This is a genomic window from Niallia sp. M35, from assembly GCF_050971705.1.
GTDB classification, from domain to species: Bacteria; Bacillota; Bacilli; order Bacillales; family Cytobacillaceae; genus Niallia; species Niallia circulans_A.
Genome location: NZ_JBPCEP010000010.1, coordinates 173,015 through 230,685 on the forward strand (window position 1 = coordinate 173,015; position 57,671 = coordinate 230,685).

Sequence of the window (57,671 nt, forward strand, 5' to 3'; positions counted from 1 at the left end):
TGTGAATTTAAGAATTGGTGATTTAGCAAAAGCTACTGGTGTGGCAAAAAGAACCATTGATTATTATACAAACCTTGGCCTTCTTCAAGCAGAGCGTTCCCAAACTAATTATCGTTACTATAGTGAAGAACAAAATTGAACAAATAAAGTAAGAATACAAAAAGAGTAAGCTTACGCTGGAGGAAATGAAGGAACAATTAAATAATCAGCAAGTGCATTCCATAGGTATTAGGAACTGAGAGCAAATAGGAAGAGTCTAAGTGATAAAATTCATTAGACATTAGATGCTTCCCTATAGAGACGTACAGGCTCAACATAAAAATAGATAAGTAAGAAATACTATTATCCATGAAAGCATTTCTTTAATACAAGCACTGCTTCTTTTGCTAAATTAACTGTTTTGCATTTATTTATATATTCGGAAGAAGGAATGAATTTTAACTAGTAGCAGTGTCTTTCCTTTTGTAATGGGAGAAAGGCATGCGGCTTTTATTAATCAGGAGGTGTAAGCCCCTTTACGGGCTACTTATTGGAAATTTTTAATTTGATTTTATTTGTGATATTAATTGCATTTACTGCTTTTTTCGTGGCAACAGAGTTTGCGATCGTAAAAGTCAGGAGTTCAAGAATTGATCAGTTAGTTGCTGAAGGGAAAAAAGGAGCATTAGCAGCAAAAAAAGTTACGACACATTTAGATGAATACTTATCAGCCTGCCAATTAGGGATAACTGTGACAGCATTAGGTCTTGGTTGGATTGGAGAATCTACTTTCGCAGAAATTCTCGAGCCTCTATTTGTTCATTTATCGATCGGAACGGCGCTATCGCACTTAATTGCCTTCGTTATTTCTTTTTTACTTGTAACTTTTTTGCATGTCGTTGTTGGGGAATTAGCTCCAAAAACGGTAGCTATTCAAAAAGCAGAATTAATAACATTAGCCTTTGCAACACCAATTATTTGGTTTTATCGCCTATTATATCCGTTTATTTGGTTGTTGAATGGCTCTGCAAGACTTTTGACAAGTATCTTTGGATTAAAGCCAGCGTCAGAACATGAACTTGCTCACTCGGAAGAAGAGTTAAGAATTTTAATGTCAGAAAGCTATAAAAGCGGTGAAATCAATAAAAACGAATTAGCATATGTAAATAATATTTTTGAGTTTGATGAACGAATTGCCAAAGAAATTATGGTCCCTAGAACAGAAATGGTGACTATCAGTGTGGACAATACGTTTGATGAAATAATGGCTATCTTAGAGGAAGAAAATTATACTCGCTACCCTTTAGTAAATGGGGATAAGGATAATGTAATCGGCTTAATTAATATTCGCGAATTTCTAACGGCAACCATTCAAAACAGAGAAGAAATTCAATTAGAGGAATATATGAAACCGATTATTCGTGTAATTGAAACTGTTCCTATCCGCGAATTGCTGATTAAAATGCAAAAGGAACGTACACATATGGCTATTTTGCTTGATGAGTACGGTGGTACTTCAGGAATTGTAACAGCAGAAGACATTCTTGAGGAAATTGTTGGAGACATTAGAGATGAATTTGATGAGGATGAAATCTCTGACATTCGCAAAATAAAGGATAATCATTATATTCTTAATGGAAAAGTATTGATTAGCGAAGTAAATGATCTTTTAGGCACTCACTTATCAGAAGATGAAGTAGATACAATAGGCGGATGGTTTTTGACCAATAATTTTGAAGCGGTTGAAGGAGATATATTGGAAGAGGAAGGATATATCTTCAAAATTAAAAATATTGAAGAACATCATATACATTTCATTGAAGTAACCAAAGATACAAGTGTAGTCGAAGCTTGATGAAAGACTTTTTAGAGAAGGGGAAACCCTTCTCTTTTTTTATGTGTAGATCCGTATAAATAGGATGGTTGGTGGCATTTTAAAAAAAGGAAATTAAAACGAATGCTGATTTTATTGAATTTTACCAATTAAATTAATTTAATTGTGTCAACATTGTGTCTGTCAAAAATGTATTTACTTTGAATTGAGAATAATCTGTAACCGCTTTATAATCAAACTGAAATATTAAGGGGGTTAAACAAAATGTCAGACGAAAATAAAAATGGTTTTCGTGTCAAAATACAGCGTTTTGGTAGTCATTTAAGTGGCATGATTATGCCTAATATAGGAGCATTTATCGCATGGGGGCTAATTACAGCTTTATTCATCCCAACAGGGTGGAGACCTAATGCTGAATTAGCTCAACTTGTAGATCCGATGATTAAATACTTATTGCCATTATTAATTGGTTATACAGGCGGTAAGATGGTTTATGCAGAGCGCGGTGGCGTGGTTGGTGCAATCGCATCGATGGGTGTAATCGTTGGTGCAGATATTCCGATGTTCCTTGGAGCAATGGTAATGGGTCCGCTTGGTGGTTTCTTAATCAAAAAAGTGGATGATTTATTTAGAGGGAAAATTAAAGCCGGATTTGAAATGTTAGTAAATAACTTCTCAGCTGGTATCTTAGGTGCAATTATTGCCATTATTGGTTTTAAATATGTTGGTCCAGTTGTAGAAGGGTTAAGCACTTTCTTATCAAGCGGAGTAGAGTTAATTGTTGATGCAAAGCTCTTACCATTAGCAAGTATCTTTATTGAGCCTGCTAAAGTATTGTTCTTAAATAATGCCATCAACCAAGGTATTTTAGGTCCGATTGGGGTAGAACAAGCGAAAGAGGTAGGGAAATCTATTCTATTCTTACTAGAATCAAACCCTGGTCCTGGGTTTGGGGTATTATTAGCTTATTGTATATTTGGAAGAGGTACATCAAGACAGACAGCACCTGGGGCAGCGATTATTCACTTCTTGGGTGGTATTCATGAAATTTACTTCCCGTACATCTTGATGAAACCTATGATGTTATTAGCAGTTATTGCTGGTGGAATGGGTGGAGTATTCACCTTTACATTATTTGATGCAGGATTAGTTGCCACTCCGTCTCCTGGTAGCATCATTGCATTAATGGCGATGGCACCAAAAGGACAGCATTTAGGCGTAATTGCTGGTGTTGTGGTTGCAACGATTATTTCTTTCGTGATTGCAGCTATTATTTTGAAAACAAGTAAAGATAAAGAAGAAGATATTAATGCAGCAACAGAAAAAATGGAAGCTTTAAAAGGGAAGAAAAGCTCAGTTGCAAGTGCAATTACTGAGACTGCAGAAACTCCTGATGAAACAAGTGCTACAGAATTTGATTACAAATCAGTGAAGAAAGTAATCTTCGCTTGTGATGCTGGTATGGGATCTAGTGCGATGGGTGCGTCTATTATGCGTAATAAAGTGAAAAAGGCAGGAATAGAAGGAGTAGATGTAACAAATACTTCTATTGCAAACCTTCCAAGTGATGCAGATCTTGTTATTACCCATAAAGATTTAACAGATAGAGCAGTAGACAAATTACCGAATGCACATCATGTTTCTGTTGAGAATTTCATGAACAGCCCTAAATATGATGAGATCATTGAAAAATTAAAATAAGTCTTAGCAGAAATACCGGCCAACTTTGTATAAATTGGCCGGTATTTTTGTGTTTAACGCGGTATATGTCCAGAATAAAACCATTTAAGCTTTTTGATGAAAAAGTAGTTAATTTTCAGTATTTATAGATAAAAATAGGGAACCATAAATTAGAATTGGCAACAATGAAATTGAAAAAAATATGTTTAATACTGTTTGAATAAGTGTATATAACAGTCTTATAATTAAATTATGTCAGGTGATTAAGGAGATAAGCTATGATTATTTCCGCTCGAGAAAGAATTATTTTACAGATACTATTAGAAAATATAGAGGAAGAAATGACGATTAAGGGAATTGCTGAACATGTAAATGTCAGTGAACGAACAATACATCGTGATTTAAAAAACGTCGAAGCTATACTAAAAGATTTTCATCTTAAAATGAATAAAAAAGCTGGAGTCGGTGTGAAAATTGAAGGACATCCTAATGATATTTATCAACTAAGAGTATCTATCTTAAAACAGGATTATATAGAATACACACCCGATGAACGGATAATTGTTGCTTTATGTACCTTACTGGATCATCAAGAACCGATTAAATTATTTTCTTTAGCAAAAGAATTAGGAGTAACAACTGCCACGGTGAGCAATGATTTGGATAAGCTGGAACCGATTATAGCAAAGTATGATTTGCAATTAATGAGAAAAAGAGGTTATGGTATTGAATTGGTTGGAACGGAGGAAGATAAGAGAAAAGCGATTCGCAGTCTTATATCCGACCGATTTGATGTTCCAGAGTTTCTTAAAATGGTGAAGGAAAATATTCAGAAAAAATCTAGCAATAAAATCGACTCGATTTCCGAACGGCTTTTAGGATTGGTTCAAAAAGAAAAATTGCTGCGTATTGAAAATATTATTGAAGATATCAACGAGCAATTACCTTATCCACTGGCGGATAGTTCTTATGTTGGATTGGTCGTTCACATTGCTCTTGCTATGGAGAGGATCCAGCGTGGAGAAAATATTTCTTTTAAAGAAGATTATCTAGGGGAGTTGTCGCAGACAAAAGAATTTGATTTTGCGCGCCAAATTGTATCAAGACTAGAACGTACTTTTGATATTTCGATCCCTATAGAGGAAGTCGGTTATATTACGATGCATTTAAGGGGAGCAAAGGTACGTTATGACAATAAAGTCGGAATTGAAGATGAAAATGTTGAGGTAGCTATGCTAGTTAGGACGTTAATTGCCAATGTCGAAAAACTACTGCATACAACATTGGCAGATGATTCTTTATTTCAAGGCTTATTAGCTCACCTTCAGCCTACATTATATCGTTTAGATCAGAAAATGAGTATTTCTAATCCCTTATTAGAAGATATTAAAGAGGATTATGCTGAGTTGTTTGAAGTGGTTCAACAAGCTGTGAAAAAAACACTCGTGGACAGAGATGTACCAGAAGAAGAAATCGGCTATTTAGTCCTTCATTTTGGTTCTGCGTTAAATGATAGAAAAATAACAAAAAATATAAAGTTATTGATCATTTGTTCAAGCGGAATTGGGACATCTAAAATGCTTGCAGCAAAAATTGTTAATCAAATTCCAAGCCTATCAGAAGTGAAAACAGCATCTGTATTCGAATTAAAGAATATTTCCATCGAGGATTATGATGCCATTCTTTCGACTATTCCATTAGAGGACATCTCGAGAGATTATTTATTAGTAAATCCGATTTTAAATGATAAGGATTTGGAAGAAGTAAAAACTTATCTTCAAAAGAATATTGGTCATGTAATAAGGGAAGAGAAGGGAATAGAAGTTCCTAAACAAAAATGTATCGATTTCCAGTCTTTTTTCCTTTTTTCAGAGCAAGCCCAGCTTTTATCCTCCATTTTAAATGAGCTGGATATTTGGGATGAGAGAGCAAGTTTAAGTGCAAGCTTAAACAAGGGATTAAGGATATTGAAACAACAAGGTTCTATTTCAAGCGTGGAAGAAGTATTTGCTGCTTTAGAAGCACGGGCTGAAATAGGGGGACTGGCTATTCCGGAAACCAATTTAGCTCTTTATCACACAAGTAATAATCAAATTGAAAAACCATCTTTCAATATCATAGACTTGCCCGAGATGGTGAGTTTGAGGGCAATGAATGGTGCTAATGAAATGGTGAAGCGGGTATTACTTTTGCTTGCGCCGTTAGATGCAAATCCAAATGTAATGGAAGTATTAAGTTTTTTAAGTGCCTCTATTATTGAATCGGAAAGAAGTATTCATGTATTCAGTAACGGCAAGAAAGAAGAACTATTAAATTTTATTAGCAGCAGGTTTTTAAAACATCATTTGAGAAATTAATAGGAGGAATAAACAATGAGTATTTTAAAAAAAGAGAACATTATTTTAAACAGCAGCCTAGCAAGTAAAGAGGAAGCAATCAAAAAAGCAGGTCAAATTCTAGTGGAACAAGGCTATGTTTCAGAGGATTATGTTCCAGCTATGCTGCAAAGAGAAGAAATTTCATCAACTTATATGGGTAACTTCTTAGCTATTCCCCATGGTACAGATGAAGCAAAAACAGCAGTATTAAACTCTGGGTTATCTGTTATTCAAGCACCGAACGGAGTAGATTTTGGAGATGGCAATATTGTTAAATTAATCATTGGAATTGCTGGGAAGGATGGCGAACATTTAGAGTTGTTATCACAAATTGCTATTGTATGTTCTGAAATGGAAAATGTCGAAAAATTAGTTGCTGCGAAATCAGAAGAGGAAATAATCCAAATTTTAAGCGAGGTAGAATAATACGATGAATGCTATTCATTTTGGAGCTGGAAATATAGGTAGAGGATTTATTGGTCTATTACTACATCAGTCAAATTATGCTATTACCTTTGTGGATGTAAACGAACAAATTATCGATGAAATTAATCGTGTTGGTCAATATCATGTTTTATTGGCAAATGAAGCGAAAGATCAATTCACAGTTAAAAATATTAAAGGAATTAATAGTAAAGTAAATCCAGAACAAGTGGTGGAACAATTTATCCATGCAGACATTGTGACTACAGCTATCGGACCTAATATTCTAAAGTTTATCGCGCCATTAATTGCTGACGGAATTAAAGCACGAATGAAAAGTAATCAAACACCAGTTAATGTGATTGCTTGTGAAAATATGATTGGTGGTAGTAGTGCCCTTAAACAGTTTGTGTTAGAGCATTTAAATGAAGAGGAAGCAGCATGGACAGAGGAATACGTTGGTTTCCCTGACTCAGCTGTGGATAGAATTGTGCCAAACCAGAAGAATGAAAACTTATTAGATGTTCTAGTAGAACCTTTCCATGAGTGGGTTGTAGATGAAACGGCAATTAAAGGACCAAAACCTGAAATTGCAGAGGCACATTTCGTAAGTAATTTACAGGCATATATCGAAAGAAAGTTATTTACTGTAAATACTGGCCATGCAGCAACAGCCTATTTAGGCAATAGAAAGAACTATGAAACCATTTCTGAAACAATTCAACATGAAGATGTGAAAGAAAAGGTGCTTCATGTTTTACAAGAAACAGGAAAAGTATTAGTAGCAAAATATGGTTTTAATGCAGCAGATCATCAAAAATATATCGACAAAATTTTAGGCCGCTTTGCGAATGTTTATATTGTAGACGATGTAAAACGAGTTGGTAGATCACCGCTTCGAAAATTGGGCGGGAATGATCGATTAGTTGCTCCAGCACTAGCATACTATAATGAGTTTAAAGAAATTCCGTCTTATTTAGTAGAAGTAATGGCATCGGCTCTTCACTTTTATACAGCAGAAGATCAAGAGTCTGTGGAATTAAAGAACTTAATAGATGCAAAAGGAGTTCAAGCTGCTTTTAGTGAAGTTTCTGGTTTAAGTGAAGATCATGCTTTAGTGAAAGAAGTAGTGCTTACTTATAACAAAATAAATGCATAAATAAAAAATCCAATGAGGTCTCAAAGCCCATTGGATTTTTTATTTCAAGAGTAATTAGAAACTCTTAGAGCGTGTTGCTAATGCTGAGGTTGCCTTTGACTGTTTGCGCTTGTCCCACATTTTTTTGGCGAAGGGATAAATGATAGGTCCCCACGTAATGATTCGTCTGAACATTTTTTTCATTATCTCTCACATCCTTTTAGCCTTTACTTATTCTTTTCCCAAGAAATCAAATGGATAAACAATAACCCCTCTTCTAGTTAAATTTGGTAATATTAGATAGAGATCCCTTCTTGTAATTTAGAAAGAAAGAGAATATAGTTTTCATAGATAGTTGCAACATATAAGAGAAAATAACCGTCTAATGATTAGATAGAAAAAAAGAAGAAGCATTTATTCTATGAGTAAAAGTAAAGGATAGGTAATAGATGGATCGATTAAAACCATATTGGGAAGGGTTTCGACGTTTCTGGAAAAAGAGACACCTTACCCAAATTATACTGTTGGCTTTGTTATTATTTGTTTTATTAGCGATATTATATTTTACGTACCTAGCAACACAAGCAAATGTTAGTTCATTAAAGGCTGGTTTAAGTCAGGCGACCATTATTTATGATAAAGATGGAGATGAAGCAACTCGAATAAGAACGGAAAGAACAGAAGGCATTGAATTAAAGGATGTCCCGAAATATGTTCCAGACGCAGTTGTTTCTATTGAAGATGAACGTTTCTATCAACATAATGGGTTTGATATTAAAGGGATCAGCCGTGCGTTTTTTAAGAACATTTTTGCAGGGAGAATTACTGGTGGAGGAAGTACGATTACCCAGCAATTAACAAAAAATGCTTTGTTAACTTCCGAACAGACCTATAAGCGAAAAGCAGAGGAACTATTTCTTGCTGTAGAAATAGAGAAGCATTATAAAAAAGATGAAATTCTACAAATGTATTTGAATCACGTTTATTTTGGTAGTGGTGCCTGGGGTATCAGCCAAGCATCCTTGAAATATTTTAATAAAGATATTAAGGATGTATCTATTAGTGAGGCTGCATTGCTAGCAGGAATAGTGCAAGCTCCATCTGCATTAGATCCTTATAACAATTATGATGGTGCTATAAATCGCCGCAACCTTGTTCTAAAGAAAATGGTAGAATTAAAAAAAATTACAGAAGAGCAGTACCAGCAAGCAGTAAACGAAAAAATTGTATTAGAAAATGGGGGAGGATCTTTTATTGAAAGAGATTATCCTTACTTTGTGGACGCGGTGATTGATGAAGCAATCAGCAAGTATGGACTTACACAAGAAGAAATTTTAAAAAGAGGATATAAGATTTATACAGAGATGGATCAAAATCTTCAATCTACCTTAGAAAAAACTTTTGCAAGAGATTCCCTGTTTCCTAGAAGTTCTGATGGTACATTAGTGCAAGGCGGAGCGGTTTTACTTGATCCGGAAACTGGGGGAGTGAGAGGATTAGTAGGAGGAAGAGGAGAGCAAGTTTTCAGAGGATTTAACCGAGCTACTCAAATTAAAGTACAGCCAGGATCCACGATGAAGCCACTTGCTGTTTATACACCTGCTTTAGAAAAAGGATATAAAATTGACTCTATGCTTGAAGATAAGCCTTTCAAAAAGGGTGATTATGAACCGAAAAACTTCACTAAGTCTTATAAAGGCGAAGTTCCGATGTATGAAGCATTAGAAGACTCTTTAAATGTGCCAGCAGTCTGGCTGCTAGATAAAATTGGTTTGGAAAATGGTCTTAAATCCCTTGATCGCTTCGGCATTCCATATGAAAAAGAGGATGAATATCTTGGGATAGCTTTAGGCGGGATGTACAGTGGTGTTTCACCATTGCAAATGGCGAGCGCTTATTCTACATTTCCTAATGAGGGAGTCCGAATGGAAAGTCATTTGATTACAAAAATTGTCGGACCGACAGGCAACGTTGTGGCTGAATATGAGCCAAAGTCGACAAGAGTTACTTCCAAATCGGTGACAAATGACATGACCTCCATGTTATTGGATGTTATTAAATCAGGAACAGGCCAAGGAGCAAAAATAACAGGATTTCAACTTGCCGGAAAAACAGGCTCCACTCAATTAGAGGATTCGAGTATTTCTGGCACAAAGGATCAATGGTTTGTAGGGTATACGCCTAATCTAGTTGGGTCGATGTGGCTAGGATATGATAAAACAGATAAGATGCATTATCTGCCAAGTAAAAGTTCAGGTGATGTCATACCAATTTTTAAAACAATTATGGATCAAGCCGTACAATATGTCGAGCCAGAGAATTTTCAGGTCCAATCCGTCAGTGATAGACTTGCAAATAAGGATAATAAAAATGTAAATAAAAAAGTAGAAAAAACAAAAAAGGTAATTAAAGAGAAAGCGGAGGAATTAGAAACGACTATAAAAGAAAATTCTTCCAAATGGAGCAAAGTAGTAGACGAGATTAAAGAAGATGCAAAAAAGGTAAATGAAAAGGTAAAAGGAAAATTACAAGAAATACTAGGAAATTAATCGTTTCAAAAGATAGAAGTAGGTACCGATACTAGTGGCAGCTGCTATTAGTATCAGTATAAATTTCTATCTTTTTTTTATAGCAGTAAGAAGAGAAGAGTTGTTTCTGATATTTTGTATAACTGGAGATAAATAATGGTTAGAATTAGGAAAGAGAATGAGGTTTAATTATATATAGTCTGTGATAAATATAACAGACTATATAAAAGGAGGAATGTCTATTTATAGAAGGAAAACACGAACAAAATGATGGAAAAAGCAACCAGTATAAATTATAATTGATGTAAGCGTTTTTAAAAGAGAGTATGCAGAAATAATCTAATTTGTAAAAAAGTTTGTGACATAATTATGGACGTGGATTTTAAAAATGGTATCTGCTATAATAAAAAGGTTGATAAAATCTTGAATATAGGAAAATCTAGGGATAGAAAATGTGATAATTGGTAAAATTATACTTACGTTTTTTGTCACATATAATAGGTTCAAGATATGATATCATCATACAGGTAGTAATAATTCCTATTTTACCTCTGTAATATGAATGTTCTGTGTCTAAAAATCGAACATTCTGTGAATAATTTAACATTTTAACTTATATGGAAGGAGCTGTACAAATGAAAAAGGGAGTTTTAGTTTCGCTTTTAGCAATTGTACCATTATTCATTTTAAGTGGCTGTGAATCCATGGTAGTATTTGACCCCCAAGGTCCTGTTGCTAGAAGTATTACGGACTTGATTAACTGGTCAATTGTATTAATGGCTTTTGTTTGTCTAGTAGTTTTTGCACTATTTGGCTACATAGTTTGGAAATATCGTGCAACAAAAGAAAATGCGGATTATGAGCCAGAAGAACATGGAAGCACAAAGCTTGAAATTGTTTGGACTGTAATACCGTTCTTAATAATCATTGCATTAACGGTTCCAACTGTAAAAACAATCTTTGCTTTAGAAGATGTGCCAAAAGATTATAAAGATCGTGATCCAGTAGTGATTAACGTTACTTCTGCAGATTGGAAATGGATTTTTAGTTATCCAGAAGAGGGGATTGAAACAGTTAATTATGTAAATATCCCTGCAGGTGTACCTGTTGAGTTTAAATTAACTTCTGCTGGTACGATGCAATCATTTTGGATCCCTGCTTTAGCTGGTCAAAAGTATACGATGTATGGTGCTGAAACAGATCTCTATGTGGTAGCAGATAACCCAGGTAACTATGAAGGACAAAATACAAGCTTTAACGGTAAAGGTTATGCGGAGATGAAGTTTGATGTCGAAGCAAAATCTGTAGAGGATTATGATAAATGGGTAGATGAAGTAAAAGAAACTGCCCCTAAGTTAACAGAGGAGAAATACAGAGAAATTATCAAGCCTACACATTTAGGCCGTATGACTTTCTCTAATACACATTTAGAGTGGATTGACCACGGTAAAGGTGGAGACTCAAACTATTATTTAAACCCTGAGTTATATCGAGTTCATGGATATCCAGGTAGAACTTTTGAAAAGAATCAAGAGTCTGACGGAGGTGAAAAGGATGCACATTAAGTGGGATGACATTGTTATTACTGGTGATCCCCTAATATTGTCTGCTCAAATAGGTATTATTCTAACAATGCTTGCTATAGTAGTAGGTGTTACTTATTTTAAGAAGTGGCAATATTTATGGGATGAATGGATAACAACGGTTGATCACAAAAAAATCGGTATCATGTATATTATTGTTGCCGTATTAATGTTCTTCCGTGGTGGAGTAGACGGTTTGATGATGAAATATCAAACAGCAGCTCCTGAAATGAAATTTTTAGATCCACAGCATTATAATGAAGTATTTACAACGCATGGTGTTATCATGATTCTTTTTATGGCGATGCCAGCATTGATTGGATTAATGAACGTAGTTATTCCATTGCAAATTGGTGCACGTGATGTTGCGTTCCCACAATTGAATGCATTAAGCTTCTGGTTAACATTCAGTGGAGCAATGCTATTCAATATCTCTTTCGTAATTGGTGGTTCTCCTGATGCAGGATGGACATCCTATTTCCCTCTAGCGGGGAAAGAATTCACACCAGGAGTTGGAAACAACTTCTATGCAATTGGACTGCAAATCGCAGGTATTGGTACGTTAATGACAGGTATTAACTTTATTGTGACAATCCTGAAAATGCGTGCTAAAGGGATGACTTTAATGAAAATGCCAATGTTTACTTGGACTTCATTAATTACAAACGTAATTATTGTGTTTGCATTCCCTATTTTAACTGTTGCATTAGCATTAATGACATTTGACCGTTTATTCGGAACTCATTTCTTCACGATTTCTGGTGGAGGAAATGCGATGTTATGGAATAACCTATTCTGGTTATGGGGACATCCAGAGGTATATATTGTTATCTTGCCTGCATTTGGAATGTTCTCTGAAGTTATTGCTACATTCTCGAAAAAACGCCTATATGGTTATAATTCAATGATTATTTCTATTGTCGGTATTGCGTTATTGAGTTTCCTTGTTTGGGTTCACCATTTCTATACAATGGGATCTGGACCAGTTGTAAACTCTGTATTCTCAATCACAACTATGTTAATCGCAGTTCCAACTGGGGTTAAGATTTTCAACTGGTTGTTTACTATGAGAAAAGGACGTATCCAATTTACAACGGCAATGCTATGGGCGCTTGCATTTATTCCGACTTTTACAATTGGTGGGGTAACGGGAGTTATGCTTGCAATGGCTGCAGCAGACTATCAATATCATAATACTTTATTCTTAGTAGCTCATTTCCACTATGTATTAATACCAGGTGTTGTATATGCAGTATTTGCTGGTTTCTATTACTGGTGGCCAAAAATGTTTGGTTATGCATTAAACGAACGTTTAGGAAAATGGCATTTCTGGTTGTTTAATATTGGTTTTAATGTAACCTTTATGCCTATGTTCTTCTTAGGCTTAAAAGGAGCAGTAAGACGTTCTTATACTTTCTCAGCGGAATCTGGATTTGCACCATTGTTCATGTTATCAGCAATCGGATCCCTTATTCTTGCTGCTGGATTTGCCGTACTAGTTTATAACATCTACTATAGTACTCGTTATGCAGATAGAAAGATTTCTACAGATCCATGGGATGCAAGAACGCTAGAATGGCATACAGCTTCACCAGTTCAGCCATATAACTTTGCAATTACTCCAGAAGTAAAAGCATTAGATGCGTTCTGGTATATGAAGAAAAATAATGAAGGCTTAGTATTAAAAGAAGAAGAACTAGAAGAAATACACATGCCAAGCAACTCTGGACTTCCATTCTATATGTGTGTTGTATTTGGTATCGTCGGTTTCTTCCTAATATTTGAATGGTTTATTCCAGCTGCAATTTGTAGCTTAGGTATTTTTGTTGGCTTAATCATTCGTTCCTTTGATTATAACGAAGGTTATCATATTAAACTGGATGTTATTAAGAAAACGGAACGTGCATGGAGAGGTGAGAAATAATGGCAAAAGTCGATAAGTCCTTACCACTAGAATATCAAACAGAGCAAAGTCGTTTAAATATTCTAGGCTTCTGGATTTTCCTTGGTGCGGAGGTTGTATTATTCGCTACCTTATTTGCAGCCTATGGATCTTTAAAGGATAACTTTGCAGGCGGACCTACTCCAGCTGAATTATTTAAATTAAAAGATGTAATGATTGAAACACTTTTACTATTAACAAGTAGTTTCACTTGTGGGATCGCTATCTGGTATATGCGTCGCCAAAATTTAAAAGGATTATTAACATGGTTAATTATTACTTTAGCATTGGGTGCAGGCTTCGTCTTTGTGGAAGTAAATGAATTTATTCATTATGTACATGAAGGAGCGACAATGCAGACAAGTGCCTTCCTTTCTTCCTTCTTTGTATTGCTAGGAACACATGGATTGCACGTATCCTTAGGTATAGGTTGGGCGATATTGATTATTATTCAATTGCTTAAACATGGCTTAACACCAACAACTGCTCGTAAGACATTTATTATAAGTTTATACTGGCATTTCTTAGACGTTGTGTGGATTTTCATCTTCACATTCGTTTATCTTGCTAGAATGGGAGGGTAATAAAAGATGGCAAAAAATCATGAAAATGAAAAATTTCCAATTAGTCATATTGCAGGTTTTATTGTTTCTTTATTACTTACCTTCGCAGCTGTAGGGGCTAAGTTATATACAGATCTTCCAATGGTTACTGTAATGTGGATTATCGGAGCATTAGCTGTTATTCAAGCAATTCTTCAACTGTTTATGTTTATGCATCTTACAGAAGGAGAAGGGCAAGTACAGACTATTAATATCATTTATGCTTTCTTCTGCGCAATTGTCGTTGCCGGAGGAACAATTTGGGTAATGACATCAGGACACGTACATTACTAATAAAGTGAGAAAAAAGCCTCCATTTGGAGGCTTTTTCTTTTGTATATAAAAGACTAAATAACTAGGTAATAGGGATTATTATTTTTGAAATGTTGTGATAATTACATTTGGTCTTTTAAAAAGCATTGACGGGCTAGAAAAAGATGATAAAATAAAGAAATAATCTAAATGATAATGAAAATCATTTGCGATGAAGTTGGGAGTGAGGGGAACGAGTAATATTACTCATTGGCACTATGAAAATTAGACACTTAACTATAATGTTAATAGTTTTATCTATCATCTCCCTATTTGTAGGAGTAATTGATATTCATCCACAAAATATTTTTCATTTAACAGCAGATCAGAGAGAAATTCTCTTGATTAGCAGATTTCCTCGCTTAGTCAGTATTATTATAGCTGGTGTTAGTCTAAGTATTTGTGGCCTTATCATGCAGCAGATATCGAGGAATAAATTTGTTTCTCCTACAACTGCTGGAACAATGGACTGGGCGAGACTTGGGATATTAGTAGCTTTAATGCTTTTTACAGGCGAGAGCCCGATTATTAAAATGTTAATCGCTTTTGTATTTGCACTCGGAGGAACCTTTTTGTTTATGCGAATACTTAATATGATTAAATTTAAAGATGCTATCTTTATTCCATTGATTGGTTTAATGCTAGGGAATATTGTTAGCTCGATTACCACTTTTTTTGCAATGAAATATGATTTGATTCAAAATATGTCTTCATGGTTACAAGGTGATTTTTCTTTAATCATGGAAGGGCGTTATGAACTTCTTTACATAAGTATTCCGATGGTTATTGTTGCATACTTATATGCAAATAAATTTACAATTGCTGGATTGGGTGAGGATTTTTCTACTAATCTTGGTCTCAATCACAAAAGAGTAGTGAATATAGGGTTAATTATCGTAGCGTTAGTTTCTTCTGTTGTATTGCTGACAGTAGGAATGATTCCTTTTCTAGGTCTAATCATTCCCAATATCGTTTCGTTATACAGAGGAGATAATTTGAAAAATAGCTTGACCCATACAGCATTATTAGGAGCAGTCTTTGTATTATTCTGTGATATTCTTGGAAGAGTGATTATTTATCCGTATGAGATATCGATCGGTGTGATGGTGGGAGTCATCGGAAGTGGGGGATTCTTGTATTTACTAGTAAGGAGAAAGTCTTATGATGCAACCTAGAGTAAAACTTATAATACTAGCTATACTGGCAGTATTATTAATTTCTATATTTATGTTAATAAAGGTCAGTAGTAATAACTGGGAATATGTGATTCCACGTAGAGCCATAAAAATCATCGCGATTCTTCTAACAGGTGGCTGTATTGCCTTTACTTCGATGGTATTTCAGACGATCACTAATAATCGTATTTTAACACCAAGTATTTTAGGACTAGATTCCCTTTATTTATTCATTCAAACTGTTGTGGTTTTCGTTTTTGGTTCAAGTACAATGACTGTGATGAATAGCAATATTAATTTTTTGTTATCTGTCGCTTTAATGGTTTTTTTCTCAAGTATTCTTTATAAGCTATTCTTTAGGAGAGAAGATCAAAACATCTTATTATTGCTGCTGATTGGAATTGTATTAGGAAGCTTTTTCTCTAGTCTCTCTTCCTTTATGCAGGTGTTAATTGATCCCAATGAGTTCCTTATTATCCAGGATAAAATGTTTGCAAGTTTTAATAATGTAAACACAAATATTTTAATAATCAGTATTATTATCGTTGCTATAGTATCTATATATGTTACGAGATATAGTAAATTCTTTGATGTCATGTCATTAGGAAGAGACCAAGCCATTAATTTAGGAATTGATTATGAAAAAGTAGTGCGCAGCATGCTAATTGTGGTGTCGATCCTAGTGTCTGTTTCCACTGCCTTAGTGGGACCCATTACCTTTCTTGGATTATTGGTTGTCAATTTAGCTCGTGAATTTCTAAAAACATATAAACACCGAACTTTAATTACTGGATCTATTTTGTTGAGCATTATTTCTTTAGTTGGTGGGTTGCTGATTGTAGAACGTGTCTTTACTTTTTCAACGACAATCAGTGTGATAATTAACTTTGTAGGTGGAGTGTACTTTATCTATCTATTACTAAAGGAGAGAAAAGCATGGTAGAAGTAAAGAATATTACTAAACAATATGGGAGCAAAAAAGTGCTTGATAATGTTTCTCTTTCAGTAGAGAAAGGGAAAATTACTTCCTTTATTGGACCAAATGGAGCAGGGAAAAGTACACTGCTTTCAGTAATAAGTCGCTTAACGAAAGCAGACAGTGGAGATGTCTTTATTGATGGACAGCATATTGATAAATCGAAGAGCAATGATCTCGCCAAGAAAATTGCTATTTTAAAACAGGCGAACCATATAAACCTCCGCTTAACTGTAAGAGAACTTGTCAGCTTTGGCCGGTTTCCGTATTCACAAGGGAAATTAAATGACCTTGATGAGAAAATGGTAGACGAAGCTATTAAATATATGGAATTAGAAGATATGCAGCATAAATACATAGATCAACTAAGTGGAGGACAAAAGCAAAGAGCTTATATTGCGATGGTAATTGCTCAAGATACAGAATATATCCTCTTGGATGAGCCGTTAAATAATTTAGATATGAAGCATTCTGTGCAAATAATGAAGGTTTTAAGAAGATTAGTAGAAGAGCTGGGGAAAACAGTAGTAATCGTAATCCATGATATCAATTTTGCCTCTGTTTATTCCGATAATATCGTAGCATTAAAGAATGGAAAAATCATAAATGATGGACCAGCAAAAGAAATCATTAATCAAAAAGTATTGAAAGACATTTATGAAATGGATATGCAAATTGAAGAAATAAACAATCAAAGAATATGTGTTTATTTCGCATGAAAAATGAAAGCTAATTATGGATAAATAATTGATTCATTGTAGAAAGAAGCTAATGGTGGAAGAAAAATAGAAAGGGGGCAGTGTAATTATGGCTGACTTAAAAATAAGTCCCTTCGCCAGAAGAAAACCATAATAACACTACCATTAGATATTAGCAAAATCCTAAATCATTCTAGGAAAATGAGGAAGGAAAACGGCTAATAATACCTTATCATAGGGTATTCTGTCTTTAAATGCAATGTATTCAATTTAATTTATATATATTAAATTTAGAGGTGTTTAGAAGATGAAGAAAAAGCTTTCCCTATTATTATTAACATGCATTCTTGCAGTGTTAGCTGCATGTGGAAATACAGAAAAATCGAATGCCGATACAAATAAAGGTAGCGAGAAATCAGCAAAAATTAAAGTAACACACGAATTAGGAGAAGATACAGTTAAAGTAAACCCTAAAACAGTTGTTGCTTTTGATTTTGGTGTTTTAGATACATTAGACAAATTAGGAATAGAAGTAGCTGGGGTTCCACAGGCTAATATTCCACCATATCTTTCTAAATATGAAGATTCAAAATATACAAATGTAGGTAGTTTAAAAGAGCCAGATTTCGAAGCAATTAGCGAATTAGAACCTGATGTAATCTTTATTTCTGGAAGACAGTCAGCTGCGTATGAAGAATTGAAAAAAATTGCCCCAACTGTATATCTTGGTGTTGACACAACAGACTATATGAATTCCTTTAAGCATAATATGAATATTATTGGAGAGATTTTTGAGAAGAAACAAGAGGTTAGCAAAGAATTAGCAAAAATAGATGAAGACATTGCTGCACTTAACGAAAAGGCAAAAGCAGTAGATGGCAAATCTTTAATCTTATTGGTGAATGATGGAAGCATAAGTGCATATGGGAAAAATTCTCGTTTTGGCATTATTCATGATGTATTTGGGTTAGCACCGGCAGATGAAAATATTGAAGCTTCCACACATGGACAAAAGGTTACTTTTGAATATGTAGCAGAAAAAAATCCGGCCTATTTATTTGTTGTAGATAGAGGAGCAGTTGTTGGTGGGGAGTCTTCTGCTGAGAAGGTCCTTGATAATAAACTTGTAAAGGGAATTGCTGCAGCTAAAAATGATCATATTGTTTATTTAGACCCTAGCTACTGGTATCTATCAGGAGGCGGTCTTCTGTCAACAAGTGAAATGGTCAAAGAAATTTCAGAAGCCATTTCCAAATAATGCTTCGTATAGAATCCAATGAGTAGAAACTACTTGTTGGATTTTTTTGTGAAAAAAAATAGACACTTTTTAAAAGATAAAAATTCTAGTAGATAGTTGCTTTTTTTAGGACTTCCCTCCAAAATAAAAGGGAAGCAGGGAATATTCATCGAATGAGGAGGACTTTGGATGACGATTAAATTTGGAGTTATCGGAACCAATTGGATTACAGAATCTTTTATAAAGGCAGCTGGTGAAATAGAAGATTTTCAATTAAATGCCGTGTACTCAAGAACAGCGGACAAAGCGAAAGCGTTTGCTGATAAATTTAATGTGGAACATACTTTTACTAATTTAGAAGAAATGGCAAAGAGCGATAAAATCGATGCTGTATATATTGCAAGCCCTAATGCTTATCATGCGCAACAGGCAATCCTATTTTTGAAAAATAAAAAGCATGTTTTAACAGAAAAAGCGATGGCTTCTAATACAGCAGAAGTGAAAGAAATGATTACTGCTGCCAAGGAAAATGAAGTTCTTTTAATGGAGGCACTCAAATCAACATTTCTTCCTAATTTTAAAGTTGTTCAAGAAAATTTACATAAACTTGGAAAAATCAGACGTGCATTTGTAAGCTATTGTCAGTATTCTTCGCGGTATGATGCTTATAAGCAAGGAACGGTATTAAATGCATTCAAGCCGGAGCTGTCAAATGGAGCATTAATGGATATTGGTGTTTATTGTCTTTACCCTATGGTACTTCTTTTTGGAAAACCGGAGAAAGTTAAGGCTAATAGTTTCTTATTGGAATCAGGTGTTGACGGCGAGGGAAGCATTATTCTAGCGTATCCAGATATGGATGTCATTCTCATATATTCGAAAATAACCAACTCTCATATTCCGTCTGAAATCCAAGGAGAAGATGGCAATCTAATAATCAATCAAATGAACACTCCTACAAAAGTAGAGTTTATTCCAAGGAATGGAGAAGGGGAGAATCTTACTCTTCCTCAAAAGGAAGCTTCGATGTTTTATGAGGCGCAGGAATTTATAGAATTGATTAAGGCAGGAAAAACCGAATCCTCTATTAACTCTTTTGATATTTCTTTAGCGGTAATGGAAGTAATGGATGAGGTAAGAAGACAAACGGGAATAGTTTTTCCGGCTGACACAAAACAGTAAGTATACAAAACCATTTATAAGGAGAGAGAAACCATGTCACTATACGGCGCTATTGAAGCTGGTGGAACAAAATTTGTCTGTGCAGTAGGGGATGCAAAAGGAAATATCCAAGAAAGAATATCTATTCCAACAACAACACCGGAAGAAACGATGCCAGAGGTTATTGCTTTCTTTAAAAAGTTTTCCGTTGACGCAATTGGAATCGGCTCGTTTGGTCCTATTGATGTTGATAAAAACAATGCTACATATGGAAATATAACAACGACGCCAAAGCTTGCATGGAAGGACTATCCATTACTTAAAACAATAGAAGATGAATTTTCTGTTCCAACTGGTTTTAATACAGATGTAAATGTTGCCGCACTAGGAGAAGCAAAGCTAGGCGCTGCTAAAGGTGTGGATAATTGTTTATATATAACGATTGGTACAGGGATTGGCGCTGGGGCGTATATTAATGGGGAATTGCTGCAAGGATTAACGCACCCAGAAATGGGCCATATTTTAGTAAGAAGACATCCCAAAGATAGCTATAAAGGCAGATGCCCATACCATGCAGATTGCTTAGAAGGATTAGCGGCTGGGCCGGCAATTGAAGAACGCTGGGGCGAGAAGGCTTTTCATTTAAGTGATAAAGAGGAAGTCTGGGAGATGGAAGGCTATTATATTGCGCAAGCTCTTATGCAATACATTCTCATTCTCTCACCTAAAAAAATCATCCTTGGCGGCGGCGTTATGAATCAGGAGCATGTATTAACACATGTCCATCGCTATTTGACCGAGCTCTTAAACGGGTATGTTTCCTACCCGGAGGTGCAGGATAAAATGAATGAATATATTGTTAGACCAGGTTTAGGAGATAATGCTGGAATTACAGGTGGACTTCTCCTTGCAGAAAAAGTTTTTCACGAGAAATAAGTCAATAACGGTGGTCATTTAAAGGAGATATCTTTTAAATGGCCTTTTTATATGTTTTTAACTTTTCTGGCGGAGATTTTATTCGCGAAAATATGTGACTTATTCGCAAAAAATCATTAATAATTCGCGAAAATCCACAATATTGTCCAAAGCCAAGAAAAGTAGCTTTAATTAGTAATGGCAATAAATATGATATGATTGAGGATATAAATTTGATGAAGCGGTGGTAATACATGAGAATTAAATACATCTATCAGCAGCTAATCAGTCACTTAAGCGTTATTCTTGTAGCCCTATTAGTATTAAGTCTTGTTTTTTCACATTATATTGAGAAATTGGTTTTCTCTATGAAGGCAGAAGAACTAAAGGGATACGGATATAATATTGTCCAGGACGTTCAAGGAGCTGATTTATGGTCTGCTGCAACTTATTCTACGTTATTACGATATTCTGAAGAACTAAAAGGCACTGGGATAACGATCGGCATCTTCAATACACAAAGAAATCGTATTTGGTCTTTTGGAAAGGATTTGGATATCAATATTACTCATGCAGAGTGGGATGAAATAAAGGATGGTCGCAGTACAGTTATTAAACCTAGTACAAAAAGAGGAGACCAAGAGGTAGCTTTAGTTGCAATTCCGTATTCTGTTAATGATGTAGTGGTTGGAGGAATTATTTTAACTTCTCCTCTTGTAGAATCAAAGGAGATGATTCAGGAAATCAATCGTTATTTGCTTTATACTCTTTTTCTAGTTTTTGCGATTGCCTTATTAATGAGCTTTATTTTTTCAAGAGTACATGTCAATCGGATAAAAAAGCTTCAGGAAGCTACAAGCCATGTTGCACAAGGAGATTATACTGTGAAAGTTTCCTCTTCAACATTTGATGAGATTGGAGAATTAGGGGAAGATTTTAATCAGATGGTAGATAATTTAAGAGAGTCGAAGGAAGCAATTGATGCACTAGAAAATCGGAGACGCCAATTTATGTCAGATGTTTCTCATGAATTAAAGACCCCCTTAACGACGATAAGCGGTGTCATAGAAGGATTAAACAATAATATGATACCAGAAAATGAGCGGGAGAAAGGTCTGAAATTAATTAGCCATGAGGCAAAAAGGCTTATCCGATTAGTAAATGAGAATCTTGATTATGATAAAATACGTTCCAACCAAATTGTCCTAATGAAGGAGTTTATTTCCCTCCAAGAAGTATTGGAAATAATTGATGACCAGCTGTCTATTTTAGCAGAGGAAAATGGTGTTAAAATTTACGTTGATGTGGATAGTGACGCAGTGATTTATGCTGATTATGATCGGCTTATCCAAATCATTATGAACATCACGAAAAACAGTATACAGTTTACCGAGAACGGAAGTATATGGTTAAAAGGACGAACGGAAGCAAGCAAAACAATCATAGAGGTAAAAGATACTGGAATTGGTATAGATGCTCATGAAATAGAAAACATTTGGAAAAGGTTTTATAAAGCGGATATCTCTAGAACTAATAACCCTTACGGCGAATTTGGACTTGGTTTATCTATTGTTAAGCAATTAGTTCAGTTCCATGAAGGGGATATTAAAGTGTCGAGCGAAAAAGGAAAAGGCACTACCTTCACTCTTTTCTTCCCTCTTCCAGAAGAAAAGTAACGAATAGGTTATCTGATGGAATAAAATGTTCTAGAATTCTTCTATGTCTTTTCAAACTTTGTTCATAATTTATTCATATATGATGGTTACTATGTATGTATAAACAAATATTAGAAATGAAAAGAAAAATAATGAACTGAAATAAATGTAATGTTGATATTGGAAATAGGAGGAACAAGCGATGAGTGATTTGGAAAAACGAAATGAATGGGAGAAAGATCGCCCTGAGGCTGAAGAGACTAACCTTGGGGGCGAAGAATTAGTAGCAGAGAAGGAAGATCAAGTCATTTCAGAAGATCCTGTAGAAAAGGATGAAATAAACAAGCCAGAAGAAGCGGAATATACTGCTGAAAAAGAGCAAGTTCATCTTGATAAAGAAGAAGAACAAGAAAATGCTCGAAAAGATACTTCGAAAACAAAAGGGTTTCTTTCCTTGTTAGCAGCAGGTGTTGTTGGTTCAGCCTTAACATTTTTCACAATTCCCCATACAGACCTTTATAATGATTCTTATGATAAGCTCGAAAAGCAGGTAGAGGAGTTATCTAATAAAGTGGAAGGTAAACAGACTGGGGCAATTACTGCGAATACAACATCGAATACAAAAACAAGTGATGGCACAATAGCTATTGCGGATATGGTGGAGTCATCTTCTAAAGCAATTGTAGGGATTGTAAACATGCAAAAGCAATCAAATCCATTTTCTCAGAATTCCAGTGATGTAGAATCTGGGTCTGGATCTGGTATTATCTTTAAGAAAGATAATCAATATGCATATATAGTGACAAATAACCACGTAATCGAAGGAGCAAATGCGTTAGAAATCTCCCTTTATAACGGGGATAAAACGGAGGCTAAGCTAATTGGGGCAGATGCTTTAACTGATTTAGCGGTAGTAAGAATTGATGCTAAATATGCTTCTGATATTATCAATTTTGGCGATTCTTCTACATTGAGACCTGGCGATCAAGTATGGGCTATTGGTAATCCACTTGGGCAAGAGCTGTCTCGAACAGTCACCCAAGGTATAGTAAGTGCTGTAGATCGAAGCATTACAGTAAATACATCTGCTGGTGATTGGGAATTTAATGTTATTCAAACCGATGCAGCTATTAATCCTGGTAACAGTGGAGGAGCTTTAATCAACTCATCAGGAGAGGTAATTGGTATAAATAGTTTGAAAATTAGTGATTCAGGTGTAGAAGGGCTAGGTTTTGCGATTCCTAGTAATGATCTTATCCCAATTGTGAATGAAATTATTGAAAAAGGGAAAGTAGAACGTCCATATCTTGGAGTAGGATTAGCAAGCTTAGAAGAAGTCCCTCGTATGTATTTGGAAGACCTTCCAAATAAAGTGTCAAAAGGAGTAATGATTACTAATATTGATGCTAATTCTGCCGCTGCTAAAGCAGGCTTAAAAGTTCAGGATGTTATTGTCGCCATTGATGGGAAAAAAGTAGCTAACTCAACAGATTTACGAAAATATCTATATTCAGAAGTGAAAATTGGTGATAAAGTAAAACTAGAAATTTATAGAGATGGCAAATCTCAAAAAGTGGAATTAACGTTAACAAGTAATAATACGATAAATTAATCGACACGTTTCATGTGAAACATACGAAATTTGTCGAAAAAATTCCATCTTATTTTGTAATAGGATGGATTTTTTTTAAATCTGTTAATAATTTCGTCATAATTATATGATAATATAGTGTAAGAGTTATAATAGGGGTATGCCTATTATATCCAAAATTTTGTGCAGAGAGGATTTTAGCTTAATATGAAAAATAAGAAGGTTCTTATTCCTATTCTAGTGGTAGTACTAGTAGCGTTAATAATAGGAGCAGTTTATCTAACACAACGAAGTAAAACAGTCGCAACAGTGGAAAAGGAAAAGATTACACAAGAGCAACTAAATAAAGAGCTAAACAAACAATATGGCGCAACTGTATTAAATATGATGATCTCTAATAAAGTAGTAGATCTTGAAGCTGATAAAGCGAAAGTGAAAGTAACGGATAAAGACGTCCAAGCAGAATTGGACAAGATGATTAAACAGTACGGTGGACAAGAAACCTTTAATATGTTGTTAGCTCAAAATGGGATGACAGAAGATTTATTTAAAGAACAAGTGGAACAAAATCTAAAAGTAACAAAAATTCTTGAGCCATCTATCGAAATTACGGATGATGAAATTAAGACATACTTTGAAGATAATAAAGCAAGTTTTGGCACTCCAGAGCAAGTGGAGGCAAGTCATATCTTAGTAAAAGATGAAAAAACGGCAAAAGAAGTGAAGAAGAAGTTAGACAACGGGGAAGACTTTGCTAAATTAGCTAAAGAATATTCTACTGACACACAAACAAAAGATAAAGGTGGAGAATTAGGATACTTTACTTCAGGAAAAATGGTTGAAGCCTTTGACAAAGCGGCGTTCTCAATGAAAGTAGATGAAATTAGCGACCCAGTTAAAACAGATTTTGGATACCATATTATTAAAGTAACTGGTAAAAAAGAAGCAAAAGAAGCAACATTAGAAGATTCAAAAGCGAAAATTAAAGAAGCCTTATTAGCACAAAAGGTTCAAGAAAAAGCTGGTACTTGGTTAAATGAAGCTACTTCAAAATATAAAATTGATAATAAGTTAGAAAAAGATCAAAAAGATCAAAAAGATCAAAAAGATAAAAAATAAATAAAAAAGCGGATAGCAAATGCTATCTGCTTTTTTTATTCAGACTGTAGAAATAAAAGTCATTTAATATAAAGGAGTAATATCCACATTGGCAGGAAGCTCAAATGGGTTTTTACTATTGATATGATCATAAAATAGTATTCCGTTTAAGTGATCTATTTCATGTTGAAAAACGATTGCTTCGTAATCCTTTAATTTAATTTTTACTTCTTCTCCATGTATATTGTATGCTCGAACCGTTATTCTACGATAGCGAGGAACATAGCCTACAATGGATCGATCAATAGAAAGACAGCCTTCACTCTCAGGAATATAGGTCATGGCAGTAGAATGACTAATGATCTTAGGGTTGATTAACATATATTCCAATGCTTCACCGTTTTCTTGCCTAATATAACTCGCAAACATTCGTTTATTTAAGCCAATTTGGTTTGCCGATAATCCTACGCCTGCTCGTAGTTGGTATTTTTTTGACAAGATTGGATCCTGACTGTTTTTCAAATATTGCAGCATGCATTGCAACTCTTTTATATCCTCTTCAGTAGGAGGAATAGATACTTCCTTTGTTTTTTCACGAAGGATAGGATCGCCTTCTCTCACAATATCCTCCATGGTTATAATATATTCCTTTGTAAATTTACTCATCTAATAAACTCATCTCCAGCAAATATGGTATATATGTAAAATAGCAGAAGGAGCTTTAGATGTCTAATGGTTAAGCATATATCTTTATTTAGATATGAAAAAAAAAAATAGAAGAAATGCGAAAAAGCAAATTAAATTATTTTTAGGAAAATCTTACATATAAAATAAAGAAGAGGAAAGGCTATGAAGGTATAAAATTACTTATTTAAATGGAAAGGACGAGTTAGATGAAAAAAATAATAATGCTGTTAATGCTAACTACTATAGCATTAACCGGCTTTTGTTCTTTAGTAAGTGCAGCTCCAGCTTCAGAAAAAAGAGAGATAACCCAAGAAGATAAACAGTTTTTAATAGAAATGGCAAAAAGTTTGGGAATAAAGCCAGAAGGTAAAGACCCAGCTGCGATAAAAAAAGAAATCCATGAAGTATTAATAAAGAAGGAAGCTCAGAAATTAGGAATAAAAACAGAGGGAAAAGATTTACAACAAATAGCGATGGAAGTACATACTGCTCATCTTAAAGAAGAAGCAAAGTCGCTAGGAATTAGCACAGAGGGGAAAGATGCCAAAACATTAATGAAAGAAGTGTTTGAGGCGAAAATTTTGAAACAGGCAAAAGAGCTGGGGATAGATACAAAAGAAAAAACAATACAGCAACTAGGCAAAGAAGTGCAAGAAAAAATGATTATGACTGAGGCAAAAAAGCTTAATATCCAAACGGAAGGAAAAGATTTTAAGCAAATTGCCGATGAGATAAGAGATACACAAATTATGAAGAAAGCGAAAGAGTTAGGGATTGATACAGAAAATAAACAGCCAAAAGAATTATTAAAAGAAATGATGATTAAACATCCAAAAGAATTAAAAAAGTTAAAATTGTTTCCTTCTTATGGGGAACATTTCATGTTTAAAAAGCACCATAAACTAAACAGAGAACATTAATACTACCTAGAAAAATCACTTGAATAATTCAAGTGGTTTTTCTTTTTTTCTATTTTGTTCATTATTTTGAACAAAATGAGAGATTAGCCTCTCCGGAATAAGGGGAAAAAAGTTAAAAAAACAGCATTTACCAATAGGGGATTGATTACCAAAAAAATAGGAAAGAGGAAGAGGTGTTCAATATATTGAAATGAACCTTTTGCCCTATTAACAATTAGGATTTTGAAACGTATTATCTATTTTTGAAAAAAAAAGCATAAAAGCCTGTAATTTTTATAAAGGATTAGTATGCTTAAATTAGCAGACTTAGACAGTATATATGATATATGGAAAATTTACACGAAAAGAATAGTAATGTAAGGGAAAAGAAATCTGTTAATAGCTGCATTAAAAAGGGAGCAATAGGAGGAATAAAGATTGAAGCAATATTCCAAACTACGAATTACGGAAAAAGATCAAAATATTTATAATGCACTGTGTGATTTGTATAAGGAAAAAGGGGGAAAAGTAGGGATTGGCCCTACAGAGATTGGAATAAGAGTTGGTAGAGATTCCTATGATGCTTCTGCATATTGCAATGCATCTTTAAAAAAGCTGATTCATTTTGAAAAAATTGAAAAAATAGATAACGGAAAGTATATACCACTAGAGATAGGGAAAGAAGAGTAATAAAAGATTGTAATTGCCCCATAAAAAATGTTTTGTAGAACGGTGTTTTGTTTATAAACACTACGAGCTTTTCTAAAACATTTTGTTATGGGGCATTTTTGCTTTATAGAAATAATTTATATGAATGCTATTGAAAAATAGTCCATAGACCGAAAAAAGGATTGAAAGTTAAAGAAATTAATGTATAATAACTGGGTATAAGTAAACTTTAAGTTTAGTTATACAGAACTTTTGTGCCTTCAAGTTTACTATTTCTAAACAAAAAGTAGGTTGAATCATGGAAATCGGAAAAAAAATAAAGAATTTACGGTTGAAAAAAGGATTAACACAAGAAGAGTTAGGTGAGAGAACTGATTTAAGCAAGGGATATATATCCCAGCTGGAGAGGGATTTAAGTTCTCCTTCCATTGAGACATTTTTTGATATTTTAGAAGTTTTAGGATGTACACCGAAAGAATTCTTCGATGATGAAGAGCGAAAACAGAAGGTGGTTTATACAGAGGATGATATAACGGATTTTTCTGATGAGGAAAAAGGGTATCGGATTCAATGGCTAGTTCCTGAATCAAATGAAAAAGAAATGGAACCAATACGGCTATTCTTTTCTAAGAATGGAGAATTTAAAATATTTGAACCTTCTTTATCGGAAACATTTGCATATGTAGTAGAAGGCGAAATTCTGCTGAAATTAGGCAGACAAGAGTATCGGGCAAAAAAAGGGGAATCTATTTACTATCATGCAACAGAGGAACATCAATTAATAAATCTAGCAGATGGTGTAACGGAATTAATTCTTGTAGCCACAGATTCTTACTTATAAGAAGAATTCATAAACAATAGAAAAATCAATGAAGAGGGGGATATTATGTCTGAGCAGCATATTATTCAATTTGAAAATGTAACAAAGAGTTATGATCAAGATACAACTGTTTTAGAAAATGTAAGCTTTGAAATTGAGCGAGGTAAATTTTATACACTGCTTGGTCCATCTGGCTGTGGAAAAACGACTGTTTTACGATTAATTGCTGGATTTATGGAACCGACAGAAGGAAATATTTACTTTAACGGTAAGCTGATTAATAAAATACCTGCAAATAAAAGACAGGTAAATACCGTTTTCCAAGATTATGCGCTATTCCCCCATTTAAATGTATTTGAAAATGTGGCCTTTGGTCTTCGTATAAAAAAATGGAAGAAGCAAGTAATCGAAGAAAAAGTGAAAGAGGCTCTACGTTTTGTTAACTTGGAAGGCTACGAGAATAGAGAAATCAGTGAGATGTCTGGTGGACAGAGACAGCGTGTTGCAATTGCAAGAGCCATTGTAAATGAACCGGAAATTATTCTTCTCGATGAACCATTATCTGCACTTGATTTAAAGCTTCGCACAGAAATGCAATATGAGTTAAGAGAATTACAGAGAAGATTAGGGATTACTTTTATCTTTGTGACACATGATCAGGAAGAAGCTTTGGCCATGTCAGATGAAATCTTTGTGTTAAATAAAGGACGCATTGAGCAAAGCGGAACACCAACTGATATTTATGATGAACCAATTAATCGTTTTGTAGCAGACTTTATCGGGGAATCCAATATTGTACCAGGAACAATGAAAAAAGATTTTGTTGTCCATTTTGGCAGTAAAACTTTTGATTGTGTAGATGGTGGCTTTGACGATAATGAAGCAGTAGAAGTAGTAATACGCCCAGAGGATTTAGAAATTACTTCTTTAGAAGCAGGTAAATTAAAGGTAAAGGTAGACTCTCAATTATTTAGAGGCGTTCATTACGAGATTTGTGGGTATGACGAGGATGGAAATGAATGGCTTGTTCATTCTACAAAGAAAGCAACGGTAGGAACCGAAATTGGCCTTTACTTTGAACCAGAGGCTATTCATGTTATGCGCCTTGGGGAAACAGAAGAAGAGTTTGATAAACGCCTAGAAGCGTATGAGGGGGCAGCCAATGAAAAGTAGTACTAAATGGTATACGGTCCCTTATTATCTATGGATTGTACTTTTTGTTATTGCTCCAGTTGCACTTGTTGTTTATTATTCTTTCTTTGATATTGAAGGGGCATTTACGTTTGAAAATTATCAGAAGTTCTTTACACCAGTTTATTTGAAAATGACGTTAAGTTCCTTTTGGTATGCTTTTTTAATAACGTTCTTTTCCTTGATTATTGCATATCCGACTGCGTATTTATTAACTAAAACGAAGCATAAGCAATTATGGCTATTATTAATTATTTTACCATCATGGATTAATCTTTTATTAAAGGCATATGCATTCTTAGGGATATTTGGAACACATGGTGCAGCCAATCAGATGCTCGATTTTCTTGGAATCGGTGAACAACAAATATTATTTACAGACTTCAGCTTTCTATTTGTAAGTGTGTATATCTTTATTCCTTTTATGATTCTGCCTATTTTCAATGCATTAGAGAAGATGAATCCTAGCTTAGTAGATGCGTCTCAGGATTTAGGAGCGTCATCTTGGACGACATTTAAAAAAATTGTCTTTCCTCTAACATTAAATGGAGTAAAGTCTGGGTGCCAAGCTGTATTTATTCCAGCTCTATCCCTATTTATGATCACTCGTTTAATTGCAGGTAACCGTGTCATCACATTAGGTACTGCGATTGAACAGCATTTCCTAATTACACAAGATTGGGGAATGGGTTCGACGATAGCTGTATTTTTGATTATTAGTATGATTATCATCATGGTTCTTACAGGGAACAGAAAGAGAGGGATATAAGATGAAAAAGCTATCCAAATGGTCTGTATTGTATTTATGCATTGTTTTTATCATATTATATGCCCCTATCTTTTATCTGATTTTTTACTCGTTTAATAGCGGGGGAACCATGCATGATTTTGATTCCTTTACACTTGGCTGGTATAAGGAGTTATTTCAAGATACAAGACTGCTCGTAATTGTGTTAAATACGATTATTATTGCTCTTTTGTCTGCAGCAGTATCAACTATCATTGGAGTACTTGGGGCTATTAGTATTTCTATAATGAGAAAAAAGGGCTTGAGGAATTCTATTTTGTCTTTAAACAATGTGCTTATTGTAAGCCCTGATGTTATTATTGGTGCTTCCTTCTTAATCTTTTTTACGATCATTGGAATCAAATTAGGATTCTTTTCTGTTCTGTTGTCACATATAGCTTTTTCGATTCCTATTGTTGTGATTATGGTTTTACCTAAGCTGGAAGAAATGAGTCCGACTTTGGTCGATGCTGCCTTAGATCTTGGAGCAAGCTGGAAGGATGTATTGACAAAAGTCATTATTCCTTATATTTCACCAGGAATATTTGCTGGTTTCTTTATGGCATTAACCTATTCTTTAGATGACTTTGCTGTAACATTTTTTGTAACAGGTAATGGATTTACCACCTTATCAGTAGAGATTTATTCTTTAGCACGACGAGGGATTTCTTTAAATATTAATGCATTATCGACCTTATTATTCTTATTTACGTTGCTTCTTGTCATTGGTTACTATTTCATTACGCAACGAGTTAATAAAACTCCACAAGCGGGGGTGAGAAAATGAAGTCTCTCATTCGTGGATTAATTGTTATTTTTGCACTGGCCTTCATCCTGCTATTTATTGTTCATCAATTAAATTCAAGCAGAGGGTATACGAGTGGTAAGACATTAACGGTATATAACTGGGGAGATTACATTGATGCAGACTTAATTTCTAAGTTTGAAGAGGAGACAGGGATTAAGATAATTTATGAAACCTTTGATTCCAATGAGGCAATGATGACAAAGATTCAGCAGGGAGGAACAAGCTATGATATTGCGATTCCCTCTGAATACATGATCGATAAAATGAAGGAAGAAGATTTATTAATTCCGATTGATCATTCGAAGCTTCCTAACTTGAAAAATATAGACAGCCGATTTATGGATCTTTCCTTTGATCCAGACAATAAATATTCAATTCCTTATTTCTGGGGAACAGTAGGAATTGTTTATAATCCAGCAATGCTTGATAATAAGAAAATTACTTCTTGGAATGATTTATGGGATAAGGATTTAAGAAATAAAATTATGCTGATAGATGGTGCACGAGAAATCATGGGGATGAGCTTAAATAGCTTACATTACTCTTTAAATGATAAAGATCATGATCACTTGCGGGAAGCAAAGGAAAAATTGGATACTTTAACACCAAATGTAAAGGCAATTGTAGGCGATGAAATTCGTATGCTCATTGAAAATGAAGAAGCATCAATCGGTGTGTTATGGTCTGGAATGGCTGCTGAGATTATGTGGGAAAATGAAGATGTAGAATATGTTGTTCCAGAAGAAGGATCTAATCTATGGTTCGATAATATGGTTATTCCAAAAACAGCCAAGAATATTGATGGGGCTCATCAATTTATTAATTTTATGCTAGATGCTGAAAATGCTGCTCAAAATACAGAATATGTCGGTTATTCTACTCCTAACAAGGCGGCAATGAAATTTTTGCCAGAGGATATTACTGGGGATGAACGTTTCTATCCAGATGAAGAATTGACATCTAAATTAGAAGTATACGAAAATCTTGGTCATCGTTCTCTAGCAGAATATAATGATTTATTCTTGGAGTTTAAGATGCATCGGAAATAAAGAAACAAGACAGTTCGCTAAATTTTTAGCGGGCTGTTTTTGTATGTAACCGCCTGTTATAGAAAATACTAACGAAAAACAAGGTGGGTTATAACATGAAAAAAATAATATGCTTTTTCTGTTTTCTTACGTTTCCGCTAGGAATCTCCGCTCAGGAGGCAGCTCCATCTAAAAATCAAGTTAGAAAAGAGCTTGCCATCGTCATTGATGATTTTGGTAATAATATGAAGGGGACAGAGGAGATGCTCAATCTACCTGTTCCTATTACGGTTGCAATAATGCCTTTTCTATCTACAAGTAAGGAAGATGCCATTCGTGCCCATAAAAAAGGGCATGAAGTGATCGTTCATCTGCCGCTAGAACCAAAAAAAGGGAAAAAGAGCTGGCTTGGACCAGGTGCTATTACAACAGATTTATCAGATCAAGAAATTAGAAAACGGGTGAAGGATGCGATTGAAAGTATTCCTTATGCGGTTGGGATGAATCATCATATGGGTTCAAAGGCGACGGAAGATAAAAGAGTAATGAAGATTATTCTAGAAGAATGTCGAAACCATAGTCTTTATTATTTAGACAGTAAGACAACAAGCAATAGTGTCATAAAGGAATTAGCCGAGGAATTAAATGTCCCTTATTTAGAAAATGATCTTTTTTTTGATCATATATATACAAGTCAATATATTAATAAGCAAGCTAGTCGATTAGCGAAAAAGCTAGATACAGAACAGGAATTTATTGCGATTGGCCATGTCGGAGTTTCTGGGCCAGCCGTAGTAAGTGTTTTAAAGGAGTACATTCCACTTTATCAAAAAGATGCTGATATTGTACCGCTTTCGACTCTAGTAGAAGGCTATGAACTGTTGGATACAGACATACCATAATTTATGTAAGAGCAAAACCATCACGCTATACCGAATAATGAAATTGGTATATAACGCTGGTCTATACTCTCCTAATTAGATTAAACTATGAAACGGGTTTCATAACAATAGCCGTTTTGAAGATACTGTAAAAATACATCGTCTTACCTATATAGAAAAAGGACAGACGAGAATTTTTCGCCTGTCCTTTATACATTGATTAGCTATTTAAAGTATTATCATCATTTGGTTTTTGAATAGAAGTTTGTTCCATTTTTCTATCCAGTTTATCTAAACGTTTTTTAGCAAATTCTCTGCCGCCGAGTCCAAAGGCAAGACCAAATGCTAATGCAAGACCGCCAAGGATTAAGATAAAGGCAGCATTGACAATAGAAGAAGCTACTTTTAATTGGTCAAGTGCCATAAAGACAGACAAAGTGATAATCGCATATTTAGCGATAACCGGTAACACTTTAAAGTGACCGCCTTGTAAAACGCTGCTTAGTAGTTTCTGTACGAGATAACCTAGCCATAAGCCGACGCCAATAATGACAATAGCAGCAATCACCATTGGTAAGTAAGCAATAACAGCGGTAGAAAGTGTAACTAAAAATTCAAGTCCGACAATATTTAAAGCTTGTACAGCTAATAAGAAAACAATCAGAATTTGAACAATTGTCCCAATAATGTTGGAAATACTAGTATTAGCGTTTATACCCATTTTTCTTACATAGGTATCTAAGCTTAGTTTAACTAATAAAGTAACAACCATTTGTTTTACCCATTTGCCTATCCAAATACCAATTAAGATAAGGATAATGGCTGTCGCAATATTAGGAATCATTGTTAGAATATCATTTAACATGTTAATAGCTGGTTGAGAAATTCCTTGAATGTCTAATTTCTCAAGCGCTGAAATAACAGTTGGGATGAGAATGAAAATGAACACAATGTTCCCGATAACAGAAGATATGCTTACATTATCAAGAAGCTTGTTAATACCTAAGCGTTTAGCTAAGGCTTCTGTGCCGATTGCTTGTAGGAAGTTTGTTAGAATTGTACGTACTATTTTTGCAACAAACCAGCCTACTAAAACGATTAATGCTGCTGCTAAAAGTTTTGGTAAGAAAGCAAGCATGTTTTGAAGCATATTCGCAAATGGTTCAGAAACACCATATAAGTTAAGGGCACCTAGGATAGCAGGTAAGAATAACAATAGTATTAAATAAAATACAATGTTAGCTACTTTATCCATCATGTTTTGTGGGTTATTCTTTTCTGCAAGATTCCATTTCTGTAATCTCTCATGAACCTTTAGAGTGCTTCCTGTCTTTTTAATAAGATACTTTAATCCGGAAGCAACTACCCAGGCAATTAATAGAATTAATGCAGCCTTTAAAATATTTGGAATTGCTCCTAGAATGGTGGAAAGCAGATTTACTAACGGAGAAGTAATTACCGTTAAATTTAGTATATTAAAGAATAGGGTAAAGACAAAAACCAATAATAGATAGAATACGATCTTACTAATTATCTTTTCAGATGAATATTTTTTGGGTTTTCCGTCTGGGAAAATTTTCTCATCTACATTTGTTTTTTGCAGTCCTTTATAGAGGGCTTTTTCTATAATTTTTGCAATAATCCACCCGATAATTAAAACGACCACTGCTAGAATAAAATCAGGTAGCTTGTCCCAAAAGGAATTCCAATTCCAGTTATAGTACATACTCTTCACTCCTTGATTTAAATTAGGCATTTTTAAAGAATGTTGTTTCATATAGGAATAAGTTGATTTTTACATCAGTAAAATTATTCGTTCCAATGAGCTCAGGAAATTTATATGTTTCCTATTAACAACAACTTTAATCAGCCTTAATGTATTCTACTTAATACCCAGTGAGAATAGGATTAAACGTTGGATAAAATGGAGTTTAAGGAATGAGGGGGGGCAATAAAAAAGAGAAGACTGTATTGAAAGCCTTCTCATGCAGAGTCTATTTCTATTATATTTTTTCTAAAAGATTATCTTAATGCTTTTTCTTCGAATCTATATAAACAGTCATTACTGCCAACCATAATGAGAATATCGCCCTGATGGATTACTTCATTTGCGGATGGAGAGACAATTGTTTCTCCTGCTCGTTGGATGCCAATAATAGTACAGCCATAATTAGCACGGACATCTAAATCTAAAATCGACTTATTATGTATTTTCGGAGAAGCTACCATTTCCACAATTCCGTGTTCTTTTGAAAGCTCAATATAATCAATCATACTATCAGAAACAACATGGTGGGCAATTCTTTTTGCCATATCCTGTTCTGGATGAATGACGCGGTCAGCACCGATTTTTTCTAAAACGCGTTTATGATAGACATCGGCCGCCTTCACCCAGACTTTGCTAAGACCCATCTCTTTTAACAGCATGGTCGTAAGGGTGCTAGACTCGACGTCATCTCCAAACGAAACAAAAGCATGATCGAAATTCCGAATACCGATTTGCGTTAGTGATGCCTCTGTAAGAGTTGTCATTTGCACACAAAGGGTAGCGAAAGGTCGATATTTTTCCACTTTCTCGAGAGATTGATCAATGGCTAATACTTCCGCCCCCATTTTATGAAATTCTTCCACTAAACTACCACCAAAACTGCCTAATCCTATCACAACAAATTGTTTTTTCATGTTTATCCTCCTAGGGATGAAAATACATACTTTTGCCATCATTATACTTTTTTATCGAAAAGAAGGAAAATGGTTTTTTTGCTTTTCAGGAGATAAATAGGAAGAAGAAGCTTTAATGGAAATTAAAAAACCACTTTTTCGCAAGGAAGACGAAAAAGTGGTAGATTTTTTCCAATATTATTCAGAAAGATATGCAGTTAACATCCATAAATGTTTTTCAATTTTGCCAATTAAATCAATAGCTAAATCATTAGTAATCACATCTTCTAATTCATCTGCATGTGCTGCTAGTGCTTTTAATTGTGTATTAATATGGCTATAATCCTCTACTAAAGATTTCACCATATCATTTGCAGATCGTTTTTCCGTACTTTCTTGTAAAGTGGAAGTTTCGATAAATTCTTTTAATGTAGAAACAGGTTTACCGCCAATAGCAAGCAAGCGCTCTGCAAGTTCATCTACTGCTTCACCAGCTTCGTCATATAACTCTTCAAATTTTTCATGAAGTGTGAAGAAAAATGGTCCTTTTACATACCAATGATGTTGATGTAGTTTTGTGTATAATACGCTCCAGTTAGCAATTTGTACGTTTAGTTCTTTTTGTAATTCTACTTTTGTTTGTAATCCCATGTTTAACAAACTCCCTTCGACTGATTATATATTAATTATAACAAATTCTAAATTAAAATCAATACTTATTTGTAATTATTTTAATTTAGTTTTTATTACAATTAGAGAAAACATAGTCATCTTATTGTTGCTAAAATTTCTTTATAGTTTTTGTTGTTCTATTAAATATATACCCTAATTACAGAGGAAAGAAAACAAAAGGGAGAAAGATTTCATCAAATGGACAAAAATAAAAAAAGACTCAGCGAGGTGCGGAGTCTAGTTGATCTTTACAATTAGAAAGAGAGGGATTTAGAAGAAAACATATAAGATTTATGGTGATAACGAATACTAAATATGAGTCCCATTGCCATCAAATTGCACATTAGAGAGCTGCCCCCATAACTTATAAATGGAAGGGGAATCCCTGTTATCGGCAATAATTGTATAGTCATTCCGATATTCTCAAAAACGTGGAATGTAATCATACTAATAACGCCGACGCTGATATAAATACTGTAGGGATTGGCTGTTTGCAATGCAGTTCGAACTAGGTGAAATATTAAAAGAAAATAAAGAATAATGACAATACTGCCGCCAATAAATCCATACTCCTCCCCAATAATCGTAAAAATAAAGTCTGTATGTCTTTCGGGAATATACACTTCCTCTTTTCCTAAGCCCTTACCACCAATAAGCCCAGAGCCTATCGCCATCAGTGATTTGACTAACTGTAAGCCATCATCGCCAGCATTATGAGGGTCGAGCCAGGAATTAACACGAGCGAATTGATAGGGATCTACTCCTAGATATTTTTCTAATAGTTCTCTTCCGAAGATAGCTAAGTATAAAACAATGGAACCAAATGCAGCAGCAGCACCATATAAAGGAATGAGCAGTTTCCATGAAATTCCTGAGACTAGCATCATTCCAATTAAAATAGCCATTAACACGAGTGTAGTCCCAAAATCCTGCAAAATGACTAATGCTATTGGAACACCAGCTACAATCGCCAGTTTACCCATCAAAATAAAATCTGTTCGCAGAGATTTATGAATGGTTTTGACATTATGATTATTTATAACTTTAGCAATCGCTAAAATATAAAAGACCTTCATATATTCAGACGGTTGAATACTGCCAATATGGGGAATGACATACCAACTTTGCGCTCCGCCTCTGCGTGGAGTAAATGCCGTTTCTGGAGCAACTAGAAGACCGATTAATAAAACGGCCCCTATTCCATACAAAATCCAAGTCATTTGTTGAATCTGTTCATTATCAAAATACATAATAATGGCAATTACAACCGCGCCAATAACATACCACATAATTTGTGATTGTAAGTAAGCAGCGTTCGCGCTGTATATAGCAATACTGCTAACTAGACAAAATAACATAAGCAAAAGACATAATGTCCAATCAAATCTTTCAGAAAAAACATTTCTTGTTCTCATTTCTGCAAACCCCTAGTTCAAATTTCTTACCTATTTATATAGACGGAAATGGAAACAGAATTGTTTCCTTATTTTTCATAATCGAAAAAAAAAGATAGGTGGAAAAAATAGACAGGATTTAAAAAGACTGCCTTTTGACAGACAGTCTTTTTTTTCACATTAAATGGGCAAGGAAAATTTGTGCGATTCCGAAGTAAATAAATAACGAAAATATATCATTAAGAGTTGTAATCAAAGGTCCAGAGGCTACTGCTGGGTCAATATTTAACTTATAAAGAATGATTGGAATAATAGTACCAGATAGTGTTCCGATGATAAGTGTGCAAATTAAAGAAAGACCAACAACTAAGCCAAGCATGAGATCGCTTTGCCAGACATAGGCAATAATCGTAATAATAACACCGCAGGTTATCCCAATGATCAAACCAACTAATAATTCCCTGAAAATCAGTTTTGTTACAACTGCTTTATTAATTGTATTAGAAATAAGTCCACGAACGACAACGGCTAATGATTGTGTTCCCGTGTTCCCAGTCATTCCAGAAATCATCGGCATGAAAAAAGATAATGCTACAACCTTTGTAAGAACATCCTCATAATTGCTGATAATACTGCCAGATACAACCCCGATAAAAAGCAGCAAGATTAACCAAGGAAGTCTTCTGTAAGCTGCAACAGATGCTTTTGTATCAAAGTCTATTGATTTACCTGAAGCAGAAAGCTTTTCGATATCTTCATTTGCTTCTTGAAAAACGACATCAATCATATCATCAACTGTAACAATTCCCATTAAGATGTTTTCTTCATTGACAACGGGAATGGCTAAGAAATCATATTTTTGGATGGTTTGGGCTACTTCTTCTTGGTCCTGATCCACTGTGACACTAATAACCCGTTCATACATAATGTCACGAATTTTGTCCTGGGGTTCAGCAATCAAAAGATCACGATAGGAAACAACACCAACTAATTTTCTATTCTGATCAATGACGTATAAATAGCTTAAAGTTTCCGCGAAATCTGCAAACGATTTTAGTTTATCGACAGCTTCACGCGTAGTGTAGTAATCACGAATCCAAACAAAACGATTGGTCATAAGACGTCCAGCGGTTTCATCTGGGTAGTTCATTAAGTTTTGGACAATAATGGATTCTTCTTTTTTCATTCCAGAAAGGAGTTCTTTAATTCTTTCTGGTGCTAGTTCATTTAAAAGGGAAGCTAGGTCATCATTGTCCATTAAATCTAGAACCTTCCCTGTTTTGTCCATTCCTAATGTATTTAGAACTTCCAGCTGTTCCTCTTTATCCAATTCCTCCAAGAGATGGGCTAATAAGTCGACTTTTAAGAAAAGCAAAAAACGAGCCCTGTGCTTATCGGGGAGACTCTCATAAATTTGAGCTATATCATATGGTTGTAGCTCATCAACGATGGATTCAAGTTCAGATTTTTTATTATCTTTTAGTGTCTGAATGATGTGAAGTGTGATCTGATTTTCTGTCATTTTGTGTATCATACTTCTCACTCTCCCTTCCGATGTTTATAGGCTATTATTCGACATATACCCTGTTTTATTATATGTAATTAAGTGAAAGAATGAAATGGATAAATCTTTGTAAAAAAGGAGATTTTGAGAAAAAACAGATCCCTTGAAAAAACATTGTTAAGTTTTCTGACAATTAACTTGAAAAGAATTGCCTCTCGATTAAAATAAGGGTATAACATGCATGACTGCAGGCAACTGCTGCTATTGCGCCTTTTTTTCGTATATCCTTAATAATTGGGTTAAGGGTCTCTACTGGAAACCGTAAATTTCTTGCTACGAAAAATATGCTTTGAACTAGCATATTTTTCGTAGTTTTTTTGTGTTTATGCGGAAATTTAAACAAGCATGGGGGAGTTTAAATGGGAAATATGTTAATCAAAAATGCACAGATAGTAACAATGAATCAAGCAGAAGAAATTATAACCGGAGATATTTATATAGAAGGGAATATCATTAAGGAAATAGGGGAGAATCTTAAAAAAAATCACGTAGATAAAATGATTGATGCGACAAATAGAACGGTAATTCCTGGGTTTGTTCAGACTCATATTCACTTATGCCAGACACTTTTTCGCGGAAAAGGGGATGATCTTGAGCTAATGGATTGGCTTAAACAAAGAATCTGGCCACTTGAGGCTGCTCATGACGAGGAATCTATTTATTATTCCGCCATGCTTGGTATTGGAGAGCTACTGGAAAGCGGGACAACAACGATTGTTGATATGGAAACCGTTCATCATACGGAACATGCTTTTCACGCACTTGCAGAAAGCGGAATCCGGGCTGTTTCTGGAAAGGTAATGATGGATAAAGGGGATGAAGTCCCCTTAGCATTGCAGGAATTAACAGCGGAGTCTATTCAACAGAGTGTAGATTTATTAGAAAAATGGGATGGCTTTGATAATGGAAGAATTCAATATGCCTTTTCGCCAAGATTTGTGGTTTCTTGTACGGAAGAGCTATTGAAAGAGGTGAAGATTCTTTCAGATAAATATGGTGTAAAAGTGCACACCCATGCCTCAGAAAATAAGGGGGAAATTCAAATCGTGCAAAAAGAAACAGGTATGAGGAATGTGGTGTACTTAGATCATCTCGGTTTAGCAAATGACCGCTTGATATTGGCGCATTGTATTTGGCTGGATGAAGAAGAAAAGCGGATTATTCAAGAGAAGGGTGTCCATGTTAGTCATTGTCCCGGCTCTAATTTAAAGCTAGCATCAGGGATAGCTGACACACATCATCTTACTTGCAATCATGTTTCCGTCAGTTTAGGGGCAGATGGGGCTCCGTGTAATAATAACTTGGATATGTTTAATGAAATGAGGTTGGCTGCACTTATTCAAAAGCCAATACATGGACCAACAGCGATGGATGCGAGAACAGTGTTCCGCATGGCAACTTTAGGTGGAGCAAAAGCAGTCGGACTCGAAAAAGAAATTGGCAGTCTGGAAATTGGCAAGCGAGCAGATTTAGCGATTTTAAACCTGCAAAATTTTCATACCTTTCCGTCCTATGATGTGGATCCTATCTCAAGAATTGTCTATTCCGCCACACGAGCAGATGTAGAAACAACCATTATAGACGGTAGAATAGTAATGGAAAATAAAATCATGAAAACAATAGATAAAAGTATTGTGCTAAAAGAAGCGGATAAAAGTATAAAAAGATTGTTAAGCAAAACAACCATAAATTGAGCTGGATTTGATTGCAACCGTTACTAGGATTTTGGAAAATTGCGTTATTCCATTTCCTAGTACGGTGTATTTTTTTTGGGGAAGGTAAGTGGTCAAGATTGGATGAAAAATTGAAAGTCTGGCTGAAACCAAGCAAATTAGCCGATAAAATCAATTATTTAGCTAAAAACGACTATTACTGCCCCCTTTGAACAGCACAAAATTAACTAAAATAATTCTGATGGATGCCAACAATCCGCAAATATTAACGAATATTCAAGTTAGCTTTCTCCTAGACGCTCTCACATTCCAAGTATACGCTTCCTTTTTTTTCTAAATTTTAGATTATGTAAGCTATTTTTCCTTATTTTTGTTAAACTAAAATGGTTACAATAAGTACAACTAGATGTATGATGGAAAGTATGTAAAAGCAGATCAAGGATTTTAAATATAATATAAAAAATAAGGGAATATTTCTTATCATGATTTCGATAAAATGGAGTAAAGACAATTTCGATAACAAGAATGTAAGCTGAAGCTCTTTAAGTTTACAAGCTAATAATGTTTGGAGGTTTACTTGATGAAAAAAGGTAATAATGATATTCGAGATGTGGTTTATATCCATCTAAATGAGAAAGAACGTTTTGTGCTTTCTTATGGTATAGAGTTTAGAGAGTTTTACAGAATCCTTGCTGATACTCTTGCCTCTATTTTGTTGTTAAAGCATCAGTTTGAAGATGGAGAATTTCATATACATACCCAGTTCGAATATGTTCCAAACAATAAATTAGCACCGTTATCGATGGAAGATGTTTATGGATATGGGGACTTTGTATGGGTCGATTTTGATGAGACGGAAACATTAGATATTTTAGAAGGGCAAACGATAGCGGAACTCTTGTATTTAGGACATAAACTGGAGCCTTTAAAAAAGCCATTTTTTCAACAATTGAACAACCAATATGCCTATTTAGCTCATGATGATGGCTGGTTTAATAAAATTTATTATAAAAACATGGAGTCTTTTTATCAATTATTTTGTGAGGTTATTGCAAATAAAGTGACAGAACTTAAATTAGAGAAAGCGCTGTTAGGAATTAAAAAGAAAAGGCTTTATCCACCTCTTCCGAAAGAAATTGTAACAGAGTTAAAACGTTATATGAGTGAGGGCATGGTTTTATCTATTGAAAAAGCCTATCAAACACGATTGAAGCTGGAGATTCCAATTTGGGTTTTAGGGGATTTTGATAATATGGACGATATGTATGAAGAATATGAGAAGAATGCTAAGCAAAAAAGTGATGCTTTACTTATTTTTGATAAAAAATTAAGAGAATGGCAATTAGCTATCGTTTAATTGGTGACAAATATGAGTGGAAATATAATGGTAAGCTTTCCGGCAGCATTAAAGAAAATGACGTTTGTGGAGCGCCCAAATCGGTTTATTTTACATTGTTATGATCAGGAAACAGAAGAAATAGAAAAGGTCCATTTGGCAGATCCAGGGCGGCTGATCGAACTTTTAGTTGAAGGGGCTGTGATTTATGTTCTGCCGAGCATGAATCCTAATCGGAAGACAAAGTGGACGGCTGTGTATGTGGAAGCAAATGGATTGCTTGTGTCAATTAATACTACCTATCCTAATAAGTTAGTCGAATTAATGTTAAAGAAAGCCATGATAGAGGAGCTTTCTGCTTATCATTGGGTTAAGTCTGAATATACGTATGGCAGCTCACGATGGGATTTCTTATTAGAAGATAGGAAAAACAATCAGCTACTTCTCGAAGTAAAGAGTGTCACCTTAGCGAGCGATGGAATTGGCATGTTTTCAGACGCTGTTACTAAAAGGGGTTCTAAGCATGTGCAAGAATTAACTGCTATTGCAAGTGAAGGAATAATAAAAACAGCTATTTTATTTGTTGTGCAAAGAGAAGACGTGGAAATAGTGACAGGAGCAGCTGCAATTGATCCAGTTTTCGCAAAAAGCTTGGAAGAAGCTGCACATGCTGGGGTGCAATTATTAAGCTACACTTGCATATTATCAGAGCAGGGAATTGCATTGGGCCATGCGGTTCCGGTCGATCCTTTTTTTAAACTTTAGTAAAGGAATATATTTATTTACACATCTGTTAAATGTATAATCAGAAAAGACGGAAAAATAAAATAGATAGATGATGGTGAGACTTTTAGTGAGAAGGTTGAAGAGGAATCCTTAAGCCCTTTTTACAAGAAGTCTCTTAAAAGGGAAGTTAGTGAGAATCTAACACGGTCCCGCCACTGTAAATGATTGCAGCATGGAAAAGTGCCACTGTACGGATGTATGGGAAGGCTCCATGTGCGAAAATCATGAGTCAGGAGACCTGCCATTTTCTATACACCAATAACCTACGAGGATAGGGAGGTGTGGAGCACTTTGAAAATAATTTTGAAGATATCCCAACATCTCTATAGACAATGATAGAGATGTTTTTTATTTTTCTATATTATTTAGGAAGGTGAACATAGATGAAAAAGTTGTATTCCATACTGTTAGCGATGCTGCTCGTTGTTGGAGTGCTTGCTGGATGTGGAGAAACGAAGACGGAAAATAAGCATAATAAAGAAAAAGCTACTACAGAAGAGACTAGCTTTCCTGTCACCATTAAGGATGGATTGGATCAAGAAGTAGTAATCGAAGAAAAACCAGAAAAGATAGTTTCCTTAATGCCTAGCAATACGGAAATCGTATTTGCGCTTGGGCTGGGAAAGGAGTTAGTTGGAGTTAGTGACTTTGATAACTATCCAAAAGAAGCGACGGAAAAAGAGAAGGTAGGCGGGATGGATTTTAATGTGGAGAAGATAATCTCTCTAAATCCAGATGTAGTGTTAGCACATGCATCGAGCGCCCATAATTCTACGGAAGGCTTGCAGCAAATCAGGGATGCAGGCATTGATGTTGTTGTTGTGAATGATGCCACTTCTTTTGAAGATGTTTATAAAAGCATGGTCATGATTGGACAAGCTACTGGAACAGAGAAAGAGGCAAATAAGCTTGTAGCTGATATGAAAGAAAAGTTAGGTGCTATCAAGGAGAAAGCAGTAGCCATTTCCGATAGTGATAAAAAGGCAGTTTACATAGAAGTAAACGCGGAACCAAATTTATTTACAACTGGTAAAAAGACATTTATGCAAGAGATGCTAGACACTATTCGTGCAAATAACATCATTTCTGAGGAAGGTTGGATTCAAGTGGATCAAGAGGCAGTAATTGGAGCTAATCCGGATGTTATTATTACTACTTATGGTGCCTACTCAGAAAAAAGTCCACTCGAGCAAATTAGCTCGAGAAAAGGCTGGGAAAAGATAAATGCAGTGAAAGAAAAGCAAATAATAGATGTAGATTCTGACATGGTAACTCGTTCTGGTCCTCGCCTAGTTGAAGGAGTAGAGGCAGTTGCCAAAGCGGTGTATCCGGATGTTTTTAAATAAAAGAAAAGCGGCTTATGTTTATGCCGCTTTTTTTCTCCTATTTGCGATTGTGATGGGAATAGCCATTGGAACGATCTCTGTCCCTATTTTATCTGTAGTGAAAATATTAGCAAGCTACATTGGACCAGAAAGCATATTAACGAATGTCGATCCCATGCATGTTAATATAGTTCAAAATATTCGCCTCCCTAGAGTGCTTTTGGCAGGACTGGTCGGTGCCAGTCTTTCCATAGCGGGAGCTGCATTTCAGGGATTATTAAGAAATCCATTGGCAGACCCATATACACTTGGGGTTTCATCTGGAGCATCGGTTGGAGCCGTTATTACGTTATTTTTCCACTTTACCATTCCGTTTCTTGGCGGATTGACTTTGCCATTTATGAGTGTATTATTCTCCTTTCTGACGATATTATTTGTCGTTTTTTTTGCAAAAAAAATGGATCCCGCCATGCGGGTTGAGACAATTATTTTAACGGGTATCATTATTGGTTCTTTTCTAAGTGCATTTATTTCTCTTATGATTGCATTAACAGGGAACGAACTACGCCAAATTATAGGCTGGTTACTTGGCAGTGTCTCTATGAGAGGGTGGGAATACATTAAAATTATCCTGCCTTTCTTTGTAGTTGGTTCCGGTCTTCTTCTTTCGCAAGGAAAGGAATTAAATGCTTTAGCATTTGGCGAAGAAAGAGCCCAGCATTTAGGGATCCATGTACAGAGAAGAAAAATGGTTATTTTGCTGGCTGGCTCCATGTTAACAGGTGCGGCTGTTGCTGTATCTGGTACGATCGGATTTGTGGGTCTTGTGATTCCACACTTTGTCCGGATTATCGTAGGTCCTGATCACAGACATTTAATGGGAGTCTCTCTTTTTGCTGGCAGTGGTTTTATGATTTTGGCTGACTTATTGGCTAGGACGATTATTTCTCCGACAGAACTGCCGATAGGGGTCATAACAGCTATAGTAGGTGCTCCAGTGTTTGCAGGATTATTACTGAGAAGAAGGAAGAGGAGTTTAAAATAATGCTGAATGTACGAAATCTCTTTTTTCAATATGAAACAAAACAAATTTTGGAGGATATTTCTTTTTCTGTGAATAAAGGGGAAATGATAGGTATCCTTGGGCCAAATGGCAGTGGGAAAACGACTTTAATGAAAATTATCAGCGGTATTTTAAAACCGCGAGTGGGACAGGTGGAGATAAAGGGCACATCCATTGACCAGTATAAAACGAAGGAATTAGCAAAGGTAGTCGCCGTGCTTTCTCAGCATGTGAATGAATCATTTTCCTATACTGTTCGAGAAATTGTATCGCTCGGGAGGTATGCACATCAATCGGGGCTGTTTCAATCCTGGACTTCTAAAGATGAAGAAGTGATCACCCGAGTAATGAAACAAACGGGGGTCTTTGTTTATCAAGACAAGTCTATTCATGCATTGTCTGGCGGGGAAAAGCAGCGCGTTTATTTGGCTCAGGCCCTGGCACAAGAGCCAGAAATCCTTCTGTTAGATGAACCTACTAACCATTTGGATCTATCCTACCAGAAGGAGTTATTGGATAGCTTAAGAGAATGGAGCAGGGAAAAAGGCCTGACAATTGTTTGTATTTTTCATGATTTAAACTTGGCAGGATTATATTGCGATCGACTCCTTTTATTACATGATGGAAAAGTAGAAGTAGATGCCCCTCCTTCTGATGTATTGCAAGAAAAAAGAGTGAAAAGAATCTATAAGACAAATGTGAAAAGTACTTTTCATCCAAGCAGACCAGCTTCTCAAATAGCGCTTGTGCCAAGAGAGCTAAAGAGAAAGAAAGTTCAAATAGATACAACGGCAATTACTATTACTTCAGAAAGAGTAGAAATGAAGGCTCCTTTCCCATTATACACGCTTTCATCTGGCGTAACGGGTGCCGGGATGGGCTGGTATAAAAACTTTGTAAACCGCCATGTAGATAAGACATACTGCTGCGAGGATTACCAGAAAGACATGGACAATTATTTGCTTCAAAATGGCTTTAGCCCACAAGAGACAGTCGGAATGATGACAGCTGTTCATACAGAAGATGCAACCTATCAGTTATTGGAGCGAGCGGATTTCTCTGTCATGATTGTGGTAACAGGTGGAGTAGGAAATGCTGTCGATGCAGCTAAGACGAACGAGCATTCATCCTCTTTAAATCCAGGGACGATTAATATTTGGATTTTTGTTAACGGGAAATTATCAGAGCAAGCCTTTTTGCAAAGTGCCATTACTGCTACCGAAGCAAAAGCAGCCGTCTTGCGTGATCGGAAAACAAAGGATATGGAAACAGGAACTATTGCAACAGGTACATCAACAGATAGTATATCGGTCGCTGCCACTCAAGTAGGAACATATCTTGAATTTGCCGGTACGATTACGGCGCTTGGAAAGTGTATAGCAGAAGGGGTCTATCACTGTTTAACAACGTCATTAGATAAAAGGGATAGGAGGCTGGCAGCTAAATGATCGGCCATTTAATCAGCATTACCATTGCGATTATTTTAGATAAGTTGATTGGGGATCCTCCAGGCTGGCCACATCCTGTGAAAGGGATGGGAAAGTTGATTTCCTATTTAGATCAAAGATTAAATAAGGGGAGCAATCGGCAGTTAAAAGGATTATGGATGCTCATGAGTGTTTTAGTGCTTACCTTTTTGCTTAGCTGTTTCCTTGTTTATATTAGCTATCAGCTTCATTGGTGGATCGGCGTAATAATAGAAGCTCTACTTATCGCCACAACCATTGCCCAAAAGAGTCTGAAGGATGCTGCGATAGAGGTCTATGAACCATTGCAGGCTAATGATCTAGTGCTGGCAAGAAGAAAGCTTTCTTATATTGTGGGAAGAGATACAGGGCAGTTAGAGGAAAAAGAAATTGTCCGGGCAACGGTAGAGACTGTGGCAGAAAACACTAGTGATGGCATTACAGCTCCACTGTTTTGGGCATTTATTGGTGGTGCTCCTTTCAGTCTTGTATATAGGGCCATTAATACATGTGACAGTATGGTTGGTTATAAGAATGATAAATATAGAGAATTCGGGTATTATGCAGCAAAATGTGATGATATTGTTAACTACTTGCCGAGTCGAATAACAGCAATGCTTTTGCTTTTGGTTAGTCGTAGTCCTTTCCATCCGAAAAAGGAAGCCTGGAAGCTGTTATTTCAAGATGCGAAGAAACATCCGTCTCCAAACAGCGGCTGGGGGGAAGCAGTGACTGCTATTCTCCTGGGTATACAGCTCGGTGGGATTAATTATTATCGAGGACAGAAATCAGATCGGGCTAGAATGGGAACAGCACTCCAGCCATTAGGAACGAAACATATTATCGAGTCCACTAAAATTGCTAATAAAGCAGTTGTTTGCTTTTATCTTTTTTTATTTATAGGAGGAATTGGATTTGAACTGGCCAATGCATGGAGCTAATCCCCAGTATATATATGAAAAGACAAATTTAGAAATGCCTGTGGGTGCGATTGATTTTAGCGCAAATATTAATCCATTAGGACCTCCGCCGGTTTTATTAAGGAAATGGTTTGACCTCTTTCAGACCGTTCAGCTTTATCCAGATCCTTTTGCAAGTCGCCTAAAAGAGAAAATTTCAAACCAGTATGGAATTCCTTCCAAGCAGCTTTTGATTGGAAATGGAGCTGCGGAAATCATTTCCTTATTAGGGAGAATTCTGGCGGGGAAAAAGGTATTACTTCTTCAGCCGGCTTTTTCTGAATATGAAGAAGTGTGCCGAATTAATAATTGCGACATCTATCATCATTATTTATCCGAAGAAACAGGCTGGGAGCTGTCTCTCGCTAAATTGGAAAAGGATATTCGTCAAGTCGATGCTGTATTTTTATGTAATCCTAATAATCCAACAGGGATATTTTATCCGAAGAACTTAGTAGAAGAGTTATTGGATATTTGTATGCAAAACGATTGTTCCGTCATTCTAGATGAAGCTTTCTATGATTTTGTAGTTGGATATGAGGATATGCTTCCGCTCTTGAAAAATTACCCAAATCTCATTATTTTACGTTCTTTAACCAAAATGTACAGTATACCAGGAATACGGCTAGGCTACGTATTCGCATCAGAAGAACTAATTACACAACTGCAGCACTTGCAATCACAATGGAGTATAAATGGAATTGCTTTAAAGGCTGGCGAATTATTAATAGAGCAGGAGGAGTTTCTAAATAATACGCAAAGCTATATAGAAGGAGAGAAAAAAAAGCTATTTTCCTTCTTTAAGAATAAACATTTTGTGTACTCCAACTCTGCTGCTAATTATTACTTGTTAAAAGATCCAAGGTTAACGGATCAAAAGGAATTCCTTACTTTTCTGCTAAACAATGGCATCATTGCAAGACATACATATAATTACCCGAGTCTAGAAGGAAGATGGCTGCGATTTGCGGTTAAAAGCAAAGAACAGAATCAGCAATTGCGAGGAGTGTTAACTAAATGGAAACAAAATCATCCCTCATCTTTGTAACAGGTGGCGTGAGAAGTGGCAAATCTTCGTTTGCTGAGGGATTGGCCATTAGATATGCGCAAGAAGAAAGAGCAACATTGCATTATATCGCTACTGCTGTCATTACGGATGCTGAAATGGAAGAGAGAATTATCAGACACCAACAAAACAGAGAGGCACAAAAGGTGAAATGGAATACCTATGAAAAGCCAGTTGATATTGGGGAATTAGCGGCTGTCTTTACAAAAAAGGATGTCATTTTGCTCGATTGTTTAACCGTTTTGGTCAATAATGAACTTTTTTTCCAAGATAAACAACAGGAAGGGATAGAGGGAAAACTGAAAAAGGATCTAATAGAGCTAAGCCAAAGTTGTCGCTATCTTATCCTTGTTAGTAATGAGGTTACATATGAACCGTCTCTCGATCCAGCTGTACAGAAATATTGCAGGATTTTAAATCGGCTGCATTATTTTCTCGTGCAGCATGCATATGAGGCATATTTAGTAGAGAACGGAATCGCACAACGAAAGAAGGGAGGACAAGAATGAAGGGTGTGATGATACAGGGAACTTCATCCGATGTTGGGAAAAGTCTGATTGTTACTGCTCTATGCAGAATGTTAGCAAATGAGGGCATAAAAGTAGCACCATTTAAATCACAAAATATGTCGAATAATTCTTATGTCACCGTAGACGGAAAAGAGATTGGTAGAGCACAAGGGATTCAGGCAGAAGCAGCAAAGATAGAGGCGACGGTTTGGATGAATCCAATTCTCTTAAAGCCAAGATCTGACTTGCAATCAGAGGTTGTTCTGCTAGGAGAAGCGAGTACTACTCTTTCAGGCAGAGGGTATCGTGAACGATTTTATGAAGAAGGAATTCGTGTTATCCAAAAAAGCCTTCACTATCTGCAAAGGAACTATGAGATGGTAATCATGGAAGGGGCGGGAAGCCCAGTAGAAATCAATTTAAAAGATAGAGAGCTTGTAAATATGAAGGTCGCAGAAATGGCTGATATCCCGGTTATTCTTGTTGCTGATATTGATCGCGGTGGTGTGTTTGCGAGCATTGTTGGTACTCTCTCCTTATTTTCAGAAGAGGAACGGAGCAGGGTAAAGGGGATTGTTATTAATAAGTTTCGCGGTGATGTCACTCTTTTTGAAGATGGTGTGCAATGGCTGAAGGAAAAGACAGGCATCCCTGTTCTCGGAGTCCTTCCTTTTATTCATAACCATATGATTGAAGGGGAGGACTCCTTATCTATACGGGAGAAAAGAATAGCAACTTCAAAAGAAGTGCTTGATTTAGCAGTAGTAAACAATCGTTATATGTCTAACTTTACGGATATAGAACCATTTTTCCTAGAGGAAGATGTTACTATCCGTCTGATTGATAAAGGGGAAGATTTAGGGAACCCAGATGCAGTCATTATTCCAGGTACCAAGAGTACGATAGAGGATTTAAGAGAAATGAAAAGGAATGGATTAGATGCCCAGCTTAAGCGCTATTATAAAGAAGGCGGCAGAATAATAGGCTTATGTGGAGGCTATCAAATGTTATGTTCTGTCTTGATGGATCCATATGGAGCTGATACTGGAATCGCAGGCGAAGAAATAGAAGGCCTAGGGCTTATCCCTGCAAGGACAATCTTTGAACAGAAAAAAGCGACGATTCGCGTGGAAGGTAGTTATCATCCCTTTACAAAGTTATCTTCAGAAAGAATAGAAGGGTATGAGATTCATTTAGGCAAAACAGAGTATGAGGATTCTGCCGAAAGATGTCCATTTCTATTCCTTAATAATAGGGATGAGGGGTATTATCGTGAAGACGGAAAATTGATAGGAACCTATATGCATCATCTTTTCTACAATGATATGTTTCGTAATACATGGTTAAATCAGATACGACTGCAAAAGGGCATGGCAGAAAGAAAAACACTGATTATGCGAGAGCAAAAGGATAAACGTTTTGATGCGCTTGCTGATGAGATGAAGAGACATCTTGATTGGGATAAACTATTGGATATCCTTCAAGCTGGTGATAACTAATGAAAAAATGGTGTATTGGTTTTCTAGTAAATATTCAGTTCTTTACGGCGATTCCAGTGAGGAAGGAGCTGCCGATGGAAGGGGAGTTTTTGCAGAAAAGTATAAAAACATTCCCTTTGCTAGGTCTTTTCCAAGGCTTTATTTATATGGGGATTTTCTTTTTGCTAAATGAATATACTCCATTTACAGCTCTCGCCATTGCTTTTATTGTCTGGATCAGTACGATTTTATTAACCGGTGGACTTCATTTAGATGGCTGGATGGATGCAAGTGATGCTTATTTTTCTTATCAAGATGCAAAAAAAAGATTAGAAATTATGAAAGATCCTCATGTCGGTGCCTTTGGTGTTTTGTCTGTCATTCTTTTATTGAGTACGAAGTTTCTTTTTATCTATGAAATTGTGACACATATGCAAGACTTTACCTATCTTTTTGTGATGCTTCTGCCATTCTTTTCTAAAGCAGTAATGGGCTGGAGCCTACTATTTGTTCCAGAGGCAAAAAGGGACGGACTTGGAGCATACTTTAAAAAGTCTGTCCAAGGGCAGCGCCTGTTTTTTTATAGTGGATATATTGCAGCTGCTTTGTTAGTTTTCTTGTTACTGTTTCCCAAATGGCTGCCTTTATTCTTTTTGTTTCTTTCCGTAAGCATCGGCTGCTACCTATTATTTAGCCGATTTATGAAACAGGCTTTTGGTGGATTAACAGGTGACTTATTAGGTGCAAGTGTAGAAGGGACGGAAATAGCACTATGGGCGACACTATGGTTATTGCATTATTTCGTCATGGGCTAACGGCTGCAAATGAACGAAAGGCATATATTGGCTGGACGGATGCTCCGTTAAGTGAAAAGGGGAGAAATATGCTTTATGAAAAAGGAAGGCCAGTGTCTAAATATGACTGGATAAGTACAAGTGATTTATTGCGGACGAAAGAGACAGCAGCATATTGGTTTCCTGAACAGATTCTGTACAGTGTTTCTGGTTTTCGGGAAATAAATTTTGGGGATTGGGAAGGAAAAACATACGAACAATTAAAAGAGTTACCTGAGTATTGCAAATGGTTAAACGCTCCATTTACTAATGCTCCAACAAATGGGGAATCTTTTGCAGAGTTGGTAGAGCGAGTGGATAGGGGCTGGAATCACTTAATTAAACAGAGTACTCGAAATAATAGAATGGCAGTAGTTACACATGGCGGTGTCATTCGATACTTGCTTAGTAAATATGGTGTAACAAAAAGGGATTTTTGGGATTGTGCGATTTCCCCTGGTGAAGGAATCGAGTTAATTTGGTCTAACAAAGAAAGCTTTAGGAGGAAGGAAAGATGCACTTTATTACAGGAGGTAGCTTTCACGGAAAAAAAAGCTGGACAGTAACATTTGCAAGAGAGCAGGGATTTACAGAAGGAAAGGTTCTCCGTCTATTTGATGAAAAGGAAATAAGCATGGCAAATAATGAGAAGGGTTCTTTCTATAGAATAGAAGGACTGGAGTGGATGATCAAAAATCGTCTGCAGGAAGAAACATTGGAGCAAACAATCGATTATATGGAAAAACTAGTGGAAGCTTTGCTTCAATGGGAAAGAGAAGAGAATAATCGCTGCGTGTTTATAATTGGCAGTGATATTACAAAAGGCATTGTTCCGATTGATAGAAGAGATCGCTTGTGGCGTGATGCCACAGGGCTGATTTTTCAGCGAATAGCAGCCGCTGCAGACAGAGTAGATGTTATTTGGTATGGGTTAAATGAGCGATTAAAGTAGTGAGCGATCGAATGATAGGAAGCAGCAAAATGCCTAGGCAAAAAAATAAGGACAAAACAGAAAGAGGGGTAGAAAATGCGTATCTATACAAAAACAGGTGATACCGGGGAAACGAGTATTATAGGAGGGAGAGTATCAAAGGATGATATTCGAGTAGAAGCCTATGGAACGGTCGATGAGTTGAATTCTGTTGTCGGGCTAATTGTTACGCAATTAACAGGGGAACAATTTGCTGATATTAAGGAAGATTTAGAGAAAATCCAGCATGAGTTATTTGATTGTGGAGGGGATTTAGCCAGTATTTCGACGCGAAGACAACTAAAGTTAACAGAATCTGCTATCACTTATTTAGAGGAAAGAATTGATAAGTTTATGGAGGAGACACCCGATTTGGAGCGCTTTATTTTGCCTGGAGGAACAGAAGCGGCAGCTATTGTTCATATTGCACGAACGGTGACAAGAAGAGCGGAACGCTTAGTCGTGACATTGGTGAGGACAACGGAGGACATTCCAGAATTGCCCTTAAAATACTTAAATAGACTTTCCGATTACTTTTTTGCACTGGCGAGGGTAATAAATTTCCGAAGCAATGTGGCAGATATCGAGTATATTCGAAGCGCAAAAGTATTTCGGACAAGTAAAAAGGGTGAGCGAAATGAACGCGAAGAAAATTAATGTCCTTGCTATTTTTATTGCTATATCAGTTATTGGGGCTTTTATAAAAATACCAAGTTTTATTGGAAGTGTTGCCCTTGATAGTCTTCCAAGTCTTATTACTGGAGCACTTTTAGGCGGGCTAGCTGGAGGGATAGTTGCAGCCCTCGGTCACCTTGTTTCTGCATATTTAGGCGGGCTGCCACTAGGCATGCTCCATCTGTTTATCGCAGTAGAAATGTTTCTGCTTGTTTTTACTTTTTCAAAAATCTATCAAACTGGAAATAGCATAATCTCCATATTGTTCTTTGTGTTAGGAAATGGTGTAATACTTCCACTTCCTTTTTTATATCTAATGGGAAAGGGCTTTTACATTTCGATGGTTCCAGTACTGCTGATAGGAGCTGTATTGAACGGCATTATTGCCCAGTTGTTAATGCCAAGGCTTACAGCTTTTCTTAAAGAGTGGAGAGTGGTTAAGCAGTGAGAGATGTACAAGTCGTATCGTGGAATCAGAAAGAAGAGCTCGTTATTAGTGCAGATAATAGTGGAGGAATTGGGCAGAAAGAAGATGATCAAGTTTCCGTCCCTTATGATATTGTTTCCTATTTTTCCTTTCGTGTAGCGGTTATGGAATGTATGGCAGCGGGAGGAGTGCCGTTCTCGGTAATCCTGCAGAATTTTTGTGGAGACGATGCTTGGGATATTCTTTTGGCAGGCATATATAAGGGAATAGAGGAACTTGAATTAGAGAGGGAAATTGGAATAACGGGAAGCACAGAAAGTAATTTTTCCTTCCGTCAATCAGCAATAGGACTCACAGTTCTTGGAAAAAGACCAGCAGATTTAAAAGATACCACTATTATAAATGGAAAAATGGCTATAATAGGCAGTCCTCTTGTTGGAGAAGAAGTGATTCTACAACAAGAAAAAGTGGTTCCCTTAGCAGTATTTTCCCGATTGACAAAAGTGGATAAATGTCGAATCCAGCCTGTTGGATCAAAGGGGATTCTTTATGAATTGGGGCAGTTAAAGGGAGATTTGGTTCAAGAGGAAGAAGTCCAATGCTCTGTGGATCTATTAAAATCCGCCGGTCCAGCTACATGCTTTATTGTTGAATATGAAAAGGAAGTAGAGGCAGAAATAAAAAGACTAACGAGTGGTTTTTTTCTGGAAGTGCAAGTTTCTTCGAGATAAGAGAAAAGTACAAAGTAGCTTTTTCTTTCTTTAGGAGAAATTTAAATAAATAAGCTTCCATTTTGCCCTTTTTTCATATCGTATTAAGAGTTAAAATGGAAAAGGATTAATAGGTGCTATTACAGGAATATGTGTTTTCGATTAAATTATTATTTGACTTACATGTTTTATTTTTAAAGGTATGGTTCTAGTGGTAGAATAAACAAGTGCATTGATTAAATGGAGGTATACTCATAATGAAAAAGAAACTGGGATTATTATATGGCGGTAAATCAGCTGAACATAAAGTTAGCATGCAAACAGCAATGGCTGTAATTAAAGCATTAGATACAGATAAATATGATATTCACCCAATTTACATATCAGAGAGCGGTGAATGGGTTCGTGGTCCTCAATTAATGGGACCAGTTGAAAATGTAAAAGAGCTTGCGTTTAACACACAGGAACAAATCGGCTCGAATGCCCTTTCTACTACTCTCTTTCAAGCAAATGACGAAGCTTCCTTAGATGTTATTTTTCCACTGCTTCATGGGCCAAATGGAGAAGATGGAACAGTACAAGGATTGTTAGAACTCCTTAACCTTCCTTATGTTGGGAATGGAGTTCTAGCCTCTTCAGCTGGAATGGATAAAGTAATTATGAAAAACATCTTCGAAGTAGCTGGATTAAATCAAGTAAAATACAATTCTTTTATCCGCAGTGACTGGCAAAGTGATAAGGATGCAGCCTATGAACGTGTAGAAAAAGAATTGGGTTTTCCTTGTTTTGTTAAGCCTGCTAATCTTGGTTCAAGTGTAGGGATTAGTAAATGTACAACAAGAGAAGAACTAGAAACAGCCTTCATCGAAGCATTTCAATTTGACCGCAAGATTATTGTAGAAGAGGGCTTAACAGCAAGAGAAATTGAAGTAGGTGTGCTAGGAAACGACCATCCTGAAGTTTCTGTAGCTGGTGAGATTGTTCCGAAAAAAGATTTCTATGATTATAAAGCAAAGTATGAAGATGGAAATACAGCTTTAATTATTCCTGCAGACGTGACAGAAATAGAGTATGCAGCGATTAAAGAAGATGCTATTAAAGCATTTAAAGCACTTGATTGTTCTGGCCTAGTCCGTGCAGATTTCTTCCTGACAAAAGAAGGAAAAGTTTATATTAACGAAGTGAATACAATGCCTGGATTTACACCATTCAGTATGTTCCCGTTATTATGGAAACACACAGGTTTAGAATATGATGCACTGATCAATAAATTAGTGGATCTAGCTGTGGAAAGACACACTGAAAAGCAAAATATTAAATATACGATTTAAAAAGAAGAACATAAAAGGAGAGGTGAGAAAAATGCCTCTTCTTTTGTTCCATCCAATGAAAGTTTTTTAGTAGAGAAGGGCAGTAGTCTCCGCTCATTTTTAAAGGAGGTTTTATTTTGATTAAGCGTACATATGCAGAAATTGCTTCAATGTCAAGCAGTACTCATTTCTTTGAGCAATATAATGAGGTGCTTATTAGCGGGGTAACCATTGATTCGAGAAAAATAGAAGCAGGACAATTATTCATTCCTTTTAAAGGAGAAAGAACGGATGGACATCAATATGTTGCAGATGCAATTAAACAAGGTGCTGCTGCGGCTTTTTGGCAAAAGGATGTCCCTAATCCGCCAGAGAATCTCCCTCTTATCTTTGTGGACAATTCGCTGACAGCGATTCAAATGCTTGCTAAAAGCTATCTACAACAATTAAAGGTTAAAGTTGTGGGGATAACAGGAAGTAACGGAAAAACATCTACAAAGGATATGACAACAAGTCTTCTTTCTTTAAAATATAAAGTGCAAAAAACAGAAGGCAATTATAATAATCATCTTGGTCTTCCTTTAACTGTACTTGGTTTAGAGGAGGATACAGATATTGCTGTGCTCGAAATGGGCATGAGCAGTCGTGGGGAAATCGACTTTTTGAGCCGATTAGCAGAACCAGATATTGCTGTAATTACGAATATCGGGGAGTCTCATATGCAAGATCTAGGATCAAGAGAAGGGATTGCAGAGGCGAAGTTAGAAATCTTAAATGGATTGAAGGAGAAAGGACGATTTGTTTACTTTGGAGATGAACCCCTTCTTTCAACCCGTGTAAAAGATAGGAAGCTGGATATGAAAACTTTTGGTATGGATCCTGCTAATGATTTATATCCCCATGAAATAAAGGCACTTGAAAATGGCAGTGTTTTTCATATTAATAAAGCTACTGAACCATTTGAATTGCCGGTTTTAGGAAATCACAATATTTTAAATGCGTTGGCAGCAATGCTAGTGGCAGAGTTTTTTGAAATTCCTTATGAAGAGATGAATAAAGGTCTTCAATCGCTGAAACTTACAAATATGCGCATGGAGTTAGTCGAAGGGAAGTTAGGTGTGAAAGTTATTAATGATGCATACAATGCCAGTCCTACTTCTATGCTTGCAGCTATTGATGTCTTAAAGAAACTGCCAGGATATAAGCAAAAAATTGCCGTTCTTGGCGATATGTTAGAGTTGGGAGATCAAGAAGAAGCTTTTCATTATGAGATGGGAGAGCATTTAGAAGGAGTCGATTACGTTTTAACATATGGAAAGCTGGGTAATTTCATTGCAGAAGGAGCAAAAACAGTTCTTCCTGAAGATCATGTTTTTTCTTTCCAAGGAAAAGAGCCATTAATAGAAACTTTACTGCCTTTTCTAAATAAAGAAACAGTAATTTTAGTCAAAGCTTCTAGAGGAATGAAGCTAGAGGAAATCGTTAAGGCAATACAATAATAGAAGGGGGCCAGCCTATTTGAAAAACGAAAAACGTTTTCCTTGTAGGTTCGGCTTTTTTTAGAGTGGATAGTTAAGAAATGTATATAAAAAATGAATTACTCTTATAGTGTAAAATATCTCTAAAAGGAGGGGGAGTAAATGACAGCGTGTTTATGTATACATGGATTTACAGGTTCTCCAATGGAGGTAGAACCACTAGCTGAATATATTCAGAACTATACCAATTGGGAGTGTATGGTTCCAACTCTTCCAGGGCATGGCGATCAATTAAGCTTAAAAGGGATTATATATAATGAGTGGATCCAATATGCGGAAGAAGCGTTAAAGGATTTATTAAAAAGACACGACACAGTATATGTTGTCGGTTTTTCCATGGGTGGATTAATAGCAAGCTATTTAGCAGCAAAGTATCCGATTAAGAAATTAATTCTCTTAAGTGCAGCTGCTTATTATGTAAACTTGGTTCAGCTTCAAAAGGATATAAGAATAATTTGTGCTGATTTTTTTCGAGGGCGAATTAAAGATAATGAGCAATTTATCCGCTATATGAACAAAATTAAAAGTACTCCGTTAGCCGCTGCCATTCAGTTCAGGAAGCTTGTGCAATATGTAAAACC

Annotated in this window: 53 protein-coding genes, 1 pseudogene and 2 riboswitches (2 of these 56 running past the window's edge); of the genes and pseudogenes, 47 read left to right on the forward strand and 7 right to left on the reverse strand. The window is 35.8% G+C overall.

All coding sequences use genetic code 11. From position 1 onward, the window contains the following. The 6 genes and pseudogenes from NiCM35_RS15590 to NiCM35_RS15615 all read left to right on the forward strand — a co-directional run. Nucleotides 1-127: pseudogene (locus NiCM35_RS15590) on the forward strand (MerR family DNA-binding transcriptional regulator); its annotated part reaches 26 nt to the left of the window's first position; the annotation flags it as partial. A gap of 402 nt (nucleotides 128-529) precedes the next feature. Beyond that, a complete protein-coding gene (locus NiCM35_RS15595; RefSeq protein ID WP_095331098.1) occupies nucleotides 530-1,834 on the forward strand; it encodes a hemolysin family protein in 1,305 nt (434 codons plus the stop codon). 243 nt (nucleotides 1,835-2,077) lie between these two features. Then, nucleotides 2,078-3,514: a PTS mannitol transporter subunit IIBC gene (locus tag NiCM35_RS15600; protein WP_433780030.1), complete on the forward strand. Its 1,437-nt coding sequence runs from the start codon at nucleotides 2,078-2,080 to the stop codon at nucleotides 3,512-3,514. Between the two features lie 257 nt (nucleotides 3,515-3,771). Then, nucleotides 3,772-5,850 (forward strand): BglG family transcription antiterminator, encoded by a 2,079-nt coding sequence (locus NiCM35_RS15605; protein ID WP_433780032.1) that lies wholly within the window; start codon nucleotides 3,772-3,774, stop codon nucleotides 5,848-5,850. Nucleotides 5,851-5,865: 15 nt separating this feature from the next. Continuing rightward, complete coding sequence (locus tag NiCM35_RS15610) at nucleotides 5,866-6,297, forward strand: PTS mannitol transporter subunit IIA (protein ID WP_047944240.1); 432 nt, start codon at nucleotides 5,866-5,868, stop codon at nucleotides 6,295-6,297. 4 nt (nucleotides 6,298-6,301) lie between these two features. Beyond that, the gene (locus tag NiCM35_RS15615; protein WP_123258771.1) at nucleotides 6,302-7,453 is read left to right on the forward strand and encodes a mannitol-1-phosphate 5-dehydrogenase; all 1,152 of its coding nucleotides are present in this window, start codon (nucleotides 6,302-6,304) and stop codon (nucleotides 7,451-7,453) included. Between the two features lie 54 nt (nucleotides 7,454-7,507). Here the strand turns inward: NiCM35_RS15615 and NiCM35_RS26760 are convergent, their stop codons facing one another. Then, nucleotides 7,508-7,636, reverse strand: a complete 129-nt coding sequence (locus NiCM35_RS26760) for a hypothetical protein (RefSeq protein ID WP_488473382.1) — start codon at nucleotides 7,634-7,636, stop codon at nucleotides 7,508-7,510. A 245-nt stretch (nucleotides 7,637-7,881) separates the two neighbouring features. Here NiCM35_RS26760 and NiCM35_RS15620 point away from each other — a divergent pair, with 245 nt between their 5' ends. The 14 genes from NiCM35_RS15620 (at nucleotide 7,882) to NiCM35_RS15685 (ending at nucleotide 24,926) form a co-directional block, all read left to right on the forward strand. Beyond that, nucleotides 7,882-9,981 (forward strand): transglycosylase domain-containing protein, encoded by a 2,100-nt coding sequence (locus NiCM35_RS15620; protein WP_095331093.1) that lies wholly within the window; start codon nucleotides 7,882-7,884, stop codon nucleotides 9,979-9,981. Nucleotides 9,982-10,595: 614 nt separating this feature from the next. Next, nucleotides 10,596-11,525 carry a cytochrome aa3 quinol oxidase subunit II gene (gene qoxA / locus NiCM35_RS15625; protein ID WP_095331091.1) on the forward strand — a complete coding sequence of 310 codons (930 nt, stop codon included), beginning with the start codon at nucleotides 10,596-10,598 and terminating at the stop codon, nucleotides 11,523-11,525. Then, nucleotides 11,515-13,467, forward strand: a complete 1,953-nt coding sequence (gene qoxB / locus NiCM35_RS15630) for a cytochrome aa3 quinol oxidase subunit I (RefSeq protein WP_095331089.1) — start codon at nucleotides 11,515-11,517, stop codon at nucleotides 13,465-13,467. Before qoxA ends, qoxB begins: the two co-directional genes overlap by 11 nt. After that, a complete protein-coding gene (gene qoxC / locus NiCM35_RS15635) occupies nucleotides 13,467-14,069 on the forward strand; it encodes a cytochrome aa3 quinol oxidase subunit III (RefSeq protein WP_095322681.1) in 603 nt (200 codons plus the stop codon). The genes qoxB and qoxC overlap by 1 nt, the downstream gene beginning before the upstream one ends. A 6-nt stretch (nucleotides 14,070-14,075) precedes the next feature. After that, nucleotides 14,076-14,381, forward strand: a complete 306-nt coding sequence (gene qoxD / locus NiCM35_RS15640) for a cytochrome aa3 quinol oxidase subunit IV (protein WP_047944233.1) — start codon at nucleotides 14,076-14,078, stop codon at nucleotides 14,379-14,381. A gap of 236 nt (nucleotides 14,382-14,617) precedes the next feature. After that, on the forward strand, nucleotides 14,618-15,574 hold the full coding sequence (locus NiCM35_RS15645; RefSeq protein WP_095331088.1) for an ABC transporter permease: 957 nt from the start codon (nucleotides 14,618-14,620) through the stop codon (nucleotides 15,572-15,574). After that, a complete protein-coding gene (locus NiCM35_RS15650) occupies nucleotides 15,564-16,517 on the forward strand; it encodes an iron chelate uptake ABC transporter family permease subunit (RefSeq protein WP_123259195.1) in 954 nt (317 codons plus the stop codon). The genes NiCM35_RS15645 and NiCM35_RS15650 overlap by 11 nt, the downstream gene beginning before the upstream one ends. Then, a complete protein-coding gene (locus NiCM35_RS15655; RefSeq protein ID WP_095331086.1) occupies nucleotides 16,511-17,269 on the forward strand; it encodes an iron ABC transporter ATP-binding protein in 759 nt (252 codons plus the stop codon). Before NiCM35_RS15650 ends, NiCM35_RS15655 begins: the two co-directional genes overlap by 7 nt. A 286-nt stretch (nucleotides 17,270-17,555) precedes the next feature. Further along, nucleotides 17,556-18,506, forward strand: a complete 951-nt coding sequence (locus tag NiCM35_RS15660; RefSeq protein ID WP_095331085.1) for a siderophore ABC transporter substrate-binding protein — start codon at nucleotides 17,556-17,558, stop codon at nucleotides 18,504-18,506. Nucleotides 18,507-18,674: 168 nt separating this feature from the next. Further along, the gene (locus NiCM35_RS15665) at nucleotides 18,675-19,667 is read left to right on the forward strand and encodes a Gfo/Idh/MocA family protein (RefSeq protein ID WP_095331083.1); all 993 of its coding nucleotides are present in this window, start codon (nucleotides 18,675-18,677) and stop codon (nucleotides 19,665-19,667) included. A 33-nt stretch (nucleotides 19,668-19,700) separates the two neighbouring features. Next, on the forward strand, nucleotides 19,701-20,582 hold the full coding sequence (locus NiCM35_RS15670; RefSeq protein ID WP_123258773.1) for an ROK family protein: 882 nt from the start codon (nucleotides 19,701-19,703) through the stop codon (nucleotides 20,580-20,582). Nucleotides 20,583-20,815: 233 nt separating this feature from the next. Further along, the gene (locus NiCM35_RS15675; RefSeq protein WP_095331080.1) at nucleotides 20,816-22,237 is read left to right on the forward strand and encodes a sensor histidine kinase; all 1,422 of its coding nucleotides are present in this window, start codon (nucleotides 20,816-20,818) and stop codon (nucleotides 22,235-22,237) included. 181 nt (nucleotides 22,238-22,418) lie between these two features. Then, entirely contained in the window at nucleotides 22,419-23,828 is a 1,410-nt protein-coding gene (locus NiCM35_RS15680) for a S1C family serine protease (RefSeq protein WP_217279751.1), read from the forward strand. A 186-nt stretch (nucleotides 23,829-24,014) separates the two neighbouring features. Further along, nucleotides 24,015-24,926 (forward strand): peptidylprolyl isomerase, encoded by a 912-nt coding sequence (locus tag NiCM35_RS15685; RefSeq protein ID WP_123260072.1) that lies wholly within the window; start codon nucleotides 24,015-24,017, stop codon nucleotides 24,924-24,926. 63 nt (nucleotides 24,927-24,989) lie between these two features. Here NiCM35_RS15685 and def read toward each other — a convergent pair whose 3' ends face one another. Beyond that, nucleotides 24,990-25,571: a peptide deformylase gene (def, locus tag NiCM35_RS15690; RefSeq protein ID WP_095331077.1), complete on the reverse strand. Its 582-nt coding sequence runs from the start codon at nucleotides 25,569-25,571 to the stop codon at nucleotides 24,990-24,992. A gap of 227 nt (nucleotides 25,572-25,798) precedes the next feature. On the opposite strand from def, the gene NiCM35_RS15695 reads away from it, so the two are divergent. The 8 genes from NiCM35_RS15695 (at nucleotide 25,799) to NiCM35_RS15730 (ending at nucleotide 32,696) form a co-directional block, all read left to right on the forward strand. Continuing rightward, nucleotides 25,799-26,512, forward strand: a complete 714-nt coding sequence (locus NiCM35_RS15695; RefSeq protein ID WP_171509238.1) for a hypothetical protein — start codon at nucleotides 25,799-25,801, stop codon at nucleotides 26,510-26,512. Nucleotides 26,513-26,929: 417 nt separating this feature from the next. Further along, nucleotides 26,930-27,181, forward strand: coding sequence for a hypothetical protein (locus NiCM35_RS15700; protein ID WP_095331073.1), 252 nt, complete (start codon nucleotides 26,930-26,932; stop codon nucleotides 27,179-27,181). 277 nt (nucleotides 27,182-27,458) lie between these two features. Then, a complete protein-coding gene (locus NiCM35_RS15705; RefSeq protein ID WP_095331071.1) occupies nucleotides 27,459-28,001 on the forward strand; it encodes a helix-turn-helix domain-containing protein in 543 nt (180 codons plus the stop codon). A 45-nt stretch (nucleotides 28,002-28,046) separates the two neighbouring features. After that, nucleotides 28,047-29,153 (forward strand): ABC transporter ATP-binding protein, encoded by a 1,107-nt coding sequence (locus NiCM35_RS15710; protein WP_047944214.1) that lies wholly within the window; start codon nucleotides 28,047-28,049, stop codon nucleotides 29,151-29,153. Further along, complete coding sequence (locus tag NiCM35_RS15715; RefSeq protein WP_123258776.1) at nucleotides 29,143-29,940, forward strand: ABC transporter permease; 798 nt, start codon at nucleotides 29,143-29,145, stop codon at nucleotides 29,938-29,940. The genes NiCM35_RS15710 and NiCM35_RS15715 overlap by 11 nt, the downstream gene beginning before the upstream one ends. Nucleotide 29,941: 1 nt before the next feature. Beyond that, nucleotides 29,942-30,745 carry an ABC transporter permease gene (locus NiCM35_RS15720; RefSeq protein WP_095331067.1) on the forward strand — a complete coding sequence of 268 codons (804 nt, stop codon included), beginning with the start codon at nucleotides 29,942-29,944 and terminating at the stop codon, nucleotides 30,743-30,745. Further along, nucleotides 30,742-31,815 (forward strand): ABC transporter substrate-binding protein, encoded by a 1,074-nt coding sequence (locus NiCM35_RS15725; protein ID WP_095331066.1) that lies wholly within the window; start codon nucleotides 30,742-30,744, stop codon nucleotides 31,813-31,815. The genes NiCM35_RS15720 and NiCM35_RS15725 overlap by 4 nt, the downstream gene beginning before the upstream one ends. A 95-nt stretch (nucleotides 31,816-31,910) precedes the next feature. After that, the gene (locus tag NiCM35_RS15730) at nucleotides 31,911-32,696 is read left to right on the forward strand and encodes a divergent polysaccharide deacetylase family protein (RefSeq protein ID WP_095331064.1); all 786 of its coding nucleotides are present in this window, start codon (nucleotides 31,911-31,913) and stop codon (nucleotides 32,694-32,696) included. 199 nt (nucleotides 32,697-32,895) lie between these two features. Here NiCM35_RS15730 and NiCM35_RS15735 read toward each other — a convergent pair whose 3' ends face one another. From NiCM35_RS15735 to mgtE, 5 genes are all read right to left on the reverse strand, one after another. After that, entirely contained in the window at nucleotides 32,896-34,401 is a 1,506-nt protein-coding gene (locus NiCM35_RS15735) for a mechanosensitive ion channel (RefSeq protein WP_433780040.1), read from the reverse strand. A gap of 296 nt (nucleotides 34,402-34,697) precedes the next feature. Next, the gene (locus tag NiCM35_RS15740; protein WP_095331062.1) at nucleotides 34,698-35,357 is read right to left on the reverse strand and encodes a potassium channel family protein; all 660 of its coding nucleotides are present in this window, start codon (nucleotides 35,355-35,357) and stop codon (nucleotides 34,698-34,700) included. Nucleotides 35,358-35,534: 177 nt separating this feature from the next. Further along, a complete protein-coding gene (locus NiCM35_RS15745) occupies nucleotides 35,535-35,987 on the reverse strand; it encodes a Dps family protein (RefSeq protein WP_047944207.1) in 453 nt (150 codons plus the stop codon). 275 nt (nucleotides 35,988-36,262) lie between these two features. Next, on the reverse strand, nucleotides 36,263-37,423 hold the full coding sequence (locus NiCM35_RS15750) for an FtsW/RodA/SpoVE family cell cycle protein (protein WP_163185682.1): 1,161 nt from the start codon (nucleotides 37,421-37,423) through the stop codon (nucleotides 36,263-36,265). 154 nt (nucleotides 37,424-37,577) lie between these two features. Beyond that, the gene (mgtE, locus tag NiCM35_RS15755) at nucleotides 37,578-38,936 is read right to left on the reverse strand and encodes a magnesium transporter (RefSeq protein ID WP_433780042.1); all 1,359 of its coding nucleotides are present in this window, start codon (nucleotides 38,934-38,936) and stop codon (nucleotides 37,578-37,580) included. A gap of 227 nt (nucleotides 38,937-39,163) precedes the next feature. Next, a riboswitch (purine riboswitch) is annotated at nucleotides 39,164-39,262 on the forward strand. Nucleotides 39,263-39,325: 63 nt separating this feature from the next. On the opposite strand from mgtE, the gene NiCM35_RS15760 reads away from it, so the two are divergent. The 19 genes from NiCM35_RS15760 to NiCM35_RS15850 form a co-directional block, all read left to right on the forward strand. Next, a complete protein-coding gene (locus NiCM35_RS15760; RefSeq protein WP_123258781.1) occupies nucleotides 39,326-40,660 on the forward strand; it encodes a 5'-deoxyadenosine deaminase in 1,335 nt (444 codons plus the stop codon). Nucleotides 40,661-41,219: 559 nt separating this feature from the next. Further along, the gene (locus tag NiCM35_RS15765; protein WP_095331056.1) at nucleotides 41,220-41,996 is read left to right on the forward strand and encodes a hypothetical protein; all 777 of its coding nucleotides are present in this window, start codon (nucleotides 41,220-41,222) and stop codon (nucleotides 41,994-41,996) included. Nucleotides 41,997-42,008: 12 nt separating this feature from the next. Beyond that, a complete protein-coding gene (gene sfsA, locus NiCM35_RS15770; RefSeq protein WP_433780045.1) occupies nucleotides 42,009-42,740 on the forward strand; it encodes a DNA/RNA nuclease SfsA in 732 nt (243 codons plus the stop codon). 81 nt (nucleotides 42,741-42,821) lie between these two features. Beyond that, nucleotides 42,822-43,021, forward strand: a riboswitch (cobalamin riboswitch). Between the two features lie 123 nt (nucleotides 43,022-43,144). Then, nucleotides 43,145-44,107, forward strand: a complete 963-nt coding sequence (locus tag NiCM35_RS15775; RefSeq protein WP_433780047.1) for an ABC transporter substrate-binding protein — start codon at nucleotides 43,145-43,147, stop codon at nucleotides 44,105-44,107. After that, nucleotides 44,094-45,131 (forward strand): FecCD family ABC transporter permease, encoded by a 1,038-nt coding sequence (locus NiCM35_RS15780; protein WP_286167704.1) that lies wholly within the window; start codon nucleotides 44,094-44,096, stop codon nucleotides 45,129-45,131. The genes NiCM35_RS15775 and NiCM35_RS15780 overlap by 14 nt, the downstream gene beginning before the upstream one ends. After that, entirely contained in the window at nucleotides 45,131-46,597 is a 1,467-nt protein-coding gene (locus tag NiCM35_RS15785; RefSeq protein ID WP_171509242.1) for a heme ABC transporter ATP-binding protein, read from the forward strand. Before NiCM35_RS15780 ends, NiCM35_RS15785 begins: the two co-directional genes overlap by 1 nt. Further along, nucleotides 46,594-47,556 carry an adenosylcobinamide-phosphate synthase CbiB gene (cbiB, locus tag NiCM35_RS15790; protein ID WP_123260064.1) on the forward strand — a complete coding sequence of 321 codons (963 nt, stop codon included), beginning with the start codon at nucleotides 46,594-46,596 and terminating at the stop codon, nucleotides 47,554-47,556. Before NiCM35_RS15785 ends, cbiB begins: the two co-directional genes overlap by 4 nt. Further along, nucleotides 47,531-48,622 carry a pyridoxal phosphate-dependent aminotransferase gene (locus NiCM35_RS15795; protein ID WP_433780049.1) on the forward strand — a complete coding sequence of 364 codons (1,092 nt, stop codon included), beginning with the start codon at nucleotides 47,531-47,533 and terminating at the stop codon, nucleotides 48,620-48,622. Before cbiB ends, NiCM35_RS15795 begins: the two co-directional genes overlap by 26 nt. Further along, on the forward strand, nucleotides 48,592-49,149 hold the full coding sequence (locus NiCM35_RS15800; RefSeq protein WP_123258786.1) for a bifunctional adenosylcobinamide kinase/adenosylcobinamide-phosphate guanylyltransferase: 558 nt from the start codon (nucleotides 48,592-48,594) through the stop codon (nucleotides 49,147-49,149). Before NiCM35_RS15795 ends, NiCM35_RS15800 begins: the two co-directional genes overlap by 31 nt. Beyond that, nucleotides 49,146-50,648 carry a cobyric acid synthase gene (locus tag NiCM35_RS15805; RefSeq protein ID WP_095331041.1) on the forward strand — a complete coding sequence of 501 codons (1,503 nt, stop codon included), beginning with the start codon at nucleotides 49,146-49,148 and terminating at the stop codon, nucleotides 50,646-50,648. Before NiCM35_RS15800 ends, NiCM35_RS15805 begins: the two co-directional genes overlap by 4 nt. Then, nucleotides 50,648-51,442, forward strand: a complete 795-nt coding sequence (gene cobS / locus NiCM35_RS15810) for an adenosylcobinamide-GDP ribazoletransferase (RefSeq protein WP_095331039.1) — start codon at nucleotides 50,648-50,650, stop codon at nucleotides 51,440-51,442. Before NiCM35_RS15805 ends, cobS begins: the two co-directional genes overlap by 1 nt. Beyond that, nucleotides 51,400-52,026, forward strand: a complete 627-nt coding sequence (locus NiCM35_RS15815) for a histidine phosphatase family protein (RefSeq protein ID WP_095331037.1) — start codon at nucleotides 51,400-51,402, stop codon at nucleotides 52,024-52,026. Before cobS ends, NiCM35_RS15815 begins: the two co-directional genes overlap by 43 nt. After that, nucleotides 51,975-52,412 carry a bifunctional adenosylcobinamide kinase/adenosylcobinamide-phosphate guanylyltransferase gene (locus tag NiCM35_RS15820; RefSeq protein ID WP_095331035.1) on the forward strand — a complete coding sequence of 146 codons (438 nt, stop codon included), beginning with the start codon at nucleotides 51,975-51,977 and terminating at the stop codon, nucleotides 52,410-52,412. The genes NiCM35_RS15815 and NiCM35_RS15820 overlap by 52 nt, the downstream gene beginning before the upstream one ends. A gap of 75 nt (nucleotides 52,413-52,487) precedes the next feature. Continuing rightward, a complete protein-coding gene (locus NiCM35_RS15825) occupies nucleotides 52,488-53,087 on the forward strand; it encodes a cob(I)yrinic acid a,c-diamide adenosyltransferase (protein ID WP_095331033.1) in 600 nt (199 codons plus the stop codon). After that, a complete protein-coding gene (locus NiCM35_RS15830) occupies nucleotides 53,068-53,553 on the forward strand; it encodes an ECF transporter S component (RefSeq protein WP_433780051.1) in 486 nt (161 codons plus the stop codon). Before NiCM35_RS15825 ends, NiCM35_RS15830 begins: the two co-directional genes overlap by 20 nt. Further along, nucleotides 53,550-54,263, forward strand: coding sequence for an ATP-binding protein (locus NiCM35_RS15835; RefSeq protein WP_095331029.1), 714 nt, complete (start codon nucleotides 53,550-53,552; stop codon nucleotides 54,261-54,263). Before NiCM35_RS15830 ends, NiCM35_RS15835 begins: the two co-directional genes overlap by 4 nt. 236 nt (nucleotides 54,264-54,499) lie before the next feature. After that, nucleotides 54,500-55,573, forward strand: coding sequence for a D-alanine--D-alanine ligase (locus NiCM35_RS15840; RefSeq protein WP_095331027.1), 1,074 nt, complete (start codon nucleotides 54,500-54,502; stop codon nucleotides 55,571-55,573). A 116-nt stretch (nucleotides 55,574-55,689) separates the two neighbouring features. Continuing rightward, nucleotides 55,690-57,051 carry a UDP-N-acetylmuramoyl-tripeptide--D-alanyl-D-alanine ligase gene (locus tag NiCM35_RS15845; RefSeq protein WP_275068562.1) on the forward strand — a complete coding sequence of 454 codons (1,362 nt, stop codon included), beginning with the start codon at nucleotides 55,690-55,692 and terminating at the stop codon, nucleotides 57,049-57,051. Between the two features lie 141 nt (nucleotides 57,052-57,192). Next, a protein-coding gene (locus NiCM35_RS15850) for an alpha/beta hydrolase (protein ID WP_433780054.1) crosses the window boundary here: on the forward strand, nucleotides 57,193-57,671 show its 5' portion. The gene runs 214 nt beyond the window's last position; only the first 479 of its 693 coding nucleotides appear in the window; its start codon is at nucleotides 57,193-57,195; its stop codon lies beyond the right edge, outside the window.

Bases quoted from the DNA above. Each gene is read 5' to 3' on its own strand.
- NiCM35_RS15600 (WP_433780030.1), top strand. From the start codon at position 2,078: ATGTCAGACGAAAATAAAAATGGTTTTCGTGTCAAAATACAGCGTTTT.
- NiCM35_RS15605 (WP_433780032.1), top strand. From the start codon at position 3,772: ATGATTATTTCCGCTCGAGAAAGAATTATTTTACAGATACTATTAGAA.
- NiCM35_RS15610 (WP_047944240.1), top strand. From the start codon at position 5,866: ATGAGTATTTTAAAAAAAGAGAACATTATTTTAAACAGCAGCCTAGCA.
- NiCM35_RS15615 (WP_123258771.1), top strand. From the start codon at position 6,302: ATGAATGCTATTCATTTTGGAGCTGGAAATATAGGTAGAGGATTTATT.
- NiCM35_RS26760 (WP_488473382.1), bottom strand. From the start codon at position 7,636: ATGAAAAAAATGTTCAGACGAATCATTACGTGGGGACCTATCATTTAT.
- NiCM35_RS15620 (WP_095331093.1), top strand. From the start codon at position 7,882: ATGGATCGATTAAAACCATATTGGGAAGGGTTTCGACGTTTCTGGAAA.
- qoxA (WP_095331091.1), top strand. From the start codon at position 10,596: ATGAAAAAGGGAGTTTTAGTTTCGCTTTTAGCAATTGTACCATTATTC.
- qoxB (WP_095331089.1), top strand. From the start codon at position 11,515: ATGCACATTAAGTGGGATGACATTGTTATTACTGGTGATCCCCTAATA.
- qoxC (WP_095322681.1), top strand. From the start codon at position 13,467: ATGGCAAAAGTCGATAAGTCCTTACCACTAGAATATCAAACAGAGCAA.
- qoxD (WP_047944233.1), top strand. From the start codon at position 14,076: ATGGCAAAAAATCATGAAAATGAAAAATTTCCAATTAGTCATATTGCA.
- NiCM35_RS15645 (WP_095331088.1), top strand. From the start codon at position 14,618: ATGAAAATTAGACACTTAACTATAATGTTAATAGTTTTATCTATCATC.
- NiCM35_RS15650 (WP_123259195.1), top strand. From the start codon at position 15,564: ATGCAACCTAGAGTAAAACTTATAATACTAGCTATACTGGCAGTATTA.
- NiCM35_RS15655 (WP_095331086.1), top strand. From the start codon at position 16,511: ATGGTAGAAGTAAAGAATATTACTAAACAATATGGGAGCAAAAAAGTG.
- NiCM35_RS15660 (WP_095331085.1), top strand. From the start codon at position 17,556: ATGAAGAAAAAGCTTTCCCTATTATTATTAACATGCATTCTTGCAGTG.
- NiCM35_RS15665 (WP_095331083.1), top strand. From the start codon at position 18,675: ATGACGATTAAATTTGGAGTTATCGGAACCAATTGGATTACAGAATCT.
- NiCM35_RS15670 (WP_123258773.1), top strand. From the start codon at position 19,701: ATGTCACTATACGGCGCTATTGAAGCTGGTGGAACAAAATTTGTCTGT.
- NiCM35_RS15675 (WP_095331080.1), top strand. From the start codon at position 20,816: ATGAGAATTAAATACATCTATCAGCAGCTAATCAGTCACTTAAGCGTT.
- NiCM35_RS15680 (WP_217279751.1), top strand. From the start codon at position 22,419: ATGAGTGATTTGGAAAAACGAAATGAATGGGAGAAAGATCGCCCTGAG.
- NiCM35_RS15685 (WP_123260072.1), top strand. From the start codon at position 24,015: ATGAAAAATAAGAAGGTTCTTATTCCTATTCTAGTGGTAGTACTAGTA.
- def (WP_095331077.1), bottom strand. From the start codon at position 25,571: ATGAGTAAATTTACAAAGGAATATATTATAACCATGGAGGATATTGTG.
- NiCM35_RS15695 (WP_171509238.1), top strand. From the start codon at position 25,799: ATGAAAAAAATAATAATGCTGTTAATGCTAACTACTATAGCATTAACC.
- NiCM35_RS15705 (WP_095331071.1), top strand. From the start codon at position 27,459: ATGGAAATCGGAAAAAAAATAAAGAATTTACGGTTGAAAAAAGGATTA.
- NiCM35_RS15710 (WP_047944214.1), top strand. From the start codon at position 28,047: ATGTCTGAGCAGCATATTATTCAATTTGAAAATGTAACAAAGAGTTAT.
- NiCM35_RS15715 (WP_123258776.1), top strand. From the start codon at position 29,143: ATGAAAAGTAGTACTAAATGGTATACGGTCCCTTATTATCTATGGATT.
- NiCM35_RS15720 (WP_095331067.1), top strand. From the start codon at position 29,942: ATGAAAAAGCTATCCAAATGGTCTGTATTGTATTTATGCATTGTTTTT.
- NiCM35_RS15725 (WP_095331066.1), top strand. From the start codon at position 30,742: ATGAAGTCTCTCATTCGTGGATTAATTGTTATTTTTGCACTGGCCTTC.
- NiCM35_RS15730 (WP_095331064.1), top strand. From the start codon at position 31,911: ATGAAAAAAATAATATGCTTTTTCTGTTTTCTTACGTTTCCGCTAGGA.
- NiCM35_RS15735 (WP_433780040.1), bottom strand. From the start codon at position 34,401: ATGTACTATAACTGGAATTGGAATTCCTTTTGGGACAAGCTACCTGAT.
- NiCM35_RS15740 (WP_095331062.1), bottom strand. From the start codon at position 35,357: ATGAAAAAACAATTTGTTGTGATAGGATTAGGCAGTTTTGGTGGTAGT.
- NiCM35_RS15745 (WP_047944207.1), bottom strand. From the start codon at position 35,987: ATGGGATTACAAACAAAAGTAGAATTACAAAAAGAACTAAACGTACAA.
- NiCM35_RS15750 (WP_163185682.1), bottom strand. From the start codon at position 37,423: ATGAGAACAAGAAATGTTTTTTCTGAAAGATTTGATTGGACATTATGT.
- mgtE (WP_433780042.1), bottom strand. From the start codon at position 38,936: ATGATACACAAAATGACAGAAAATCAGATCACACTTCACATCATTCAG.
- NiCM35_RS15760 (WP_123258781.1), top strand. From the start codon at position 39,326: ATGGGAAATATGTTAATCAAAAATGCACAGATAGTAACAATGAATCAA.
- NiCM35_RS15765 (WP_095331056.1), top strand. From the start codon at position 41,220: ATGAAAAAAGGTAATAATGATATTCGAGATGTGGTTTATATCCATCTA.
- sfsA (WP_433780045.1), top strand. From the start codon at position 42,009: ATGAGTGGAAATATAATGGTAAGCTTTCCGGCAGCATTAAAGAAAATG.
- NiCM35_RS15775 (WP_433780047.1), top strand. From the start codon at position 43,145: ATGAAAAAGTTGTATTCCATACTGTTAGCGATGCTGCTCGTTGTTGGA.
- NiCM35_RS15780 (WP_286167704.1), top strand. From the start codon at position 44,094: ATGTTTTTAAATAAAAGAAAAGCGGCTTATGTTTATGCCGCTTTTTTT.
- NiCM35_RS15785 (WP_171509242.1), top strand. From the start codon at position 45,131: ATGCTGAATGTACGAAATCTCTTTTTTCAATATGAAACAAAACAAATT.
- cbiB (WP_123260064.1), top strand. From the start codon at position 46,594: ATGATCGGCCATTTAATCAGCATTACCATTGCGATTATTTTAGATAAG.
- NiCM35_RS15800 (WP_123258786.1), top strand. From the start codon at position 48,592: ATGGAAACAAAATCATCCCTCATCTTTGTAACAGGTGGCGTGAGAAGT.
- NiCM35_RS15805 (WP_095331041.1), top strand. From the start codon at position 49,146: ATGAAGGGTGTGATGATACAGGGAACTTCATCCGATGTTGGGAAAAGT.
- cobS (WP_095331039.1), top strand. From the start codon at position 50,648: ATGAAAAAATGGTGTATTGGTTTTCTAGTAAATATTCAGTTCTTTACG.
- NiCM35_RS15815 (WP_095331037.1), top strand. From the start codon at position 51,400: ATGGGCGACACTATGGTTATTGCATTATTTCGTCATGGGCTAACGGCT.
- NiCM35_RS15820 (WP_095331035.1), top strand. From the start codon at position 51,975: ATGCACTTTATTACAGGAGGTAGCTTTCACGGAAAAAAAAGCTGGACA.
- NiCM35_RS15825 (WP_095331033.1), top strand. From the start codon at position 52,488: ATGCGTATCTATACAAAAACAGGTGATACCGGGGAAACGAGTATTATA.
- NiCM35_RS15830 (WP_433780051.1), top strand. From the start codon at position 53,068: ATGAACGCGAAGAAAATTAATGTCCTTGCTATTTTTATTGCTATATCA.
- NiCM35_RS15840 (WP_095331027.1), top strand. From the start codon at position 54,500: ATGAAAAAGAAACTGGGATTATTATATGGCGGTAAATCAGCTGAACAT.